General features: G+C 47.8%; 52 protein-coding genes and 1 tRNA gene (1 of these 53 running past the window's edge). 30 read left to right on the top strand and 23 right to left on the bottom strand.

Annotated features, from left to right (window positions below; all coding sequences use genetic code 11):
• The 7 genes from IQ217_RS00005 to gntT all read left to right on the top strand — a co-directional run.
• Window positions 1–451: RecQ family zinc-binding domain-containing protein (locus IQ217_RS00005; RefSeq protein WP_194018466.1), on the top strand; the 451-nt coding region annotated here is incomplete at its 5' end.
• 157 nt (window positions 452–608) lie between these two features.
• Window positions 609–1,478: a glycosyltransferase family 2 protein gene (locus tag IQ217_RS00010; RefSeq protein ID WP_194018467.1), complete on the top strand. Its 870-nt coding sequence runs from the start codon at window positions 609–611 to the stop codon at window positions 1,476–1,478.
• Window positions 1,479–1,537: 59 nt separating this feature from the next.
• The gene (gene cbiD / locus IQ217_RS00015) at window positions 1,538–2,686 is read left to right on the top strand and encodes a cobalt-precorrin-5B (C(1))-methyltransferase CbiD (protein WP_194018468.1); all 1,149 of its coding nucleotides are present in this window, start codon (window positions 1,538–1,540) and stop codon (window positions 2,684–2,686) included.
• A 77-nt stretch (window positions 2,687–2,763) separates the two neighbouring features.
• Window positions 2,764–3,699, top strand: coding sequence for an NAD-dependent epimerase/dehydratase family protein (locus IQ217_RS00020; protein WP_194018469.1), 936 nt, complete (start codon window positions 2,764–2,766; stop codon window positions 3,697–3,699).
• Between the two features lie 171 nt (window positions 3,700–3,870).
• Window positions 3,871–4,419, top strand: coding sequence for a DUF3782 domain-containing protein (locus tag IQ217_RS00025; protein WP_194018470.1), 549 nt, complete (start codon window positions 3,871–3,873; stop codon window positions 4,417–4,419).
• 107 nt (window positions 4,420–4,526) lie between these two features.
• Complete coding sequence (gene ispF / locus IQ217_RS00030) at window positions 4,527–5,012, top strand: 2-C-methyl-D-erythritol 2,4-cyclodiphosphate synthase (protein ID WP_194018471.1); 486 nt, start codon at window positions 4,527–4,529, stop codon at window positions 5,010–5,012.
• A gap of 156 nt (window positions 5,013–5,168) precedes the next feature.
• Window positions 5,169–6,536, top strand: coding sequence for a guanitoxin biosynthesis MATE family efflux transporter GntT (gntT, locus tag IQ217_RS00035; RefSeq protein ID WP_228023866.1), 1,368 nt, complete (start codon window positions 5,169–5,171; stop codon window positions 6,534–6,536).
• Here gntT and crtR read toward each other — a convergent pair.
• Window positions 6,529–7,470: a beta-carotene hydroxylase gene (crtR, locus tag IQ217_RS00040; RefSeq protein ID WP_338116517.1), complete on the bottom strand. Its 942-nt coding sequence runs from the start codon at window positions 7,468–7,470 to the stop codon at window positions 6,529–6,531. The genes gntT and crtR overlap by 8 nt on opposite strands.
• Before the next feature lie 339 nt (window positions 7,471–7,809).
• Here crtR and IQ217_RS00045 point away from each other — a divergent pair, with 339 nt between their 5' ends.
• The 6 genes from IQ217_RS00045 (at window position 7,810) to IQ217_RS00070 (ending at window position 11,213) form a co-directional block, all read left to right on the top strand.
• The gene (locus IQ217_RS00045) at window positions 7,810–8,022 is read left to right on the top strand and encodes a chlorophyll a/b-binding protein (protein WP_010872099.1); all 213 of its coding nucleotides are present in this window, start codon (window positions 7,810–7,812) and stop codon (window positions 8,020–8,022) included.
• Window positions 8,023–8,131: 109 nt separating this feature from the next.
• The gene (locus tag IQ217_RS00050; protein ID WP_194018474.1) at window positions 8,132–8,383 is read left to right on the top strand and encodes a hypothetical protein; all 252 of its coding nucleotides are present in this window, start codon (window positions 8,132–8,134) and stop codon (window positions 8,381–8,383) included.
• A 256-nt stretch (window positions 8,384–8,639) separates the two neighbouring features.
• On the top strand, window positions 8,640–9,311 hold the full coding sequence (locus IQ217_RS00055; protein ID WP_338116516.1) for a sigma-70 family RNA polymerase sigma factor: 672 nt from the start codon (window positions 8,640–8,642) through the stop codon (window positions 9,309–9,311).
• A gap of 182 nt (window positions 9,312–9,493) precedes the next feature.
• On the top strand, window positions 9,494–10,036 hold the full coding sequence (locus IQ217_RS00060) for an anti-sigma factor family protein (RefSeq protein ID WP_228023865.1): 543 nt from the start codon (window positions 9,494–9,496) through the stop codon (window positions 10,034–10,036).
• A 23-nt stretch (window positions 10,037–10,059) separates the two neighbouring features.
• Complete coding sequence (locus IQ217_RS00065) at window positions 10,060–11,058, top strand: permease (RefSeq protein ID WP_194018475.1); 999 nt, start codon at window positions 10,060–10,062, stop codon at window positions 11,056–11,058.
• Window positions 11,059–11,132: 74 nt separating this feature from the next.
• Window positions 11,133–11,213: transfer RNA gene (locus IQ217_RS00070), tRNA-Leu, on the top strand.
• 117 nt (window positions 11,214–11,330) lie between these two features.
• On the opposite strand, the gene IQ217_RS00075 is transcribed toward IQ217_RS00070, so the two are convergent.
• From IQ217_RS00075 to IQ217_RS00085, 3 genes are all read right to left on the bottom strand, one after another.
• A complete protein-coding gene (locus tag IQ217_RS00075; RefSeq protein WP_194018476.1) occupies window positions 11,331–12,566 on the bottom strand; it encodes a glycosyltransferase family 4 protein in 1,236 nt (411 codons plus the stop codon).
• Complete coding sequence (locus tag IQ217_RS00080) at window positions 12,566–12,772, bottom strand: twin-arginine translocase TatA/TatE family subunit (protein ID WP_190598986.1); 207 nt, start codon at window positions 12,770–12,772, stop codon at window positions 12,566–12,568. The genes IQ217_RS00075 and IQ217_RS00080 overlap by 1 nt, the downstream gene beginning before the upstream one ends.
• Before the next feature lie 126 nt (window positions 12,773–12,898).
• Window positions 12,899–14,332 (bottom strand): protein adenylyltransferase SelO family protein, encoded by a 1,434-nt coding sequence (locus tag IQ217_RS00085; protein ID WP_194018477.1) that lies wholly within the window; start codon window positions 14,330–14,332, stop codon window positions 12,899–12,901.
• A 148-nt stretch (window positions 14,333–14,480) separates the two neighbouring features.
• Between IQ217_RS00085 and hisF the strand changes: the two genes are divergently transcribed.
• Window positions 14,481–15,278, top strand: a complete 798-nt coding sequence (hisF, locus tag IQ217_RS00090) for an imidazole glycerol phosphate synthase subunit HisF (protein ID WP_194018478.1) — start codon at window positions 14,481–14,483, stop codon at window positions 15,276–15,278.
• A gap of 24 nt (window positions 15,279–15,302) precedes the next feature.
• Here hisF and IQ217_RS00095 read toward each other — a convergent pair whose 3' ends face one another.
• On the bottom strand, window positions 15,303–16,034 hold the full coding sequence (locus tag IQ217_RS00095) for a glycoside hydrolase family 24 protein (RefSeq protein WP_194018479.1): 732 nt from the start codon (window positions 16,032–16,034) through the stop codon (window positions 15,303–15,305).
• A 272-nt stretch (window positions 16,035–16,306) separates the two neighbouring features.
• Here IQ217_RS00095 and ribBA point away from each other — a divergent pair, with 272 nt between their 5' ends.
• Complete coding sequence (gene ribBA, locus IQ217_RS00100; protein WP_194018566.1) at window positions 16,307–17,959, top strand: bifunctional 3,4-dihydroxy-2-butanone-4-phosphate synthase/GTP cyclohydrolase II; 1,653 nt, start codon at window positions 16,307–16,309, stop codon at window positions 17,957–17,959.
• A gap of 14 nt (window positions 17,960–17,973) precedes the next feature.
• Here the strand turns inward: ribBA and IQ217_RS00105 are convergent, their stop codons facing one another.
• Window positions 17,974–18,303, bottom strand: a complete 330-nt coding sequence (locus tag IQ217_RS00105) for a fluorescence recovery protein (RefSeq protein WP_194018480.1) — start codon at window positions 18,301–18,303, stop codon at window positions 17,974–17,976.
• A 155-nt stretch (window positions 18,304–18,458) separates the two neighbouring features.
• Complete coding sequence (locus IQ217_RS00110) at window positions 18,459–19,412, bottom strand: orange carotenoid-binding protein (RefSeq protein ID WP_194018481.1); 954 nt, start codon at window positions 19,410–19,412, stop codon at window positions 18,459–18,461.
• Window positions 19,413–19,759: 347 nt separating this feature from the next.
• Between IQ217_RS00110 and IQ217_RS00115 the strand changes: the two genes are divergently transcribed.
• Window positions 19,760–21,850, top strand: coding sequence for an EAL domain-containing protein (locus tag IQ217_RS00115; RefSeq protein ID WP_194018482.1), 2,091 nt, complete (start codon window positions 19,760–19,762; stop codon window positions 21,848–21,850).
• Here the strand turns inward: IQ217_RS00115 and IQ217_RS00120 are convergent.
• Entirely contained in the window at window positions 21,847–22,959 is a 1,113-nt protein-coding gene (locus IQ217_RS00120; protein ID WP_194018483.1) for a TRAP transporter substrate-binding protein, read from the bottom strand. The genes IQ217_RS00115 and IQ217_RS00120 overlap by 4 nt on opposite strands.
• A gap of 376 nt (window positions 22,960–23,335) precedes the next feature.
• On the opposite strand from IQ217_RS00120, the gene IQ217_RS00125 reads away from it, so the two are divergent.
• From IQ217_RS00125 to IQ217_RS00135, 3 genes are all read left to right on the top strand, one after another.
• Window positions 23,336–23,473 carry a hypothetical protein gene (locus IQ217_RS00125; RefSeq protein ID WP_228016591.1) on the top strand — a complete coding sequence of 46 codons (138 nt, stop codon included), beginning with the start codon at window positions 23,336–23,338 and terminating at the stop codon, window positions 23,471–23,473.
• A 110-nt stretch (window positions 23,474–23,583) separates the two neighbouring features.
• Window positions 23,584–23,808, top strand: coding sequence for a type II toxin-antitoxin system MazE family antitoxin (mazE, locus tag IQ217_RS00130; protein WP_194018484.1), 225 nt, complete (start codon window positions 23,584–23,586; stop codon window positions 23,806–23,808).
• On the top strand, window positions 23,801–24,172 hold the full coding sequence (locus IQ217_RS00135) for a type II toxin-antitoxin system PemK/MazF family toxin (RefSeq protein ID WP_194018485.1): 372 nt from the start codon (window positions 23,801–23,803) through the stop codon (window positions 24,170–24,172). Before mazE ends, IQ217_RS00135 begins: the two co-directional genes overlap by 8 nt.
• Window positions 24,173–24,202: 30 nt before the next feature.
• On the opposite strand, the gene uvrA is transcribed toward IQ217_RS00135, so the two are convergent.
• The gene (gene uvrA / locus IQ217_RS00140; protein WP_194018486.1) at window positions 24,203–27,115 is read right to left on the bottom strand and encodes an excinuclease ABC subunit UvrA; all 2,913 of its coding nucleotides are present in this window, start codon (window positions 27,113–27,115) and stop codon (window positions 24,203–24,205) included.
• 140 nt (window positions 27,116–27,255) lie between these two features.
• On the opposite strand from uvrA, the gene IQ217_RS00145 reads away from it, so the two are divergent.
• Complete coding sequence (locus IQ217_RS00145) at window positions 27,256–28,140, top strand: restriction endonuclease (RefSeq protein WP_194018487.1); 885 nt, start codon at window positions 27,256–27,258, stop codon at window positions 28,138–28,140.
• A gap of 21 nt (window positions 28,141–28,161) precedes the next feature.
• Here IQ217_RS00145 and IQ217_RS00150 read toward each other — a convergent pair whose 3' ends face one another.
• The 7 genes from IQ217_RS00150 to IQ217_RS00180 all read right to left on the bottom strand — a co-directional run bounded on the left by IQ217_RS00150 (window position 28,162) and on the right by IQ217_RS00180 (window position 36,432).
• On the bottom strand, window positions 28,162–29,418 hold the full coding sequence (locus tag IQ217_RS00150; protein WP_194018488.1) for an L-lactate MFS transporter: 1,257 nt from the start codon (window positions 29,416–29,418) through the stop codon (window positions 28,162–28,164).
• Window positions 29,419–29,510: 92 nt separating this feature from the next.
• On the bottom strand, window positions 29,511–31,040 hold the full coding sequence (gene zwf, locus IQ217_RS00155; RefSeq protein ID WP_190598970.1) for a glucose-6-phosphate dehydrogenase: 1,530 nt from the start codon (window positions 31,038–31,040) through the stop codon (window positions 29,511–29,513).
• A gap of 99 nt (window positions 31,041–31,139) precedes the next feature.
• The gene (gene cysK, locus IQ217_RS00160) at window positions 31,140–32,078 is read right to left on the bottom strand and encodes a cysteine synthase A (RefSeq protein ID WP_194018489.1); all 939 of its coding nucleotides are present in this window, start codon (window positions 32,076–32,078) and stop codon (window positions 31,140–31,142) included.
• Between the two features lie 126 nt (window positions 32,079–32,204).
• Window positions 32,205–34,097 carry an iron uptake porin gene (locus IQ217_RS00165; protein WP_190598968.1) on the bottom strand — a complete coding sequence of 631 codons (1,893 nt, stop codon included), beginning with the start codon at window positions 34,095–34,097 and terminating at the stop codon, window positions 32,205–32,207.
• A 347-nt stretch (window positions 34,098–34,444) separates the two neighbouring features.
• Window positions 34,445–35,563, bottom strand: a complete 1,119-nt coding sequence (locus IQ217_RS00170) for a glycerate kinase (RefSeq protein ID WP_194018490.1) — start codon at window positions 35,561–35,563, stop codon at window positions 34,445–34,447.
• A 64-nt stretch (window positions 35,564–35,627) separates the two neighbouring features.
• On the bottom strand, window positions 35,628–35,966 hold the full coding sequence (locus IQ217_RS00175; protein ID WP_010872077.1) for a carbon dioxide-concentrating mechanism protein CcmK: 339 nt from the start codon (window positions 35,964–35,966) through the stop codon (window positions 35,628–35,630).
• A 154-nt stretch (window positions 35,967–36,120) separates the two neighbouring features.
• The gene (locus IQ217_RS00180) at window positions 36,121–36,432 is read right to left on the bottom strand and encodes a carbon dioxide-concentrating mechanism protein CcmK (protein WP_010872076.1); all 312 of its coding nucleotides are present in this window, start codon (window positions 36,430–36,432) and stop codon (window positions 36,121–36,123) included.
• 376 nt (window positions 36,433–36,808) lie between these two features.
• Between IQ217_RS00180 and IQ217_RS00185 the strand changes: the two genes are divergently transcribed.
• Window positions 36,809–37,783, top strand: coding sequence for an alpha-ketoacid dehydrogenase subunit beta (locus IQ217_RS00185; RefSeq protein WP_190598966.1), 975 nt, complete (start codon window positions 36,809–36,811; stop codon window positions 37,781–37,783).
• Here IQ217_RS00185 and IQ217_RS00190 read toward each other — a convergent pair.
• The 4 genes from IQ217_RS00190 to psaA form a co-directional block, all read right to left on the bottom strand.
• Entirely contained in the window at window positions 37,780–38,478 is a 699-nt protein-coding gene (locus IQ217_RS00190) for a response regulator transcription factor (protein ID WP_194018491.1), read from the bottom strand. The genes IQ217_RS00185 and IQ217_RS00190 overlap by 4 nt on opposite strands.
• A 261-nt stretch (window positions 38,479–38,739) precedes the next feature.
• The gene (locus IQ217_RS00195) at window positions 38,740–40,041 is read right to left on the bottom strand and encodes a diguanylate cyclase domain-containing protein (protein ID WP_194018492.1); all 1,302 of its coding nucleotides are present in this window, start codon (window positions 40,039–40,041) and stop codon (window positions 38,740–38,742) included.
• A 601-nt stretch (window positions 40,042–40,642) separates the two neighbouring features.
• Window positions 40,643–42,838, bottom strand: a complete 2,196-nt coding sequence (gene psaB / locus IQ217_RS00200; protein WP_190598962.1) for a photosystem I core protein PsaB — start codon at window positions 42,836–42,838, stop codon at window positions 40,643–40,645.
• Window positions 42,839–43,083: 245 nt separating this feature from the next.
• The gene (gene psaA / locus IQ217_RS00205) at window positions 43,084–45,339 is read right to left on the bottom strand and encodes a photosystem I core protein PsaA (protein ID WP_190598961.1); all 2,256 of its coding nucleotides are present in this window, start codon (window positions 45,337–45,339) and stop codon (window positions 43,084–43,086) included.
• 415 nt (window positions 45,340–45,754) lie between these two features.
• Here psaA and IQ217_RS00210 point away from each other — a divergent pair, with 415 nt between their 5' ends.
• The 6 genes from IQ217_RS00210 (at window position 45,755) to cupAR (ending at window position 52,689) form a co-directional block, all read left to right on the top strand.
• A complete protein-coding gene (locus IQ217_RS00210; RefSeq protein WP_190598960.1) occupies window positions 45,755–46,396 on the top strand; it encodes a hypothetical protein in 642 nt (213 codons plus the stop codon).
• Window positions 46,397–46,770: 374 nt separating this feature from the next.
• Window positions 46,771–48,618, top strand: coding sequence for an NAD(P)H-quinone oxidoreductase subunit F (locus tag IQ217_RS00215; protein WP_194018493.1), 1,848 nt, complete (start codon window positions 46,771–46,773; stop codon window positions 48,616–48,618).
• A gap of 116 nt (window positions 48,619–48,734) precedes the next feature.
• Window positions 48,735–50,243: an NADH-quinone oxidoreductase subunit M gene (locus IQ217_RS00220; protein WP_190598958.1), complete on the top strand. Its 1,509-nt coding sequence runs from the start codon at window positions 48,735–48,737 to the stop codon at window positions 50,241–50,243.
• Between the two features lie 64 nt (window positions 50,244–50,307).
• A complete protein-coding gene (locus IQ217_RS00225) occupies window positions 50,308–51,603 on the top strand; it encodes a CO2 hydration protein (protein WP_190598957.1) in 1,296 nt (431 codons plus the stop codon).
• A 173-nt stretch (window positions 51,604–51,776) separates the two neighbouring features.
• Complete coding sequence (locus tag IQ217_RS00230) at window positions 51,777–52,178, top strand: fasciclin domain-containing protein (protein ID WP_194018494.1); 402 nt, start codon at window positions 51,777–51,779, stop codon at window positions 52,176–52,178.
• Window positions 52,179–52,305: 127 nt separating this feature from the next.
• A complete protein-coding gene (gene cupAR, locus IQ217_RS00235) occupies window positions 52,306–52,689 on the top strand; it encodes a CupA regulator CupAR (RefSeq protein ID WP_190598955.1) in 384 nt (127 codons plus the stop codon).
• Between the two features lie 25 nt (window positions 52,690–52,714).
• On the opposite strand, the gene IQ217_RS00240 is transcribed toward cupAR, so the two are convergent.
• The 3 genes from IQ217_RS00240 to IQ217_RS00250 all read right to left on the bottom strand — a co-directional run bounded on the left by IQ217_RS00240 (window position 52,715) and on the right by IQ217_RS00250 (window position 55,450).
• Window positions 52,715–53,812, bottom strand: a complete 1,098-nt coding sequence (locus IQ217_RS00240; RefSeq protein ID WP_194018495.1) for a class III poly(R)-hydroxyalkanoic acid synthase subunit PhaC — start codon at window positions 53,810–53,812, stop codon at window positions 52,715–52,717.
• A gap of 213 nt (window positions 53,813–54,025) precedes the next feature.
• Entirely contained in the window at window positions 54,026–55,018 is a 993-nt protein-coding gene (gene phaE / locus IQ217_RS00245) for a class III poly(R)-hydroxyalkanoic acid synthase subunit PhaE (RefSeq protein ID WP_194018496.1), read from the bottom strand.
• Between the two features lie 111 nt (window positions 55,019–55,129).
• Window positions 55,130–55,450 (bottom strand): 2Fe-2S iron-sulfur cluster-binding protein, encoded by a 321-nt coding sequence (locus IQ217_RS00250; protein WP_190598952.1) that lies wholly within the window; start codon window positions 55,448–55,450, stop codon window positions 55,130–55,132.
• Window positions 55,451–55,701: 251 nt separating this feature from the next.
• Between IQ217_RS00250 and IQ217_RS00255 the strand changes: the two genes are divergently transcribed.
• The 3 genes from IQ217_RS00255 to IQ217_RS00265 form a co-directional block, all read left to right on the top strand.
• Complete coding sequence (locus tag IQ217_RS00255) at window positions 55,702–56,184, top strand: Tic20 family protein (protein WP_190598951.1); 483 nt, start codon at window positions 55,702–55,704, stop codon at window positions 56,182–56,184.
• 62 nt (window positions 56,185–56,246) lie between these two features.
• A complete protein-coding gene (locus IQ217_RS00260) occupies window positions 56,247–56,942 on the top strand; it encodes an ATP-dependent Zn protease (RefSeq protein ID WP_194018497.1) in 696 nt (231 codons plus the stop codon).
• Window positions 56,943–57,205: 263 nt separating this feature from the next.
• Window positions 57,206–57,671: the 5' portion of a late competence development ComFB family protein gene (locus tag IQ217_RS00265; protein ID WP_194018498.1), read on the top strand. It continues 626 nt past the right edge of the window; 466 of the gene's 1,092 nt are visible here — the first part of the coding sequence; it begins with the start codon at window positions 57,206–57,208; the stop codon falls past the right edge of the window.

A 57,671-nucleotide genomic window follows, 5' to 3' on the forward strand; every position in this document is an offset into this window, starting at 1 on the left:
GGCTGGGCGGGATTTGCAACCGGCAGAATGTCTGACCTTAATTAGTGAACCCACCGGTTGGTTGGATTCTGGCGATCGCCAATTGCGCCAGTATTTTTTAGCCCAAGCCAGTCAATGTCTACAACGGGCAGAGGCCTTAAGTAAACAAATTCCGTCCCAGGGTAACTTAAGAGAACTAAAGCCCCATTTTCCCGATTTGGAAATAGCTCTGGCGTGGCTCCACCGTCGGGGTCGTTTAGAGTGGTTAGACCCGTTTAATTACCGCATTGCCCCTGGTGATAATCAAACTAATCCCCTAGGGGAATTGAAAAGTCAGTACCACCTGATGACCCAATACTTAACCAGTTCCCGTTGTCGCTGGCAAACGATTTTGGCCGCCTTTGGGGATAACTCTTTGGGGGCCAGACAACCCTGTGGCACCTGCGACAATTGTCTGGCTAAACGTCAGTGATTTTCGGGAGCCTAGGGGATGATTTAGATATAAAATTCAATACTGATTCCGGTAATATGAGGCGAATGTGGTCTTACTTTACTGACCATCGACATCTTTATATAGTTTGCAAACAGCCTTAAATTTAGGCGTTTATTTATCTTTTTTTCGTTGCACCATGGTTAATCAGCCCCTTGTAAGCATCATTATTCCCGCCTATAGGGCTGAAAACACCATTGCCTTTACTGTCCGCAGTGTGTTGGCCCAGACCTATGACCATTGGCAGGTGGCGATTGGTGTGGATGACCAGGTAGATTACCTGCAACTGTTAGCGGAACAGGGCATCAATGACCCCAGGTTGAAGCAAATTTTTACCGGCGGCATTGGCAGTGGGGAGGCGATCGCCAGAAATACGGCGGTGAGTATTTGTGATGGAGAGATTCTGGCCAACTTGGATGCGGACGATGCCTTTGCACCCGATCGCCTGGAAAAGTTAGTCCCCCTAGCGGAAAAGTATGGCGTGGCGATCGACAACACTGGGGTTTATAACAGTGAATTGGTGTTGTATAAGCAACCCTTTCCCCAACGGCAAGAACTGAGCTTTGCCACGGCGGCGGATATTCTTAGTCCCCGCATTCCCTTTTTTCCAGTTTTTCAACGGCAATTTTTAGGAACTGGCTGGACGAAAGTGCCCTTTGCGGCGGATGTACTTTTTAATTTAGAGCTATTGAGTCGCACGGAAAAAGTAGCGATTCATCCCGACCCCCTCTACCGTTACTACAAACGAGACAATTCCATTACCCAATCTGCCAATGCCTTTGAGACAGCGGAAAAGGCCTATCTGACTATTTTGTCCTTGCTAGACGAAGGTGCTTTGACTTTAACCGACACAATTCGTCAGGCGGCCCACCAAGAATTTAGTGAAAATTTAGCTTTGAATAAAGTTTTTCGTCGTTACATGAAAGAAGGTCGTTGCCAAAATCTAGAACAATTTTTAGATATGACCAACAATGGGCAACAAATTGAGTTTGCGGCTCACCCTAACTAAGTCTATTGCTCCATGGCGATCGCCCTATTTTTCTTGTAGTTAATTAGCAGTGAGAAAATTTGTCCCAGTCTATTGCCGCCCAATCTGGTTATACTCTGCCCGTATTTGCCTGTGCCTCGGCGATCGCCGCTGTGGAAACCTTGCTCACTGGTAACTGTCCAGATGTGGTGGCGTTGGAACTGTTGGAACCGGCCATAACAGCGGAAATCACCATTGAACAGGGAGCCTTGCTGGGCCAGCACAGAGCTTTGGCCATCAGCCGCAGTGAACCAGGGAATAACTTGGATTTAACGCGCCATACCCCTGTTTGGGCGGAAGTGGAATTTACCCCAGGGGAAGGAAAATTGATTATTCAAGGGGGAGAAGGCATTGGCAAACAGCTTGACAGGGACGGCCAAGCGGCCATTTACAGCTATGCCCAACGGCTGTTACATCACCATTTGCAACCCCGTATTAATGAAGATCAGAATCTCACAGTTACCCTAATTTTGCCCCTTGGTCGAACCTTAGCCACCCGCACATCCAATGCAGCTTTTGGGGTGGTGGAAGGTTTATCTTTGTTAGGCACCAGCGGCATTGCCCAACCCCTCAGTGCTCCGGATCAACTGGCGGAGTTTCAGCGGCATTTGACTAGCTTGGCCCAGCAACATCAATGTTTAGTATTTTGCTTGGGGGAAAATGGTTTAGATTTGGCCCGGCAGTGGGGAGTACCCTTAGACCAAATGGTAAAAACAGCCAATTGGTTAGGCTCCCTTTTGGTGTCGGCGGCGGCGGTGGGGGTGCAGGAAATCTTGCTCTTGGGTTACCACGGTAAATTGATCAAACTAGCCGGGGGCATTTTCCACACCCATCACCATTTAGCCGATGGCCGTTTGGAAATTCTCACTGCCCAAGCTGTACAAGCCGGTTTACCCTATCCTTTGGTACAGGAACTTGGCCAAGCACCCACCACCGAGGCAGGGTTAAAGCTGTTACGACAGTGGCAAACGGAGCAAAATTATCCTTGGGTTGGCAAAATCTACCAGGCTATGGCGGGTACCATTGATCGCCGTTCGGAGGAATATGTTTATAAGGTCAGTCAACATCGTTTAAAAGTGGGCAGTTTACTGTTCGATGGCGATCGCCTACCGGTGGCCATTAGTGTCCAGGGCCAAGCCATGGCCGATAAATTGGGGTTGACTATGCCAGAAACTTACCGGCCTGCCTAAACAAAACGCCACAATTTCGGTGAGGCACAGCCTAGGGGATAATAGGACAGTTGCCATTTGGAGGGAGACAGTAGACCATGCGCATTTTAATTATGGGGGGAACCCGTTTCATCGGTATCCATCTCTGCCGGGTGCTGGTGGCCCAAGGTCATGAAGTGGTGCTGTTTAATCGGGGTAATCGCCCTGACCCCGTCAATGGCTTGGCCCAAATCCATGGCGATCGCCGGGTCCCGGAGCAGTTGCGAGAAAAACTGGAAAAGGAAGAATTTGACGTAATTTTTGACAACAACGGTCGGGAGTTGAGCGACACCCAGCCCCTGGTGGATTTATACAATGGTCGGGTCAAACAATTTGTTTACATGAGCTCCGCCGGTGTGTATCAAGCTTCTTCCCAAATGCCCCACCGGGAGACCGATGCGGTGGATCCCCAAAGTCGTCATAAGGGAAAATTTGAAACGGAACGTTATCTGGCCCAGAGCGGCATTCCCTGGACTGCTATCCGCCCCACCTATATTTATGGCCCCCACAACTACAATGCCCTCGAATCCTGGTTTTTTGACCGTTTAGTGCGGGGTCGAGCCATTCCCATCCCCGGCAATGGTCAATACATCACCCAACTAGGCCATGTGGAAGATTTGGCGATCGCCATGGCCAAAACCATCGTTACCCCAGCGGCGATCGGACAAATTTATAACATCTCCGGCGATCGGTACGTCACCATGGATGGCTTGGCCCAAGCCTGTGCCAGTGCGGCGGGCCTTGACCCCCAGGGAGTTAAATTAGTCCACTATGACCCCAAGGATTTTGACTTTGGTAAACGCAAAGCCTTCCCGTTACGCCAACAACACTTTTTTGCTGATATTCAAAAAGCCCAAGACCATTTAGATTGGCATCCCAATTATGATTTAGTAGAAGGCTTAAAAAATAGCTTTCAACTGGATTATCTACCGTCCGGTAAGGGGGAAGAAAAAGGAGATTTTGACTTAGATGAACAAATCCTAGCTTTTAGTTAACTTACAGCGGTACGGGTATCTGAGCGACACGGCAAAACTCTTACAGAATGGAAGGGGTTGAGACTGCTTAATGTTTATCAGTCTGATTCGGAATTTGCTGTAGTTTACTAAATGCCAATGTTTGCAGCATTTTAATTGGTTAACTGTTACTGAACATCAAGGAGGAAAATAGTGGCCACCACTGCCAATGAAGTTTGGACCTTACTGGGGCAGTTAATTGAGTCCCAAAAAGAAACCGATCGCCGTATGCAAGAGACTGATCGTCAAATCAAAGAACTAGGTAAACAAATTGGGGGATTAGGAAAAAAATTTGGTAGTTTTACCGAAGGTTTAGCTCTGCCTTCCATGGAGCGCATTCTGCAAGAGCGTTTTGGCATGGAGGTCATTAGTCCCAGTGTCAGAGCCAGCAAAGGAGGGCAACATTTAGAAATTGACGTTCTAGCCTATGCCAATAGTGACATTAATACTGCTTACGTGGTGGAAGTCAAAAGCCATCCCAGGGAAGAATCCATTACCCAACTAAAAAATTTGCTCCAGAAGTTTCGTATCTTCTTTCCTGAGCATAAAGATAAAAAATTATATGGCATTCTAGCGGCAGTAGATTGGTCAGAAGATTTAAAGCAACAGGCATTACGGGAGGGTTTATATGTGGCCCGCATTCACGACGGGGTGTTTGAATTGGCCGAGACTCCGGCCGATTTTCGGCCTAAGCTTTGGTGATGATTCACCTAATCAAATGGGAGTTTTGGGCGTTGTTTAAGTAATTCTAGGTAGCCCGATCATTTTCTACTTTCTCAATCTCAATTTATTTAAACTTACTAATTTTTATGATTGCTCTCCGCATCGGCAACGGCTACGATATCCACCGCCTCGTAGGCGATCGCCCCTTGATTTTGGGGGGGGTTACCATTGCCCACCATTTGGGGCTAGATGGCCACAGCGATGCCGACGTGTTGACCCATGCCTTAATGGATGCCCTGCTAGGAGCGTTGAGTTTGGGGGACATTGGCCACTACTTTCCCCCCAGCGATGCCCAGTGGCGGGGGGCCGACAGCCTCAAACTTTTGGCCCAGGTTAATCAACTCATCATTGAACGGGGTTGGCGCATTAATAATCTGGATAACGTGATTGTGGCAGAACAACCCAAACTTAAACCCCACATCCAGGCCATGAAGGAGAATCTCGCTAAAGTTTTAGCCATTGATCCAGACTTGATTGGTATTAAAGCCACCACCAATGAGCGTTTGGGTCCCACGGGCAGGGAGGAAGGCATTGCCGCCTACAGCGTGGCCCTATTGGTTAAAGAGGGCTAAACACTGGACCATAGGGCAGGACATTCTTGCCCTATCCATGCCGCTGGTAAAGGTTGTTACGGTTTGCCTGTTGCAAAATGTGAGAAGAGCAGTTTAACCTGCCCTGTGAATTTTGACCGCATTTTTGCTTGGCCGCTGACCAGTTTAAAAGTCTTTATGAATCTTGCCCTGCCTAGCCAGTATCAATTTTTGCCCCGTTTTTTTCGCCTAGCTACCATTGCCGTCCTTTCCAATATGATGGTGCCCCTAGCTGGGTTAGTGGACACGGCTTTTTTGGGCCATCTGGAAGACATTGATTATTTAGCGGGGGTGATCCTAGGCTCAATTTTGTTTGATTACCTCTACCGGGTCTTAAAGTTTTTACGCACCAGCACCACTGCCCTCACAGCCCAAGCCGTAGGAGAAGAAGACCAAGCGGAAGTATGGGTGGCGGGATTGAGAAGTGCCTTCGTAGCCCTGTTGTTGGGACTGGGGATTTTAGCCCTGCAATATCCCTTGCAAAAATTCGGTTTTGCCCTGTTAACGGGGGCTCCGGGGGTAGAACAATCGGGCATGGATTATTTTTACGGCCGCATTTGGGGGGCTCCGGCGGTATTGCTCAATTTTGTGATCCTAGGCTGGCTCTTAGGTCAGGAGCGCAACGGCTTAGTTTTGCTCATTTCCCTGGTCGCCAATTTTTCCAACGTTGGCTTGGACTATCTCATGATCAACCGTTGGGGCTGGGCCAGTGCGGGAGCGGGTTGGGCCACTGCTAGTAGTCAGTATTTAGCTCTGGCATTGGGTTTGATCTGCATTGTCGCCTTAGCCAAGAAAGGGAAAGCTAAGGGAGAGTTTAAAGCGGCGATCGCCAAATTATCGGACTGGGGAGCATTACGGTCTACCATCGCCCTGAAAGGAAATATTTTGATCCGCTTTGTGGTCTTGATCACCACCTATTCTTTGTTTACCAATATCAGTTCCAGCTTTGGCACGGAAGTTTTGGCCCAAAATGGTCTGCTGTTGCAAATTGCCCTGCTCAGCCAATTCACCATCCAGGGGGTGGGTATGACCAGTCAAACCCTCACTGGTAATTTCAAGAGTAAAGGGGACTATCAATTATTATTGCCGGTTTTACTCACTGCCATTAGCACCACCTTAGTTATGGCCCTGGGATTTGCCGCCGTGGCGATCGCCTTCCCTGAAACCCTATTTGGACTCTTAACGAACCACGCCGAAATCAACGACAGCGTCCGTCAATACACCATCTGGCTGATTCCGCTGTTGGAGAGCACCGCCCTGGCCTTTATGCTGGAAGGCTATTTCATCGGCCTTAAAGCTTCCCAACCCCTGAGGAACGGAGTACTGTTTGCCTTCTGCCTGATCTATCTGCCCTGCCTTGGACTAGCCATTTGGCAACAGAGCAACAACCTACTCTGGTTTTCCCTTGTTTCCTACATGCTGGGGCTAGTTATTTATCTGGGCTGGCAATTGATTACCCGATTTTCACCGCAGATTTTAGCCTTGGAAGCCAAACAGCCTAGCTAGGTTTGTCGGAGGACTGGGAACCATGGTGGCCATGGAAGCGAATACCAAGGAAAACGTCATAGAGGAAGCTCCAGAAATTTTTTCCTTCCAGCAAGCCTAGGGACTGGTCACAGCCCTTCTCGTCCAAAATGGGCTTGGTGATGTGATAGGTATTTTGGTAGTGGTACCAAGGAATAGAAGGCCACAGGTGGTGGATGAGGTGGTAATTTTGCCCGAAAATAAGCCAATTCAAAATGGGACTAGGATAAACCCGGGCATTCTTCCAGCGGTTCCTTTCCTGAAAAGGCCGGTGGGGTAAGTAATCAAAAAATAGCCCCAGGGCAATGCCGACGATCAAAGCCGGCACAAACCAGTAGTTCATCACAAAGCCGATAAAACCGTAATGAATGCCGAGAAAAACAATGGTGAACAATACCAGCCGACTTAAAAACCACTCCAGCAACTCATACTTACGCCACAACTGTCGCTTAAAGAAAAAGATCTCATGGTAGAAGAATCGGGCCGCAATCAGAAACAGGGGGCCACCGGTGGAAACAAAATGGTCCGGGTCGTTCTCTGGATCATTGACGTTGGCATGGTGTTGGAGATGCACCCGGGTAAAGACGGGAAAGGCAAAGCCCAACATTAGGGCACTACCGTGGCCGAGCACCGCATTAACAATGGTGTTACGGTGAGCTGCATTGTGGGATGCATCGTGGATTACGGTGCCCGACAGGTGTAACGCCAGCACTGAACAACAAAAGCAAAGCCAGTGGGGCAGTCCCCATTGCCAGTAGCCAAAAATGTTAGCAAGCATTAAGAGGATGGCTATCCCAAACATGGCTACGTTGGGATTGAAGCCGCCGTCCGCCTGTAAAAATTTCTTTGGGACAGCTTGGGAAACGGTTTGCAGCGGTTGGGTCGCCTGCATTACTATGACGGACTCCTGGCACACGAAATGGGACGCACTTCTGGTCAGTTTATAGCAAAAATGCTGGGGAAAGGAAGACAGTCAAAGAAAAAGCACAGGACATCAAAGGGGCAGTCCCTGGGCCCCGACGCCATTGCCTGAGCACACTCGACACCTCCGATGTTACGCAAATGTAACGAAAAACATTGACCCTCTCAGAATTTAGGCAAAGCGCCCAAACCCAGCCCAGGCAAGCAATCCCTTGATTCACAAGAAGTTTATTTGGTCAATACCCTTGACAAAAATCTTAACAATACGTTACATTTATTTACATAAGGTTACAAAACAAAAACCTTAAACACCTAAACCAAAGGAGACCAATTTATGACTAGCCGCGGATTTCGCCTCGACCAAGACAACCGTCTCAACAACTTCGCCATTGAGCCCCCTGTTTATGTTGACAGCAGCGTTCAAGCCGGTTGGACTGAATATGCCGAAAAAATGAATGGTCGCTTTGCCATGATCGGCTTTGTTTCCCTACTAGCAATGGAAGTAATCACTGGCCACGGCATTGTGGGTTGGTTGCTCTCTCTCTAATTTGCCGAGTAGATAGCCAAGCAATTGATTGAACCAGGGCTTAGCCCCAGTTGATCGCCGAAGGAGTATCCTTCACCCCCTGGAAAATGAACAAGTAAGAGGTAAAACCATGAACGCCGACACCGATATTTATCAAAACAAAGATTTATTTGCCCCCGTTGTCTTCCGCAGAGACTTCAACGAATTTGCTCCCATCAACAGCAACCAGGCCTGGTCTTTATTTTTCACCGCCGGGCAGGAAGATAAGCAGTTGGGCAACAGCCCTGAATTGGGGCGCTTTTTCACCAATACCCTCTTAGCAATTGGGGCTGCCACTTTCATCTGGGGTTACTTCTTCAGTCGTTGGGCTGACTTTCTCTAGAAATAACTGTGGCTCACCGCCACTAGAGTCGCCCCATGGTACCGCCTGCCATAGCACCACTGACACCCCTGGTACCGGGTGTTATTTTTTTGGCAATATGGCGATATTTTGTCGGCAGAAGACGGGGGAAGTAAAAATGATGAAGGGAAAAATGGACACAGCCAGACATAAAATTTAAATTTTTTTAGCAAACACCTGTGATTCTAGAAACTCTTACGGTATCCTTACGTCAACTAGCCTATGTGAGGAGTCAGCCGTGTTGGGTAAATCCATGAATCAAGCCGTCAATACCAACTGGGCGATCGAGAGTGGCGGAGGCAAACTAGGTGCCCTGCCCCCGGAATCGTTAACCAATGTTGACCTGATTTTGCTCTGTCAGCAAAAGACCCGTCCCGATAGTACCGCTTTCAATGAGTTGCTGCGGCGTTACCAGTCCCATGTGGATAAAATTCTTTATCACTTGGCCCCCGACTGGCAAGACCGGGCCGACTTAGCTCAGGAGGTTTGGATCCGGGTTTACCGTAACATCCATCGCTTGAACGAACCAGTCAAGTTTAAGGGTTGGCTTAGCCGCATTGCCACTAACCTCTTCTACGACGAGTTACGCAAGCGCAAACGGGTTAGTCATCCCATCTCCCTGGACGCTCCCCGGCGCATGGATGACGGCGAAATTGATTGGGACATTGAATCTGATTACCCGAGTCCCGATGATACTTTATCCACCGCTGAATTTTATGAATGTTTACGTTCGGCAATCAAAGACCTACCCGAAGCTTTCCGCACCACTATTATTCTGCGGGAAATTGACGGTTTAGCCTACGAGGAGATTGCCGAAATCACAGGGGTCTCCCTCGGGACAGTTAAATCCCGCATTGCCCGGGCCCGGGCGAAGTTACAGACTTTTTTACAGCCCTATTTGGCGTCCTAAACCTATCCTAAACATTGAATCCTAACTTCCGCCACCAGCAATGGCTTTGATGATTGGTGTTAGTCCTGCCACCCTTGGTTCAGGGAGTGTCCAACTTTGTGAGGAGTGAATCGGCCAGAGTTAATAACAAACCGCTAATTCACTATTACTTGTCGGTGGAGATTCCCCCGAAGAGGTTTACTATGAATTCAAAATTTGACTTTGATTACCCACGGCAGCCTTGGGATGGAGCTGAACCTGGGAATGAGGATTTATTGTTTGATGAAAAATTCGAGCTGTTGAGTGCTTACATTGACGGGGAGGTGAGCCCCCAGGAGAGAAAACAGGTACAAGGCTGGATTGATAGTGACCCGGAGTTTAAGCAGACTTACTTGGGCTTGATTCGTTTGCAGAATGCTTTACCCCAGGTGCCGGTGCCGCCGGCCATTGACACTGACGCCTTGGCCCAGAAGGTGTTTGCCAGGCTGGAGCAAGAAAATCGTTGGCGGGGTATTTGGTTCTGGGGCAGTGTGACCGCTGCTGCTGTGGTGGTGGCCGCCTACTCTAGTATCCTGGGTAAACCCTTGGATCCTTCCCTGAATCAGGCGAATTTGGACCCGGCGATCGTGGCCATGGATGAAGATCCTTTGATGATTGCAATCCACGAGCCGATGTTTGAAGTGTTAACCAAAGTGGACCCTGGCCATGGGACCCAAAATGAGGGAGCGGAACAAGGGGTGGACTAATCTGATTGTTGCTTTGCCCCTGGATGACTAATTTGGTTGCATTAAATCTGTTTTTTAATTTGCTCGGTAGTGCTCTATTGCTTTCTCTACCATGGCTCCTGTTGGGGATTATTGTTTCTAGTACTTTCCTAATTTGGACCGATGAGCAAAAGTGGGTGGCTAATTTTCCCCGCAATCGTTTGCTCAGTAGTTTGGTCGGAAGCGCCCTTGGTTTTCTGCTACCTCTGGGGGCCTTTGGCAGTGTGCCTTTAGTAAGGCGGTTGCTTTTACAGGGAGCCCCTATTCCTTTAGCTATCAGTTTTTTAGTGGCGGCGCCCACTTTAAATATCTTTGCCATTGTTAGGGTTTTGTCTTCCCGTCAATCCCAGTATGGTCTCATCTTTCTTTGCATTTCTTTCAGTTGGTTGATGGCGATCGTGATGGGGTTGGTGTTTAGTCCCTATCGACTGGCCCGTCAACAGGCGGAGGAGGAGGGGGAAACGGCCCTGCTAAACATTCCCCTATTACGGTCGGGGGCTTTAATTATGCTCCAGTCTTCCATGGAGGCGTCCCCAAGGCAGGGAGGACTAGTTTTTGCCAGTGGAGTTAATCCCGTAGCGGACTTTTCCTGGCGGCAAAAGTTACATCTTTTCGGCCGTAACATTATCGAAGAATTTCAGGAATTCGGCGGGGTTTTGATTATCGGCACGGCGATCGCCTGTGGCATTGTCTTTTTCCTTCCCCAGGCATGGCTACTGCAATGGGCTGGACTGGGGCCGGTGCGGCAAACGGTACTAATGATGGGTTGGTCGCTGATTTTACCCCTGGGAAACTTTACTAATCCAGATTTATTAGTACCCCTAGGGGAACAACTCTGGCGGGGGTCCATGGTTGCTTTTTTGCTTTGGGGGAGCCTGTTCAATTTACAGACCATTGGGCTCTGGTTAGTGACCTTAAGACTGCGCCCCCTGAGCTATTTAGTGTTCTTGGTAGGTTTATCGGTCTTTCTTTTTGCCATGGTGACCAATTACTACTTAAGTTAAGCTCAGTTAGGAAAAAAATTTGTCCCTTGATGGTGCTTAATTGGGGGGATTGCCATGATATTATTACAGGTAACGCGGATGTGGCGGAATTGGTATACGCGCACGTTTGAGGGGCGTGTGGCTTTGCCTTGCGAGTTCGAGTCTCGCCATCCGCATTTTACCAATGACTGAAGTGCAACAGAAAATGCCCCGCCTTTCACAAGATTGGTGGGGTTTTCCGTCAGATTATTAAATTCACAAACAAAACACCCGAGTTTCCCGGCTGGTTAATGCTAGGCAGAAACTAGATCCCCTAGCCACTGTAATTGTTGGGGTAAACAAATAGTCTGTAGGTCATATTTAGCCTGGACTAGGCGGCGGGCATTAGTTCCCAATCTTTGTCTTTCCTCTTTGTCCCCTAATAACTGACAGATGGTTGTGGCTATGGCTGAGTAGTCGAAAAAGTCCACCAACCGGCCTGTTTCACCATCGGTGATTACCTCCCGCACCGGGGCCGTGTTACTTGCGACAATGGCACAGCCAGAGGCCATGGACTCCAATAAACTCCAGGACAGCACAAAGGGATAACTCAGGTAAACGTGGACCGTGGAGATTTGTAGCAGACTGATGAAATATTGGTAGGGAATGGTGCCGAGGAAATAAAGACGACTCAACTGTTGCGGCGTCAGTTTACCCTTGACTTCCTCAAAAAAAATGTCTCGCCAAGGGCGATCGCCAGGGGGCTTGGCACCATAGCTAACTCCATTGCCGCCCACAATTAAAACCTTGGCATCGGGACGATTAGTGAGAATTGCCGGCAGGGAGCGCATAAAACTGTGGTAGCCCCGGTAGGGTTCCAAGTTGCGATTGACGAAAGTGATAATCTCGTCATTGCGGTTGAGGTTAATTTGATTGTTGAAAGTTAGGCTGGCATCGTTGTTGGGGCGTAGAACATTAGTGTCAATGCCATCGTGGATAACTGTCAGCTTAGAACGGAAAGGTTCTGGAAATGAATCTGCTTGCCATTGGGTGGGGGCCAGTCCACCATCGGCAATGTCAAAATGAAGGTAATGGTTTAGGTTTTTCCAGCGAATGCGACAAACTTCGGTCTCGTCCGCGCTGGCAAATTCCGGGTCAAAGGTAGTGTCATACCCGGACGCATGGTAGAAAAATTCGCAGTAAATACCTAGCTTGGTTTGGGGCCACACATCTTTGATCAGTAAACTTTCCCCCCAGCCGGGGTTAGCAATGACAACATCGGGATTGAAACCCTGTTCTTTTAACTGACGGGCCTGATGAAAAACGGATTCTGCCCGGATAGTTTTGGTCTCAAAGTCCACCAGCCAAGGATGAATGTTTGGGGTACTACCTCGATTAGGAAAATAGTTGACTAACTTTACCCCTTGCCAATGGGGGGGCGTGTTTTTTTGCATGATCAGGGCCACCACCTGATGCCCCTGTTGCACTAAAGCAGGAGCCAGATGTTTGAATTGCCCCGGAAAATTTTGGTGAAGAAAAAGAACGTTCATTATTTTTTTCTGGCCGCAGAATCGCTCTCCTCTAGGTCTACATCCACCACTTCACTGCTATCCACATCCTGGGTCTGTAACTCTTCTTTGAAGCCCCGCAGGGTTTTGCCCAGTGCTCCTCCCAATTCCGGAATTCTCTTGGGACCAAAAATGATGATTACTACCCCTAAAATCAGCAGAATTTCTGGCCAACCTAATCCAAACATTTTTTGCTCCTGGAGGGTCACAACGTCCTCCCATCATACTCTGAAGGTTTACCCAAATTGAGTTTTCGGCAGCTTGGTTGTTCTCCTTTAGGGCTATGGTTTCGGAGAATTCCGGCATCGGCTAAATTACTGCCCGGTTTGCAATTTGTGCACCAATTGATGGAAGGGATCCCAATCATCGTCTTCGGCGATCGCCTGCCAGATGGTTTCAATGCGGGGACGCAGTAGGTCCGTGAGGGGGTTGGCTTGCTCGAGCACTGTGGGTACTGTCGCCAAGGATTCCGGGGACAGTTGCTGCAACACCTGCTGATATATGGACCGCCAGGCAGACCAGTCTGCGCCGAGTAAATTGACATTTTCCAAAATCAAATCGGCCTTATCCTGCCAACTAGGGCTGAAATTAAGCCGCAATTGGGCAAAGAAGTCCGGGTAGCTCCATTGGCTTTGGGCTAAACATTGCAGGGTTTGACCGACTAATTTTTCCCGTAACCCTAGATCCAGGCGATCGCCAAGGGTGGGGGAAATACCAAGGCGACGGGCCATCAAGGTGATGTAATGGCTTAAATAAATCCTTTCATAGTCTTCCAATACCTCAGTCATGGCTTTGCTGGGAATAACAGAACCCAAGGCCGCTTGCAAACGTTCTAAATTCCAACGGCAGATAGCCGGTTGATTACCAAAACGGTAGCGACCACCATAGTCAAAATAGGCAGCAATGAAATTTAAATCGTAGGTGGGCAAAAAACCGTAGGGGCCGTAATCAAAACTTTCCCCAGTAATGGACATGTTGTCTGTGTTTAATACTCCATGGCAAAAGCCCGCCGCCATCCATTGGGCTACTAACTTGGCCACCCGTTCTACCAAAGCTTGGAAAAAGGCAATATGGGCTGAACCCTCGGGGCTGGGAGCAGAAATTTCTGGGTAATAGGTCTGGATAACATGATCCAGTAATTGCCGAATCTGTTCTGGTTGGTGATGGTAATGGAGTCGCTCAAAGGTGCCAAAGCGGATATGGGAGCGGCTAAAGCGGATCATTACTGAAGCTCGGGTAGGGGAAGGCTCATCCCCCCGCCAGAGGGCATCCCCGGTTTCCACCAAACTTAAACAACGGGAAGTATTGACTCCCAAACGGTGTAGGGCTTCGGCGGCTAACACTTCCCTTACCCCGCCTTTGAGGGTTAAACGGCCGTCACCACCCCTGGAGTAGGGAGTCTGGCCAGAGCCTTTGGTGCCAAAATCGAATAACTCCCCGTTTACTCCCCGCACCTGGCCATAGAGGAAACCTCGACCGTCGCCCAAATTAGGGTTATATTCACCAAATTGGTAACCGTGGTAGCGCAGAGCTAAAAATGGTCTTACCCCATGGAACAAACCGAAAGCTTCAACAAAATCATCGTCCCTAACCTGACTCGGTTCTAGGCCGACCATGGGTAACAGGCGATCGTTGCGGAATCTCAGTTTATGCTCAAGAAAGGTGGCCGCCGGCACTGCATCAAAAAATTCATTGCCTAAGGATTCTACGGCTGGTTCGTAGGTTAAATTTAAAAACGGATTAGTCACAATTGTTGGGCAAAGCAGTAAAGGTGTAGCTAGATAAGCCAGGGAAATCGATGGTATTATCCCTATGCCGCCGTCAATTTTGCTAGATTTTTGTAGTAACTTTAGCTAAATTCTGGCTGGCCACCACGGTATTTCTTGGAAAATAGCAATGACCTTAGCAAAACGGATTTTGCCCTGTTTAGATGTTAATGCAGGGCGGGTGGTCAAGGGCATCAATTTTGTTGATCTCCAGGATGCGGGGGATCCGGTGGAGTTAGCCCGGGCCTATAACGAGGCGGGGGCGGACGAATTGGTGTTTTTAGACATTACTGCCACCCATGAGCAACGGGACACCATCATTGATGTGGTCTATCGCACGGCTGAAGAGGTCTTCATCCCCCTCACGGTGGGGGGTGGCATTTCCACACTGGAACATATTAAAAATTTGCTCCGGGCCGGGGCGGATAAGGTGAGTGTCAATTCTTCCGCTGTGCGGGATCCGGATTTTATCAGTCGGGCCAGTGATCGTTTTGGACGGCAATGTATTGTGGTGGCGATCGATGCCCGTCGTCGGCTAAATGCGGATAATCCTGGTTGGGATGTGTATGTGCGGGGGGGCCGAGAAAATACGGGTTTAGATGCGATCGCCTGGGCGGAAGAAGTGGCCCAACGGGGAGCGGGGGAATTGCTGGTCACTAGCATGGACGGGGATGGCACCCAAGCGGGTTACGATCTGGCCCTCACAGCGGCGATCGCCGAACGGGTGGAAATTCCGGTGATTGCTTCCGGGGGGGCGGGCAATTGTCAGCACGTGTATGAAGCGTTTACGGAGGGTAAGGCTGAAGCGGCCCTGTTGGCTTCCCTGTTGCACTATGGCCAACTAACCATTGGGGAGTTGAAAGCCTTTTTACAAGCGAGACAAATTCCAGTCAGGCACGCTGCAGTCCTTGGCCAAGGGGACAACTAGGAAGAGATTTTTTGCTAAATCCCTTCAATCCTGGTGATGATGGGCTAAAAGCAATTCTTCTGCCAACAACTGTTGGTAAAGTTCCGGCAGACGCTTCGTCATAACGTTATCCTCAATGCCGTAGCCCAAACTAGTCCAAGTGGGGGAAAGATGGCGCAAAACCTGGTCTAGATGGCCAGCCCGTAATTGGGCCCCAATATCTAATCCCCAGGCTTTGGTATCGGCGAGCCAACGGTAAAGCACTTGGTCCTGGTACTCCGGCTCAAAGCTGTAATTTTTCCAGAGCAAAAATTTCTGGGGCTGGGGATGATATTTACCCGCTTTTTCGGCCCAGGTGGTGTTCAAAAACTGGTAACGCCCAGAGGCAGTACTGCAATTGCCCCGATTCGGCCCCATAAAAATTTTGACGCAACGGTTGGGATGTTCGCTCAAGTCCCGCACATGCTGTCCCCCATAGATGACGTTATAGGGCTGGGCTGTGTTGGCTTCACTGGCGCTGATCGTGCGCATTAGGGCCCGTAGATAGGGATCACCCCCTTCCATCACTAGGGGAGCAATTTCCACTGCAGTGGAAAAGGAAGGCAGTTTTAGCCTTGACCAGGGGGATTGCCACAGGGCAATGCCTCCCCAGCCCAATAAAACGGCGATCGCCAGGGTCCAGGGCCAGGGTGAAGCTAACCAAGGGCGATTTTTAACCAAGGAAAGGTCGGATGGGGACTGGGAATTGGGGTCAAGTAAAAATTCGCGGTCAATCATGGATGGGGGCCAGCGAAACCAGGGCGCTTTCCATCATAGGACTCCCACCAAGGCAAAATAAGTTTCCTTTTTCCACAGAAATTAATCCTCCAAGGCAATAGAGCCAAGGCATCCCCAGAAAAGCTCTAAAATAGTCAATAGGCCGGGGTTGTTTCGACCAATGGGCGGCCTGTGGCCACCGTGGTCCATTCCCTGCCAACTTCTCTAAGTTTAACTTTTTCCTTTTCTGCACCTTGAACGTTTCTGTCCCCCATGTCCCGTCCGATTTACCGATGTTCGATGCCATTGATGCGGCCCTAGCTGATATTAAAGCGGGCAAGGCCGTGGTGGTGGTGGACGACGAAAATCGCGAAAATGAAGGGGATCTAATTTGTGCGGCCCAATTTGCCACCCCTTCTCTGGTTAACTTTATGGCTGTGGAAGCCCGGGGATTGATCTGCTTGGCCATGACTGGCGATCGCCTGGACGAATTAGATTTACCTTTGATGGTCAGTAAAAACACTGACAGCAACCAAACAGCCTTCACTGTCAGCATTGATGCAGCTCCCCATCTAGGTGTAACCACGGGTATTTCCGCCGAAGACCGGGCCCGGACGATCCAAATTGCCATTAATCCCGTCACTCGCCCGGAAGATCTTTCTCGCCCTGGTCACATTTTCCCTCTGCGGGCCAAAACTGGGGGGGTGCTCAAACGGGCTGGCCACACGGAGGCCGCAGTGGACCTATCCCGCCTAGCAGGGCTCTATCCAGCGGGGGTAATTTGCGAAATTCAAAATGCCGACGGTTCCATGGCCCGGTTACCGGAATTGGTGGAGTATGCCCGCAAATATGACCTCAAACTGATCAGCATTGCTGATTTAATCAGTTACCGCCTCCAGCACGACCGCTTTGTGCAACGGGAGACCATCTGCCAATTTCCTAGCCAGTTTGGGGAGTTTAAGCTCTATGCCTACCGCAATTTATTAGACCAAACAGAGCACATTGCCATTGTGAAGGGCGATCCCGCGGCCTTTGGTCAACAGCCGGTAATGGTGCGAATGCACTCAGAATGCTTAACAGGGGATGCCCTGGGTTCCCTCCGCTGTGACTGTCGCATGCAACTCCAAGCGGCCCTCAAAATGCTGGAAAACCATGGTTTGGGGGTGGTGGTTTATCTCCGCCAGGAAGGTCGGGGCATTGGTTTGGTCAATAAGCTCAAGGCCTATTCCCTCCAGGATTTGGGCTATGACACCGTGGAAGCCAACGAACGGCTGGGTTTTCCCGCAGATCTGCGGGATTACGGCATGGGGGCGCAAATGCTCAACGATTTGGGGGTCAAACAAATCCGCTTGATCACCAACAATCCCCGGAAAATCGCCGGACTAAAAGGCTATGGGTTGGAAATTGTCGAACGGGTACCCCTGCTAATTGAAGCCAACGACTATAATTCCCATTACCTGACCACCAAAGCGGAAAAATTAGGGCACTGGTTAGTCAAAACCTATCTACTGGCGATCGCCGTTAAATTTGCCCCCAATTTAGCTTCAGCCCAGCAACGGTACGAAAAATTGGAAAAAATCCGGGCCCTGTTGCAGGGAACCCCCCTGATGGTGCACGAAGACAACCGCCCCGTGGCGATCGCCCTATTCGGTAAAAACGGTCTAATTTTCCACGTCGGCCTAGACCAAAATTTACCGTCGGGCCAGCCCTGGCAAAAAAACTCCCATTCTCCCTACCCTGCTTTGGTGAAGAATTTCCTCGCCCAACTAAAAGAATGGCCGGACCTACAGGCCCTGGCCTTCCTGGTGGCCCAAGGGGAAGACCCCATGGAAACCCTGCAGGTCAGCCTGGACCGGGAAAATTTGGCTTTTGCCGACCTCACCCCCCATGCCCTAGAACAATGGCAGTGCCAAACAGTTTATACCTATGGCAAGGCTGCGGAGTAGGGATTGACAGGGACTCAAAGGCGGGCCAAAGCCTTGATTTTAGACTGCTTGTCAGGGGCTAAAAAAGTTAACTCCTCTGCCTGGACCAAACCTTCCTTTAAGAGTTGGGCAAAGACAAAAATAATCACCGACTGGCGATCGTCGTATTTCCCATCTATTTCGTGGCGTTTTGCACTTAAAAAATCGTGGAGCTTCCAAAGGTCATCGATCTTCGTAATCTGGGAAGCCTGGGCTTGCACCGTGGCCAACAACCCGTCTAATTCTCTTTCATAGGCCTTGCGAAAAAGGGCGTGGGCAGACTGGGTTTCAGCTTGGGACCAAGGTGCTTCAGCGGTTTGTAACATTAACTTATGATATTGATTTGTAATTATCATTACCATAATAAAAAAAGTGAGCTTGCTCTGCAACGAGAAGCCCACATTTATTAGTATTTTGGCTGATTATCCCTCCGCCCATGGTCTTCACCTATGGGAAAGAGAAAAAGCCCAGGGGAGTCATTCTAGCGAGCAAAATTGAGTAATTCTTTAGGGGAAGCCAGGAGATCGATCGCCACAAAGAAAATTTTCCCTTCGGGGTTGAGGAGGAAACGCCAGGCAATGTTCATGCCCACTTTGCCACCAAACCAAGGAGTTTGCACCTTACCGGTAACTTTAATTTGGGTGAAACCATCTTCTGCCGGTTCGGTAACGCCCTGTTCCGGGATCAATTTCAGGTTTTGGCACTCTTCCTGGAAAAAGCGGAGCACATTTTCTTTGCCAACAATGGGCCGTTGGAAGGGAGGTTGCAGAGCACCGTCGGGGGTAAATAGTTCGATTAAGGTGTCAAAATCATTGGCATTGAGGTTGTCCATGTAATTGAGGACAGTGGCATTGGTTACCCCTTCAATGGAAACTTTAGTGCGGCTAGCGGTGTCTTGGGGAGGAACCACAGGCTCAGCAATGCGTTTGGCATCTTGACCAGCAGTAAAGCCCATGTCCACCACCGCGTTCCGTAATACGGTAATCTGTTGACCGGATTCTAAGCCTTGGATGGTGGCCAGTACCGCATTGGCGTTGGCGGAGAGTTGGTAACCAGGGGGAATGGGGGCCACAAAACCCTGTTCCATCAATTCCCCTAAGCGATACCAAAAGCCTAATTTAATGTTGGGGGACCAACTGGCGTAGGTGCGGCACAGGGGAGTGTCAGCCCGGTTGGCCAGGTCACACATGGCCTGGGTTTGTTGGAGGGGGCTCATGGCTTGAATTTCCTTGAGGGCATTTTCTGCCAGTTGCATGCTGGCGGCCCCAGGGGCGGCAATGGTGAGAGTGTTACCCATTTCTAGGTAAGCAAACCAAATCAATGCCAACTGATCTTCGGCATTAAGTTGACTAAAACGAGCGATAGTAGCTGGAACAACGTCCGCAGCTAAGGTGTTAGGGAAAATACCCCGGGCAGAGTCAATGGTGAATGGCATAGGTTTTATACATGAATCAACTTTCCCCAGAATTTACCATGGTTTGGTGGGCCCCTTTGGGATCGGAAAACCGAATGGGAACCGAGATTTTTTCTAAAAGTTTGTCCTAGCTTGACAATAATAGGACAAAGAATATAGTGGCTGAATAATTATTGTGTAGGCTACCATTGGTTGGGGAAATTAAATGATGGCAGCAACGAATACAAATCAGATTGTTCTCTTACTTATTTCCCCTTAGTGGTAGCTGGTTGGGGCGGTGATCAATAATTGCTCGGTAATTACAACAATGATCACTGTCTAGGACTATATTTTCTTCAGGCTCGACTTTTTTCCCTTGTAACGCTCCTATGCTTTATCAATTGGTTGTTGATTCGCCCTCGTTTAAGAAGGTCATTCGCTTACAAAATTCTTGTTATTCTATTGGCCGCCATCCGAGCAACACCATTGTTATTCCTTCCCCCCAAATTTCCCGTCGCCACGCCACCCTAATCAAAAAAATTAATCCTAATTTAGACATTTCCTTCCACATCATTGATGGAGATTTAGAAGGTCATCGCAGTCGCAATGGAGTGTGGGTTAATGGTGAATCCCATTTAGATTATGAGTTAGTGCATGGGGACGTCATCGCCCTATCGGAAGATATTCAAATCTTCTATCAGGCCATCCCGACCGACCCCAAAGATACTGTCTCCGGCGGTGGCGATCGCCAGCGATTAACTCCGGATCTGTCGGAGCATTTTCCCCAGGAACAATGGGACATTACCCTGATCGGCCACGAGGATGATCTGTCCCAACTGAGCCACGAACAATTGTCTAAGCTAGCCGCTTGTATTGAATATAGTCCCTACCCCATGGTGGAGATTGATTACTTCGGTAACTTGACCTATTTGAACACCGCTACTAAGGAAAAATTCCCCTCCATTCGGGAAGATTCCATGACCCATCCCCTGCTCAGAGATGTTATTCCCCAGCGGGAAGATGCTCCCACTTACTATATCCGCACTAGAGAGGTACAAATAGGAGATAAGTTTTATGAGCAACATATTCACTACCCCGCCGAAAGTCAGTTTATTCGTAGTTATATTTTCGACATTACTGAGCGCAAAGTAATTGAACAATCGATCCATTACCAGGCCTTTTATGATCCCTTAACGGACTTACCCAACCGTTTTTTGTTCAAACAAGAATTGGGCAAAGTCTTAAGTAACGTTCAGAACCAAAGTAGTGTTTTAGGGCTAGTGCTTTTAGGTTTTCGGGAACTGCAATCTTTAAATGATTTACTGGGGCACAGCGTTGCCGATGAGGTACTCAAAATTATCACTGAGAGATTGTCCGCCCATGTGAGATTAGAAGACTTACTTTGTCGTTGGCGGGGAGATACCTTTATATTGTTAATTCAATCCTGCCGTAACCTGGACGAAATTGAAGTTTTTGTACGACGATTGTTGGCGGTATTGAAAAGACCATTTTTCATTGCGAATAATCCCCTTTACCTCCAGGGTTATGCGGGCATTGCCTGTTACCCCAACCATGGGGATAACGTGGAAACTTTGCTCAATCGAGTGGGAGTAGCATTAAACGAAGTCAAGGACATTGGTAGTAGGCAATACTGCTTCTATGAAGAGTCCATGAACAGTGACCATTTAGAAAGGATTCAACTGGAGCACGCCCTACATCAGGCCCTGGAAAAAGATGAATTCTTGCTTTATTACCAACCGATTATTGATGTGCAAGCCGGTCGCCTTTGTGGAGTGGAAGCTCTGATCCGTTGGCAACATCCGTTCCAGGGTTTAGTCCCCCCAGGTTTGTTCATTGGTTTGCTGGAAACCACTGGCTTAATTATTCCGGTGGGGGAATGGATTATGCGCACAGCTTTTCAACATTTTCACAATTGGGCTCCGGCGGTGGATGATGATTTTCGCATTGCCATTAATCTTTCTCCCCAACAGTTCCAAGCACCGGATTTATTGCCGACAATTTTACGCATTTTGGAAGAATCTTCCTTAGCTCCCCATCGCCTTGAGGTGGAGATTACCGAAAACATTGTCATGCAGAACGTCACTGCCACCCAAAATTTGCTCAATGCCCTGCAATCCCATGGTATACGGCTTTCCATGGATGATTTTGGCACTGGCTATTCTTCCCTTTCCTACCTCAAAACTTTTCCTTTCAATACCCTAAAGATTGATCGTTCTTTCACTAAGGATATTCTCCACACCCCCAAAGATGCCGCCATTATTCAAGCCATATTGCTGTTGGGCAATGGTTTTAACTTAAACATTATCGCTGAAGGTATAGAGGAGGAATCCCAAGCCCGTTGTCTCTACGATTTAGGCTGTCGAGAAATGCAGGGCTATTGGTTTAGTCACCCCCTTTCGGAAGCAGAAATAACGGCTTTTTTGGCGGAAGGTAATTTTCAAAGATTTTGCCTTGGTTAGGGAGCTTTTTCGACGAATTGGGTATAGCTAAGTTCGTTGATTGCATTCCAACCAAACATTTGAGTGCGGAATGTCTGCCATTGTTGATAAATTTCTTTAAATTGAGCATCTTTGCTGGCAAATTCTGCTAGTAAAGCTTGGGAAGTTTCTTGAGCTACCGTTAAAATTTCTGGAGAAAATGATTTGAGAATAGTTCCTCCGTCAAGTAATGTTTTGAGGGCCATGCTATTGAACGTTTCGTAGCGGGATAGCATCAATAAATTGGCGCTGCGAGCTGCTTCTTGAAAAATAGTTTGATATTCCAGGGGTAATTTTTCCCATTGGCTTTGGTTCACCAGTAGGTCCAAGGTGGGCCCTGGTTCCCACCAACCGGGATAGTAATAGTATTTGGCTGCCTTGTTTAATCCTAGTTTTTCGTCGTCGTAGGGCCCCACCCATTCCGCCGCGTCAATGGTGCCCCGGTCCAGGGCTAAAAATAGTTCTCCACCAGGGATTACCTGGACATTGACCCCCAGTTGGGCCATTACCTGCCCCCCCAGGCCGGGAATCCGCATTTTTAAGCCCCGCAAATCCGCTAGGGATTCCACCGGTTTCTTAAACCAGCCGGCCATTTGGGCTCCGGTGTTACCGGCAGGAAAGTTAATAATATTAAAATCGCTGTAAACCTTTTGCATCATTTCTAGCCCTCCTCCGGCATAGAGCCAGGCGTTTTGTTGTTGGGCAGTTAAACCAAAGGGCATTACGCAGGCAAAACCCAGGGCTGGATTTTTGCCAATGTAGTAATAACTGGCGGTGTGTCCACATTCAATGGTGCCGTTTTGCACTGCGTCAAGAACTTCTAACCCTGGCACAATTTCCCCGGCGGCGTAGGGGGTGATGCGAAATTTTCCCCCGGTCATGGCGGCGATCGCCTCACAGAAATCCTGGGCTCCCCCATAAAGGGTATCAAGGGATTTGGGCCAACTGGTGACCATGCGCCAGCGAATATTGGGTAGCTCTCCTCCGGTGGTGGCTTGATTATTGGAGGTGGTGGCCTTGCTACAGGCAACTAAACTGGCGGCGGTTCCAGCGGCGATCGCCGATTGGCTAAGGAGTTGACGGCGTTTCATAGGGGCAGGTCATGAAAGGGATGATTTAAGGGATTTTCCCACAGGTTTACGGCTATATTCGTCGATTACAGAAAATTTCTCTTTAGAATGTAATTGCCGGTAATTGTTAACAAGCCAAATGGCGATCGCCAGCTTAAAAGAAGCAACAGAGTTCTAATTAGAGGAATTTCTCCTATCATTATGATGCTCCCCATTGTCTGGACAAAAAAACCTAGGCTATTAATTGGAATTATTGGAACTAGAGGCGATCATTTTGAGAGCAACGAAGCCACCGTATAACGTTCTAATTCCTATGGAGTCTTAGTCAGTGCAAGTGAAACTGTCAGAGCAAATATAGTCTGCTGATGCGGAAATTATTTTAGGGCGCCTACCAGATTTGATTCAGGATGCGCTGATTGCTCGCGCCAATGAAATTGATTATCCTGTTGAAGCAGTCCTTGAGATGGCGATCGCCAGTTTTTTAGATACAGAGGCGTTAAGTTTTGCAGACTGTAAGCCAGGGCGAGGTCAGTAAGTCAAATAAATCACTGCACCCGACTCAAAGATGACATCATTGACAACAAAGGTAGGATTGGCTAGTATGATGACCTAATCCTACTGGGCTGTCGCAGGCGGCTTATGACAATGAGTAAGAAAGTCAGTATAACCCTGGACGACGATATTCTAGATTTTGTGGATCAACTTACAAGCAATCGTAGCAGCTTTATAAATGATATTCTCTGGCAAGAAAAGAGAAGAATTTTTATGAAAGAGTTAGAAGATGCCTATAAAGATCAGGCGGATGACCCAGAGTTTCAAGAAGAAGTTTCTGTTTGGGAAATTACAGTGGGCGATGGTTTAAATGCCTAACGGAACCTTAACGTACAAGCGGGGAGAGATATGGTTGGTTGATTTGAAGCAGGTTGTTGGTCATGAAACCGATAAAGAACGCTCCTGTCTGATTCTGCAAAACGATGTTGGCAACCAAAATGGCACAACCACAGTAGTGGCTCCTCTACTGCCTGGAACAAAAACCTATCCATTTGTTGTGAATATTACACCGACTCCACGGAATGGACTCAATGGCGATCGCCATATTAACTTGAGCCAATTAAGGGCTGTTGATGCTCAGAGAATTAAAAATAAACAAGGCACCCTGGAAGATATTTATTGGGAAGAAATTGAGAAAGCAGTATCTATTGAACTTGGTTTCAATTCGGCCTTTAAGTCTTGATAAAAAAAGAGCCTGAAAATGCCCTCGCATTTAGGATTGCAATACATTGGCTAGATATTTACCAGTATAGGAAGTGGGATGTTGAGCCACAATTTCCGGTGTGCCTGTAACCACCAATTCCCCTCCCCGATCGCCGCCTTCGGGGCCCAGATCAATAATCCAATCACTGCAACGGATTACGTCTAGATTATGTTCAATGACTAAAACAGAATTGCCTTTATCTACTAGTCTTTGCAACACATTCAGTAAATGATGCACATCATAAAAAGATAGACCCGTGGTGGGTTCATCGATGAGATACAAAGTTTTGCCCGTGGCCCGGCGGGATAATTCCGAGGCTAGTTTGACCCGTTGGGCTTCTCCCCCGGATAGGGTAGGAGCCGGTTGACCCAGTTTGATATAACCCAAACCCACATCCACCAAGGTTTGCAGACGATTCACTGCCCTAGGAATATTTTCAAATACCGTTAACGCTTCTTCCGTGGTCATGGCCAACACATCAGCGATGGAATAGCCCTTATATTTAACCTGCAACGTTTCCCGGTTATACCTGGCCCCTTTACACACGTCACATTGCACATAAACATCGGGCAAAAAGTTCATTTCAATGACGTTCACTCCTTGCCCAGCACAGGCTTCACAGCGGCCTCCTTTGACGTTAAAGGAAAATTGCCCCGGCTTGTAGCCCCTAGCTTTAGCTTCAACGGTTTGGGTGAAAATTTCCCGAATCGGATCGAAAATGCCGGTATAGGTAGCCGGATTAGAGCGGGGAGTGCGGCCAATGGGGGACTGGTCAATGACAATCACCTTATCGATTGCCTGGAGGCCGGTAATTTCCCGTAAATGCTTAGGGAAGGCGACTTGGCGGGAGAGATGATGTTGCAGAGCCGGATGGAGCAATTCATTCACCAGGGTAGATTTGCCGGAGCCGGATACCCCCGTAACGCACACCAGTTTTCCTAGGGGAATGGTCACATCAATATTGCGTAGATTGTTATGACAGCAACCTTGGAGGGTTAACTTAGCCCCATTGCCGTTCCTACGCTCTGGGGGAGTGGCGATCGCCTCCCGACCGGATAAGTAAGCCCCGGTGAGAGATCTTTTATTTTTTAATAGGGTCTGGAAATCCCCTTGACAAACAATTTCGCCGCCATGGATGCCCGCTTTGGGGCCAATATCGACAATATGGTCAGCGTGGCGGATGGTATCTTCGTCATGCTCCACCACAATTAACGTATTGCCTAGATCCCGCAATTTAGTCAAAGTAGCTAAAAGGCGATCGTTATCCCGTTGATGCAAACCAATACTAGGCTCATCCAACACATACAACACCCCCGTTAGACCGGAACCAATTTGGGTAGCGAGGCGAATCCGTTGGGCTTCCCCCCCCGATAAAGTCATAGCTGCCCGATCTAGAGTGAGGTAATCCAAACCTACGTCCAGGAGAAAGGTTAAACGGGCTTTAATTTCCTTGAGGGCCAACTCCCCAATCATGGCTTGCCGGGGGGTCAACTCTAGGTTTTCAATCCGTTCTAGGGTCTGACGGATAGGTACACTGGTTAAATCGTTAATGTTGTACTGCCCTAGCTTTACGGCCAGCGCTTCGGGTTTTAACCTTTTACCGTCGCAGGTGTGACAGGGTTGATTAATAATATATTTTTCTAATTTTTGTTTAATGGCATCGGAATTAGTTTCGTCATAGTTTTTTTGCAGAATATTTAACGCCCCGGCAAAACGACGATAATAACCTTGTTTATTGCGGTAACGAGATTCCCCTTCAAACCAAATTTCTTCTTCCGTACCGTATAAAACCACTTCCTTTTGCTCTTGGGTTAATTTTTTCCAAGGGGTTTGTAGTTTAAAATCAAAATGTTGTCCCAAACTGTATAGTAAGGACAAGTAATAGGAATTATCTTTCTCTGACCAAGGGGCGATCGCCGCATAGACGGGCTTTTCTGGATCGGGAATGACCAAATCGGGGCAGAAGGAGCGCACAAAGCCAATGCCATGGCAATCGGGACAAGCACCATAGGGGGAGTTAAAGGAAAACAAACGAGGGGAAAGTTCATCCATCACCGCCCCATGTTCCGGACAAGCAAAGTTTTCTGAAAAGATAATTTCCTTGGGCAATTCTGCGTGGTAAGCTTGAGCATTTTCTGCCGCTTTTAATGCTTCTTTATCGTCTTTTTTACCCCCATCTAACACTGTCAGTGTTGGCTTGTCCAAAATATCTATAATGGCAGTGCCTTCTGCTTGCTTTAAACAAGTGCTGAGGGAGTCCACCAGTCTTTCCTGCAAACCGTCCTTTTTGATCAGGCGATCGATGACTATTTCAATGGTGTGGGCTTGGTTCTTTTTCAGTTCAATATTGTCACTTAATTCTCGCACTTCTCCATTAATTCTTACCCGTACAAAGCCCTGGGAAACCAAACTGGAAAGTAGTTGCACATGGGTGCCTTTTTTCCCTTTCACTACCGGAGCCAAAATTTGAAACTTAGTTCTGTCGGGCAACTCCATCACCCGATCGCACATTTGGTCAATGGTTTGGGGGGCAATGTTCCGTTGACAGTGGGGACAATGGGGACTACCGGCCCGGCCAAATAATAAACGGAGGTAGTCGTAAATTTCCGTCACTGTGCCCACGGTGGAACGGGGATTATGGGAAGTGGATTTTTGATCGATGGAAATGGCTGGACTTAACCCCTCAATACTGTCCACATCGGGCTTATCCAATTGCCCCAAAAACTGCCGTGCGTAGGCACTGAGGGATTCCACATAGCGCCGTTGCCCCTCCGCAAAGATGGTGTCAAAAGCCAGGGATGATTTCCCTGACCCCGATACCCCCGTAAATACAATCAGGCGATCGCGGGGCAGGTCTAGATCCACATTTTTCAGGTTATGTTGTCTAGCGCCTCGAATACGGATGCTGTTTTGGTCGGGCATAGGGGGGCGGCAAGGCTCTTAACTTTTCTTCACGATTTTAAACTGTCTTTGCTAATCTTGGCTGGCGATCGCCATTTAGGTAAAGAAAAAATTGTCTAACTGATACAATTTTCTGTAGAGCGAAAATTAATTAACCAAGAATGTCAAAAGCAAGCAAGGGCCCAGAATTTGTCAAATATTTTGTTCCACTGCTTTCTGCTTTAAAGGAATTAAGCTATTCGGGTACTCCCAGCGAGGTTAAAAACGTAATCATTGAAAAATTGCAAATATCCGAAGAATTATTGGAAGAAAAGCTTAAAAGTGGCTCCTCCCGGGTTATCAACCAGATTGACTGGGCCAGATTCTATTTGGTGAAAGCTGGTAATTTAGATTCTTCTAAACGGGGAGTCTGGACATTAACAGAGAAAGGAATAGCAGAAACGGTAACTAATCAGAGAGCATTCACCATTTTCAAGGAAGTTCAGGGCGAGTTCAAGGATAAAAAATCGGTGGACTCCAATGGAAATAATAGGGAAATTCAAGAAGAGGAAATTTATGCCCCTGACGATGGTGAAAGTCTGATTACAGTCGACTATCGAGAAAAACTACTGCAGATATTAAGAAATCTTTCCCCTAGCGGATTTGAGCACCTGTGTAAACAATTTTTGCGGGAAGCTGGTTTTCAAGAGGTGGAGGTTACAGGAAAAACTGGAGATGGAGGCATTGACGGCAAAGGTATTTTGCAAATTAATCCCCTGTTAAGCATCCCGGTTTTATTTCAATGTAAACGTTATGCAGGATCGGTGGGAGCACCACAAATCAGAGATTTTCGCGGGGCCATGATGGGTCGGGCCGACAAGGGGATTTTAATCACCACAGGAAGTTTCACTAAAGAAGTAGAGAGAGAAGCTATCCGAGATGGGGTATCACCGATAGAATTGGTCGACTCAAACAAGTTAATTAAAATGTTTGAGCAGTTAGAATTAGGCCTAAAACCCAAAATTGTTTACGAAATTGATACAGATTTTTTTGATCGTTTTAAGTAATATAAACTTCACAACATAGATTCATTTTCTGCTGAATGTTGCCGAAGCTGATCCTTCTTTCTTTAGCAAAGTACAGGCCACAATAATGCCAATAATAGCTAATAAACCCATAGGGTAAAACGCATAGGTGTAGCTACCAAATAAATCTCGAACCCGACCTGTTACCAAAGTTCCAATTAAAGCCCCCATGCCATAGGCGGTGAAAATAATGCCGTAATTTTGGGCGTACTGGTCAGGATCAAAAAAGCGTAGCGTCATAGTGGGAGCCATGGCTAACCAACCCCCTAGGCAGAACCAGAATAAACAGAAAGCAATTAAGTAGGTGGCAACCTGCCCGGTTTGAGCATTGATCATTAGAATACAAGCGATCAAAATCAAAACATAGGATAAAATTGCAATGTGGTGGGGCTTAAATTTATCAGCAAGCCAGCCAAATAGCGGACGACTTACTCCGTTAAAGAGGGCAAATAAGGATACACTACCCGCCGCCACATTGGGATTAATATTAATAATTTCCTGTCCCACCGGACTGGAAATGCCGATGGCACTCAACCCCACTAATGCCCCGATGATATAGCAAATCCATAGACCATAAAATGAGCGGGTTTTAAACAAAATTTGGGGATAAACCGGGGTTAAAATAGTTTCAGTATTAGTGATTTTCTGGGGTGGTTGCCATCCCCTGGGAGGAAATTTCATCGTTAAAGAAATAGTCAGAATAACCAGAGTGAAGACAATGCCCAAAAGACGCAGGGTAGGGCGGACAGTATAAACACTAATTAAATGGTTAGCCAGGGGGGCAGTGATCAGGGGAGATAAACCAAAGCCAATAATAGTTAATCCCATCGCTAGTCCTTTTTTGTCCGGAAACCAGCGGGCCACAACAGCCATAGGAACACCATAAACAATACCAATGCCAATGCCGGTAATTACTCCGTAGGTAAAAATCAAAGTTCCGACGTTAGTGGCAAAACTAGATAAAATGTAACCCAAACCGACAATAATACCACCAACAGCAGTGATTTTACGGGTATCAAGGCGGGGAATGTAAAACCCCGTAATAGGCATAAAAATGGCATAAAAAACCAACACAAAAGTATAGGGCAGTAAACTAGCTGTTGCACTAATGCCCAATTCATTCTCTAGGGGAGTCCTGAAAATACTCCAGGAATATACCGTGCCCAGACAAAGTAAAACAATCATTCCCAATGGAACTAAAAACCATCTACTTCGATGGGCATTTCTCCCTAGAACAGTGACCCCTAATTCATTATTCATAAACAATAATTTTTGCAGTCAAAAAATTGCTAATCAGTATCCATAATTAGGGTCGATGTTAACCGGTTGATTAACTTTGGTTTACTAGCGATCTATAACCTGCGCCAACGACGGCCATCCTTATTAATTAACCATTCCGCCTCTGCCGGTTCCCAGGTGCCAGCTTCGTACAAAGGCATGGAAAGGGGATCACTGGGGGCATCCCAAGCTGATAACACCGGAGTTACTACCCGCCAAGCTTCTTCCACCTCATCAGCCCTAGTGAAGAGGGTTTGATCCCCCAACATACAATCCAGTAAGAGACGATGATAAGCATCAGCCGTGGCCACCCCAAAGGAAGAACCATAGCTAAAATCCATATCCACGGTGCGGGTACGCAATTCTGAACCAGGCATCTTTGCTTCAAAGCGGAGAGAAATACCTTCGTTGGGCTGAATTCGCAGACTCAACACATTGGGGTTAGCTTGGTGAGCCACGGATTGAAAAATTAACAATGGAACTTCCCGGAATTGAATGGCGATCTCACTCACTTTTTTGGGCATACGCTTGCCGGTGCGGAGATAAAAGGGGACTCCCTGCCAACGCCAGTTATCCACCATTAACTTGAGGGCGACAAAGGTGGGGGTGGTAGAAGTGGGAGCTACCCCTGATTCTTCCCGATAGCCGGGGACTGGTTTGCCGCCCATCCAACCCGCTTTATATTGACCACGGATGCCAGCATTTTCCAGGTTATTAATATCTGCCAAACGGGTAGCCTGTAAAACTTTAACCTTTTCGTTGCGAATACTATCTGCATCAATGGCGTTGGGGGGGTCCATGGCGGTCAAGCAAAACAGTTGCAACAGGTGGTTCTGCACCATGTCCCGCAGGGCACCGGCAGATTCGTAATAACCAGCCCGTTCTTCTACACCTACCGTTTCTGCCACCGTAATTTGTACGTGGTCGACAAACTGGCGATTCCACAATGGTTCAAAAATTGCATTGGCAAAGCGGAATACCATCAGGTTCTGCACCGTTTCTTTGCCCAAATAATGGTCGATGCGATATACCTGATTTTCTTTACAAACCCCCTGCACCACTCGGTTAAGGTTTTGGGCTGAGCTTAAATCTCGACCAAAGGGCTTTTCGATCACAATCCGGCTTTTTATCGGATCACTAAGCATCCCCGCCGCCCCCAATTGTTTAATACCTGGGGGAAAGAAGTTGGGGGAAACGGCTAAATAGAAGACCCGATTGCCCCTGGTGTTGCGTTTTTCATCTAATTCCGCCAGGAAGTTTTTCAATTTGAGATAGCTTTCTGGGTCGTCCATGTTGCCGGAGCAATAAAATAGACCCTGGGCAAACTCATTCCACAGGTCCTCGCTACCAATGCCGGTGGAAAATTCTTCGATGCCCTTACGCATCTGCTCACGAAAATGGTCGTGGCTCCAGTCCCTTCTAGCAAAACCGACAACTGTTAACTCCGGGGGTAAACGACGCTCCCGTTTCATTTGGTAGATGGCTGGCACCAGTTTTCGTTGGGTCAGGTCTCCCGATGCGCCAAAAATGGTCAAAATGAGGGGTTCTGGAGTGCGTTCTTGGCGGAGTCCAGTGCGGAAGGGATTTTCGAGTAGCGTTACCATAGGGAATGCTCGTATTGTGTGACCACTTACGCTTTAAAATAACTCACAATTCCCGAAAGTTTTCTTTTTCCGGCAAAGTTTTCAGGAAAAATTCTTTTCCTAGTCCAAATCCTGAAATAGGGGGGTGCTGAGGTATCTTTCCCCAAAACTAGGTTGGATCATAACAATTAATTTATCTTTATTGGCAGGTCTTTTTCCCACTTTGATGGCCGCCGCTAGAGCTGCCCCGGTGGAAATCCCCGACAATAAACCTTCTTCCCTGGCTAATCTACGGCCGTAGGCGATCGCCTCTTGGTCAGTAACGGTAATTACTTCATCAATTAAATCCACATCCAGCACTTCGGGAATAAAGCCTGCCCCAATGCCTTGGATTTTGTGGGGACCTGGTTTCCCCCCCGATAAGACCGGACTATTTTGGGGTTCCACGGCGATCGCCTGAAAAGTAGGCTTTTTCTCCTTCAATACAGAAGCAACCCCGGTAATTGTGCCACCAGTGCCTACCCCCGCCACCAAAAAATCAATGGCTCCGTCCGTATCTTGCCAAATTTCCAATGCCGTAGTTTGTTGATGAATTTGAGGATTAGCCGGATTATCAAACTGTTGCAACATATAGGCATTGGGTAAACTTTCCGCCAATTCCTGGGCCCTTCTAATGCACCCGCCCATACCTTCTCCCCCTGGGGTGAGTTCCAATTTGGCTCCATAGGCTTTTAACATAGCCCGTCGTTCTTGGCTCATGGTTTCTGGCATGGTCAAAATTAATTGATAACCCTTGGCCGCCGCCACCATGGCGAGGGCAATACCTGTATTACCGGAAGTGGGCTCAATCAACAGAGTCCTGCCTGGTTCAATCAACCCTTCCTGTTCTGCCCGGTTAATCATATTGACGCCAATGCGGTCTTTTACCGACGCCGCCGGGTTCATCCCTTCTAACTTGACTACAATTTGAGCTTCACACCCCTCGGATTTGGGAATACGATTGAGGCGAACTAGAGGAGTACGACCAATTAACTCCGTAACATTGCTGGCAATTTTCATAGATAAGGGGCTACTAAGAGAGGAAATCTGCCTGCATCTTACAACGAAAAACCCCACCAAAGGCGGGGTCAAAGAGTTATTAGAGCTTAACTTTCAAATAAGTATCCTAGGAAGATGAACTTAGGATTAGAAAGTGAAGGTACCACGGATGGTGCCAATGAAGGCGTCAGTGGCGTTGGTGGTCTGTTCAGGCTTGGAGATCCAGATTACACCAGGGGTCAAAGAAAGGTTGTCGGTCAGTTGATACTTGTAGAACAATTCAACTTGGACAGGGTTAGCGGTGGTTACAAAGGTGGTGCCTAAAGTACCGTTGGTGAAACCAGAAACATAGGGTTGAACACCAGCAAAGATACCAAGCACGTTACCTTCTTTACCAAGGTCGGGGAAGGCAAAGCCACCACCGTAGGTCCAGATGTCACCGTTGTCCTTACCAATCAAAGTTACGTTGGTGTAGCTACCATAGGCACTGAAGCTCAACCAGTCAGCAACGTTCCAAGCCATTTGGATACCATAGCTGTTGGTTTGTTTACCACCGAAGTCGTAGGGGTTGACAACGTTACCCGAAGCAGTACCACCACTGACATTACCGTTGTAGGTAGCTGCATCTACGGGGGGAGCACCTACGCCCAAACCGTTAACAAAGGAATCGTTCAATTCAGAACGGTTGAGGTTAGCGGCAGTCGTACCAACAATACCCTGGGTGCCACCTTTACCGAAGATAGCGGCATCGGGGGTGGTGTAGGCATTAACGTAGGTGAAACCTAGGCTGACCCGGTCAAAAATATTGGTGGTAATCTGGGCCAAGGCACCGTAGCCACCGTTAAACAGACCATTGCCACCACTGCTGAAGTCGTAGTTATTACCGGTAGCAGGGTTGGTCACGGAGCTGCCGCTGCTGGGGTTGGCACCAGTGCTAGCCAAGTAACCCAAGCTCAAGGAAGTGGGTCCTAAGAGGTTGCTGAGGAAGCCCAACTCAAGGCTAGTACCTATACCGGTACCACCACCAATGGAGTAGATGGGGTTCTGGGCAGTGAATTGGCTCAAGGAACCTTTACCACCGGTGTAGTCATCGAAGTAGGGGTTCAGGGTGGGAACGAAGTCATCCCAGATACCACCAAAGGCAGCGATGTAGTTGTTGAGACGGAAGTTGGTGCCTAAATCGAGGGGTACATAGTAGGCCAACCAGTCGACGGCGACGTTATTGTTATCGCCGGGGGAGAGTTGGTGCACCTGGGTGAAGGTGGGGCTTTCATAGTAGTTGCCGACAATACCAATGGGGTTACCGGTCTCGGGATCGATAACGTTTTGGGTGGGGTAGAAGCTCTTGAAGCGATTATTGCTACCAGCGGCAAGACGAGTAACCAACAGGTCTTCACCGGAAAAACTGGTGTTGAACTGTAAACGAACCCGGTTTTGGAATACAGCCTGGTTGTTGTCGCTCTGGTTGTTGAGGGTGTTTTTGGTACCAAAGATGGCGGTGGGAGCAAAAATCACTTCCCCGGTCAATTTGGTGGTGGTAGAAAACTGATGGTCTTCCAGGAAGGAGGTGCGGGCTTCAAGGTTGTCAACTCGAGCACCCAAAGCAGCCAATTCTGCTTCGAATTCCTGCATGAGGCGTTTTAGTTTGTCGATGTCCTCACGGAGAACCGCCACATTTTCCTGAATTAAACGTTCCATAACGTTCATACAGGCGTTAAGACCAGCGGCAAATTCCCAACGGCTGAGGGCCCGATCGCCACGGAAGGTGCGGTCAGGGTAACCAACGATACAACCGTAGCGTTCCACCAAGCTCTTGAGCGCTTCATAGGCCCAGGCGGTGGGTTGCACATCGCGGAGTTCGCTGACGCTGGTTACTTGATCAACACTGGAGAGTTGACCTTCAGCGGTGTATTGATCTAATTGGTCTAAAACTTGAGCATTCGTAACGTTGTCGGGAGCGGCGTTAGCAGCACCAGCCACAAGGGCGGCACCGATCACAGCGGGACTCACTAACAGGGACTTCCAAGATAGTTTAAGCATTTTTAGCTTTTCCTCACACCTAATAATGACTACGGGAACCAAGTCCTATACTCAGTAACACATTGTACACGTTTTTTTCGAAAGAGTGGGAGAAGTTGACAATTTTCTTTAGATTCATGGTGAATGCTAAGTTTAGCAAGGCCATTGGGCTGTTTTGCAGACTCGGTTTAGGGTGCCGGAGCCACAATCAGTTTTGGCAAAGAAAAACCGCCTACAGCTTCTGCTCACGGAACGATGATGTTGATGATTAATAACAGATTATAGTTGCTATTTTGATGATGGCTAGGGTGAGGGTCAGTTTTCTGGCTGGCCCCCTCGGCTTGATCGAGGAGATAGCTGACCATTTCCTAATCTATCAGGTTGATCAGATATTGTTTGACCTCAACAAGTCTCCGTTGCAAAGCCCATTGAGGATTGTTCAAGGCTGTGGTTGGAAAAATATCGCTGCCCACTAGGGTAAAAATTTGCTTTAGGTTGGACGGGGTTTTTGTTTGGTTTTCTTGACTTTGCCCCGCCACCACGATCGCCGGTTTCCCCATAGCTTGTGCCAGCTCAATGACCCTCCCCACAACTTTGCCCTGGTGAGATTGGCCATCGAAGCAACCTTCCCCGGTTACCACTAGGTCGCATTGGGCCATGGCTTGTTCCAGCCCCGTCAACTGGGCGATCGCCGTAAACCCTGACTCGATAGTGGCCTTGAGGGCCCAGGCAACGCCCCCACCAATCCCCCCAGCGGCACCGGCTCCGGAAAAATTAAGCTCAAAGCCATCCCTTTTTCTGACTACCTGAGCAAAATGTTCCAGCCCACGATCTAAGCGTTGCACCATGGCTGGATCTGCCCCTTTTTGGGGAGCATAAACAAAGGCGGCCCCATTGGAACCATGAAAAGGATTGGTCACATCACATAACAGGGCGATCTGGGGAAAAGTATTTAACATTGGGGGAATAATTTCGGTGACTTTTTCCAGACCTTGTCCTCCCCACCCGACAGATTGGTCTTGATAATCTAAAAACCGCCAACCCAACGCCATCAGCAAACCTAAACCGCCATCATTGGTGGCTGAACCACCGATCGCCAGTTGAATGTGTTTTGCTCCCCGCTGGACAGCATGGGCAATTAATTCCCCAGTGCCGTAGCTAGTGGTAATTTCCGGATTACGTTTCCCCATGGGGACCAAAGGTAAACCGCTGGCCTGGGCCATTTCAATGACCGCTGTTTCCTTTTCTGCTAACCATAAATAACGGGCGTCAACCTTTTGACCAGGCAATGGGCCCTGTACCCGCACCGTTTGCCATTGGCTATCGAGATTATGGGCGATCGCCTCTAGAGTTCCTTCCCCGCCATCGGCCAAGGGATGGGCAACACAGTCAAATTCTGGTGCTAAAACTTCCGATGTAATACGGCAAACCTCCCCAGCGGAGAGAGTCCCTTTAAACGAGTCTGGTGCAATCAGGATTCGGCGCATCAGGGCATCTTCCAGCCTCCCCTATCCACACCTGTTGCACTTTCTTACGAACTAACGAAAAAAATTAACGACGATTCAGACCTTCCGCGGCTTCTCGGAAAGGCTCCACCTCAGGACTAAAATCAATAGGCAGAACCGCTACGACGTTTTCGTGGGGCCGGGGAATAATCACCCAGGTTTTCACATCTGCCCCTTCCGTGCGGTTAATGGCATCAATACCCGCCGCCATGGCAGTTTTCACTTCCTGCACATCTCCACGAATGTTAAGGGTGAACCGAGCACTCCCTGCCCGAATGTAGCCCACAATGGTAATCCTACCGGCCTTAACCATGGCATCAGCAGCGGCAAGAATACCGGGAAAACCAATGGTTTCAATGGAACCGACGGCGGATTGGGCGGACATATTTTTCTCCTTGACAGTGGCGGCAAAAACTAAAGGACAGGTCGAACCAAAACCCTCGACTTAACGACTGGTCGGGGTGGAGATTAGCGAGAATCCCATGGTCAACTATAGGCTAAGTGGTGTACATCGGACCACGACGGCAGCAAAGTCTCCGTTAGGTGCGGAAGCGAGCTACTTTTTCTGTGTATTCCACCGGCAGAACCGCCAGGACATTTTCGGGTGGATTGGGGACGATGTAGTGGCTGACAATTTCTCCCCCCATAACGGATTCATTGACCGCGGCTAGACCCATCTTCATCGAGAGATTGACCTCCGACACTGGACCCCTTATTGCGACCACAAAATTTCCCCGTTCCGCCAAGTCATAGTACACCAGGGTCACTCTTCCCCCTTTGAGCATGGCATCGGCGGCGGCCAGAACGGAGGGAAAGCCAAGAGTTTGTATAACGCCAACGGCCTGGGGCATGGGAAATTCCTCTGGGGGGACGGATGGGAACAATCAATCATCAATCGGACTGGGTAAGCGAGGATTAGAACTCAGCTAGCCTTTCATCCTATCAAAAACGTGGCACGGGCAAATCAACACGCAAGGTGCCAGGGCTGTTAACCAGGGGAATTGGTTGCTTGGGCAGGGAACAACGAATAGCTTTCGAGCTGGTGCCCTAATCGATGCCTACCTTGCCCCCTGACTAAAATCCCCGCTATGGGGGCCAGTCAGTGTGTCAAAATACTAGATTGTTGTGCCCCGATCGCCCTTGCTTGTTTTATCTTTACGGATCAGCGGGGGGAGATGCGGCGGCGGTCCAAATCGTTACTACAAACTAAGTTTTCCCCCAGAAATCATGGCTGAGACCCTACTGTTTGCCGCCCTACGCCAAGCCCTTGACGAAGAAATGGGACGGGATGTCAACGTCCTTGTGCTGGGAGAAGATGTGGGGCACTATGGCGGTTCCTACAAGGTGACCAAGGATTTGTACGAAAAGTATGGCGAAATGCGGGTGTTGGATACCCCGATCGCCGAAAACAGTTTCACCGGCATGGCGGTGGGGGCGGCCATGACAGGATTACGCCCAGTCATTGAAGGCATGAACATGGGTTTCCTACTGTTGGCGTTTAACCAAATTGCCAACAATGCCGGCATGTTGCGCTACACTTCCGGCGGTAATTACCAAATTCCCATGGTCATTAGGGGGCCTGGGGGCGTAGGCCGGCAGTTAGGGGCAGAGCACTCCCAACGGTTGGAGGCCTATTTCCATGCAGTGCCGGGGCTAAAAATTGTGGCTTGCTCCACCCCCTATAATGCCAAGGGTCTGCTCAAGGCGGCCATTCGGGACAATAACCCAGTGTTATTTTTTGAGCACGTACTGCTGTACAACCTGAAGGAAAATCTGCCCGACTACGAATATATTGTGCCCTTGGATAAAGCGGAAGTGGTGCGCCCTGGCAAAGACGTGACCATTTTGACCTATTCCCGCATGCGTCACCATTGCTTACAGGCCCTCAAAACCTTGGAAAAAGAAGGTTACGACCCGGAAGTAATCGACTTGATTTCCCTCAAGCCCTTTGACATGGAAACCATTAGCGCTTCGGTGAAGAAAACCCATCGGGTAATTATTGTCGAAGAATGTATGAAGACTGGCGGCATTGGGGCAGAACTAATCGCCCTCATCAATGACCATCTCTTTGATGAATTGGACGCTCCGGTGGTGCGCCTTTCTTCCCAGGATATTCCCACCCCCTATAACGGCATGTTGGAACGGCTGACCATTGTCCAACCACCCCAAATTGTCGACGCAGTCAAGGCGATCGTCGGTTAATAGGCTTCGAAGCAATAGCCCTTGCCGTAAACAGAATTAATCAGGCGGGGGGTATTGGGCTGTTCAATTTTGCGTCGTAGCAACCGCACTAGGGCGGCCAAAACGTTGCTACTGGGGGGGGATTCTCCCGGCCAGAGGCGAGCGTAAATTTCCTCGTGGCTCAAAATTTGCCCCGGGGCCTGAAGGAACAGACTCAGCAAGGCCACTTCCTTTTCCGACAGGGCAATGCGTTGACCTTGACAATAGGCCACTTGATTAGCCACATCTAGGCTGACGTTGTTGACACTAAGCACATTGCTTTTACCTGGAATTTCTGGAGAGATTTCTCCTTGGCCTTGCCGTCGCAATAGGGCTCGCACCCTGGCTAAAAGTTCCCGTAATTCAAAGGGTTTAATTAAATAGTCATCTCCACCGGCATCTAAGCCCGCCACCCGGTCATCGAGAGTATCTTTAGCAGTGAGAAATAAAACCGGCGTTGACCTTCCCAGAGCCCTAATTTGACGACAAATTTCCAACCCAGATACCTGGGGCAACATCCAGTCAAGGATTAATAAATCATATTGACCGGCGATCGCCATGGCTAAACCCATTTGCCCTTGGTCGGCCACATCAGTGCGATAACCCTGATGCCCTAATGCTTTGCTTAAAGGTTCCGTTAAAGCATTTTCGTCGTCCACTAAAAGAATATTGGCCATGGCTAATTCTCTTCCCACAAATAGACCACCCATCCCTGGAACCAAATATGATTCCGACTGACTTACTAATTAATTTTATAATTGATTGAAAAAGTTATTCCCACAGCATTCAGTATTTCTAGTGATGTCTGATCGTGGATGTCAAGCTTAGGGATGGAGCTAACAAAATCAAGGACGGAGAAAATGGAATGGTATTTGCGAATGACATTGAATAATAGCAAATAACAGCGTTCCATTCTTTTATTTACAATAGGTTGCTCACTAATCACTCCAACGCTTCAGCATACTTCGATCAAAAAATTTAAACTCAGTATTCTCATCCTGCTTGGCTTCATACATTGCAATATCAGAAAATTTTAAAATTTCATCACCTTTTTCTGAATCATCAGGTGCAATGGCAATGCCAATGCTGAGCAAAATTTCAATTGATTGGCCCTGAATTATTACAGGTCTTTTAAAAATCTTTAAGATATTAAAGACAATATCCTCAACCTTTAAGCTATTCTCAAGATTTTGTATTATCAAAATAAATTCATCTCCACCGATGCGGAACAGATCATCATCAGAGCGAACAGCCTGCTGAAGTCGATTAGCTGTCTCCTTTAGTACTAGATCTCCAGCGTCATGGCCAAGGGTATCGTTAATTTTTTTGAATTTATTTAGGTCTATAAATAAAATGGCAGTTTTAGAATTGCATTGTTGTGATTTTTTGATAGAATCGTCAATTTTATCAAACATGTCTGCTCGATTTTCCAGCCCAGTTAATTCATCATGGTGAACTTTATAGTCTAATATTTGCGTCCGTTCCTGCACTCTTTCGTTCATTTTAAAAAAAGCAGAGAGTAGATAGCCAATTTCATCATTGGGCAAAATATCTGAAACATCAAGTTTTTCGCCTTTGTCAACTTTCTCTGTGCTAGCAAGAAGTAGTTTCAGTGATGAAAATAATTGTTTATTTAAAAATGAGAGAGTCATAAAGGCAAGAAATACAAAAAACATGATCTGAACATAAATAAATGTAAATAGCACTGCTCTGTTCCTTCGGTAATCACCCTTCCTTTGCTCTAGCAAAACATTTTCTGTATTTACCATTTCCCTAAGTACATTTCTGATATCTTCCATTGACTTCCTGCCTTTACCTTGATTGATAATTTCAAGGGATTTGACATAATTATTTTCCTGATTTAAACGAGTTGTTTCTGATAACTCATTGAGATTAATTTCAAGATATTTTTTGATGGAGTCTAAACGTTGTTGCTGAATAGGATTGTCTATAGTCAAAGTTTTCAATTGCTTGAAATGATATTCAATTTTTTCTAAACTAATCTGATAATGCATCAAATAGGATAGCCTTTTGGTAAGCAAATAATTTCTTTGATTAGCTTCAGCGTTATCTATACTGCCTAAAAAGTTACTTATTTCACCTAAAACTTGATTCGTATGATTGACCCATTCTAGTTTTTCTTCACCATATTTTTCTATTTGAAAACTTATGGCACCGTTACCAATGGCTGTTAGAAATAGCAAAGATAAAAACATCAATACTTTTCTTTTAATACTCATATCCAGCCAATCCGGCTTATTAAAATGTGGATGATTGTCGGGAAAACTTCTACTATCAGGAAATCATTAGAAGATAAAGTGTTCGCCGAAAATATTTAAAACGAATCATAAGATCCCAACCAAGGTCCGCCGGTGACCACCGCCAGCAAAGTTTTTGGGACACGAGTCAACTCAAGATAAACTCTTTCGCTTTCCTGTTGGTCTTGAGAGAATTTTGAAGAGAGTGGGTGTAAAATTCCGATAGTTTGTTTTTGAGTAGGCTCTAATGATCATTTCTTCGATTCTATCAAAATAATCTCAATTATTTAAAGTCCGACTGGGAATAGGTTGAAGCCACAATGCTACTCATGAATAATCACGGCATGTGGTTGAACAAAAATCAGATGAACAATTTGTGGTTGTCTGCACACGGTATGGGCGGGGCAAGTTGGCTAAACATACAGGAGCGGATTTCATGGACAGTGGCATTGAGCAAATCTAATTAGTTTGGGCGGTACCCCTAGGCGATCGCCAGATTTCCATGGCAATATTTAATCCCCAAAGCAAATCCCCCACCAACGAGGGCAGGGGACAAGCTTAATTACCTAACAGAGGATTTTCGTTAACCGAACTTGCCCGCTGTGGAAGCAATTAGGAATGCCGCATAGGTGAGGACATAACCAACGGTGAAGTGGGCTAAGCCAACCAAACGGGCTTGAACGATGGACAACGCAACGGGCTTATCTTTCCAACGAACCAAGTTCGCCAAAGGAGTGCGCTCGTGGGCCCAAACGATGGTTTCAATCAACTCTTGCCAGTAACCCCGCCAAGAGATCAGGAACATGAAGCCGGTGGCCCAGACCAGGTGTCCGAAGAGGAACATCCAAGCCCAAACCGACAGGTTGTTAACACCGTAGGGATTGTAGCCGTTGATCAACTGAGCAGAGTTTGCCCAGAGATAATCCCGGAACCATCCCATCAGGTAGGTAGAGTTTTCGTTGAACTGAGCAACGTTACCCGTCCAAACACCGAGGTGTTTCCAGTGCCAGTAGAAGGTCAACCAGCCCAGGGTATTCAGCATCCAGAACATGGCTAGGTAGAAGGAATCCCAAGCAGAGATGTCGCAGGTACCGCCACGGCCGGGGCCGTCACAGGGGAAGGAGTAACCGAAGTCTTTTTTGTCCGGCATCAACTTGGAACCACGGGCATCCAAAGCACCTTTGATCAAGATCAGGGCAGTGGTGTGCAACCCTAGGGCGATGGCGTGGTGAACCAAGAAGTCCCCAGGACCAATGGTCAAGAACAGGGAATTGGTGCCGCTGTTGATAGCATCCAACCAACCGGGTAACCAAGCGGCTCCAGTGGTGGAAGCAATGCTGTCAGGATTGGAGAGCAATACGTCAAAGCCATAGAGAGCTTTACCGGAAGTTGCTTGAATCCATTGAGCAAAAACAGGCTCGATCAGAATTTGTTTTTCGGGGGTACCGAAGGCCACCACCACATCGTTATGGACATAAAGACCAAGGGTGTGGAAGCCCAAGAAGAGGGATACCCAACTGAGGTGGGAAATCAGTGCTTCTTTGTGTTCAAGCATGCGGGCCAGCACATTATCTTTATTGGCCACAGGATCGTAATCCCGGACAAAGAAGATGGCACCGTGGGCAAAAGCACCGACCATCAGGAATCCAGCAATGTACTGGTGATGGGTGTAGAGGGCTGCTTGGGTGGTGTGGTCCTGGGCAATAAAGGCGTAGGAGGGCAGGGAGTACATGTGCTGCGCCACCAGGGAAGTAATAACCCCTAAGCTTGCCAAGGCTAAGCCGAGTTGGAAGTGGAGGGAGTTATTGATGGTGTCGTACAGGTTGGTATGGCCTGCGCCGGTTAGGGGACCTTTATGGGCATTAAGAATTTCTTTGATGCTGTGGCCAATGCCCCAGTTGGTGCGATACATGTGACCAGCAATGATGAAGATCACGGCGATCGCCAAATGGTGGTGGGCAATGTCCGTCAACCAGAGAGCTTCCGTTTGGGGGTGGAATCCACCCAGGAAGGTCAGGATTGCGGTACCAGCACCTTCAGAAGTACCAAAAATGTGGCCAGCAGTGTCGGGATCCGCCGCATACACGCCCCAGTTGCCGGTGAAGAAAGGCATCAAGCCAGCGGGGTGGGGAGGGGTAGACAGGAAGTTATCCCAACCAACGTGTTGACCCCGGGCTTCGGGAATCGCAACGTGGACCAAGTGACCAGCCCAAGCCAAGGAGCTAACCCCGAACAAACCAGCCAAGTGGTGATTTAAGCGGGATTCGGCATTTTTAAACCAAGCTAAGCTAGGACGGAACTTCGGTTGGAGGTGTAACCAGCCTGCAAACAAAAACAGGGAAGCTAACACTAATAGGAAGACCGCACCAGAGTAGAGCTCTTGGTTGGTGGTCATACCAATGGTGTAGAACCAGTGGTAAACCCCGGAATAAGCAATGTTAACCGGGTTAGAAGCCCCAGCTTGGGTGAAGGCATTGACAGCCCCCTCGCCAAAGTGGGGATCCCAAATCGCATGGGCGATCGGGCGAATATTTAAAGGATCTTTAATCCATTGTTCAAAGTTACCTTGCCACGCAACGTGGAAAAGGGTGCCAGACGTCCACAGGAAAATGATGGCGATGTGACCAAAGTGGGAGGCAAAAATCTTTTGGTAAAGATTCTCCTCAGTCATCCCATCGTGGGTTTCAAAGTCGTGGGCCGTAGCAATCCCGTACCAAATACGCCGTGTAGTCGGGTCTTGGGCGAGATCCTGGCTAAATTTAGGAAATTTAGTTGCCATAGCTTTTTCGGAAATTCTCCTCGTTAAGCAAGCAAAATGAGGCTAATGCAGAAGCGCTGCTCATTTCCGGATTGTTAAAGCCACTATAACAAGGGGTTATAGGGGTGAATATAGGGTAAAAGCGAAATTAAAACCGCTTCTATTAAAGGCTGGGGAGGGTGAAGGGCAGGGGGAGGATTAGGAATGGTAAAAACCTCAGCCAATCCCCCTGGTTTATCCCGGAAAACCCAACTTCAGCTCAAAGTCTAGCCAATGGAAAGACTGCGGGCGAGGAAGAACGCCCAGGTGGTAACAATACCTCCGAGGAGATAATGTGCTACACCGACCGCACGACCTTGAATGATGCTCAAAGCGCGGGGTTGAATGGCAGGAGCCACATTCAGTTTGTTGTGAGCCCAGACAATGGACTCGATCAACTCTTGCCAATATCCCCGTCCACTGAACAGGAACATGAGGCTGAAGGCGAAGACAAAGTGTCCGGCGAGGAACATAATGCCATAGGCCGACAGGGCAGAACCATAGGAGTTGATTACGTTGGCGGCTTGGGCCCAAAGGAAGTCCCGCAACCAGCCATTGATAGTGATGGCACTTTGGGCAAAGTTACCCAGGGTCACATGGGTGACACCGCCATCGGGGGAAACAGTACCCCAAACATCGGACTGCATTTTCCAACTGAAGTGGAAGATGACGATGGAAAGGGAGTTGTACATCCAGAACAGACCGAGGAAAACGTGGTCCCAACCAGATACTTGGCAGGTACCGCCGCGACCGGGGCCATCACAGGGGAAACGGAAGCCGAGATTCGCTTTATCGGGGACAAGGCGAGAACTACGGGCATACAGAACCCCTTTGAGGAGGATCAGAGCCGTTACGTGGATGGTGAAAGCGTGGATGTGGTGAACCATGAAATCCGCCGTACCCAGGGTGATGGGCATCATGGCGACTTTACCGGCAACGGCAACGGTTTCTCCACCAAAGGCATAGCTGGCAGTGGCCAAGGCATTGGGAGCAGTGGCTCCGGGGGCCAAGGTGTGCAGGTGCTGTACCCATTGGGCAAAGATAGGTTGCAATTGAATGGCCGTGTCGGAAAACATGTCCTGGGGACGGCCTAAAGCCCGCATGGTGTCGTTGTGGATGTAAAGACCAAAGCTATGGAAGCCGAGGAAAATACATACCCAGTTGAGATGGGAAATGATGGCGTCACGGTGGCGCAGCATCCGATCCAGCAAGTTATTAACGTTTTTGGCGGGATCGTAATCACGCACCATGAAGATGGCGCCATGGGCACCGGCCCCTACGATGAGGAAGCCGCCAATCCACATGTGGTGGGTGAATAGGGATAGCTGCGTAGCGTAATCGATCGCCTGGTAGGGATAGGGCGGCATCGCATACATGTGTTGTGCAACGATGATCGTCAAAGAACCTAACAGGGCGAGGTTAATGGCCAATTGAGCGTGCCAAGAAGTGGTCAGGATTTCATAAAGTCCTTTGTGACCTTCCCCGGTGAAGGGGCCCTTGTGGGCTTCGAGGATCTCTTTCATACTGTGACCGATGCCCCAGTTCGTGCGGTACATATGACCGGCAATGATGAACAGGACGGCGATCGCCAAGTGGTGGTGAGCGGTATCAGATAACCACAATCCGCCGGTTACCGGATTCAATCCCCCCTTAAAGGTGAGGAAGTCAGCGTAGACTCCCCAGTTGAGGGTAAAGAACGGCGTCAAGCCCTGGGCAAAGCTGGGGTAGAGTTCCGCCATTTTGCTCGGCTCTAAAATAAACTCGTGGGGGAGGGGAATGTCCTTAGGAGCAACCCCAGCATCCAAAAGTTTATTAATGGGCATGGAAACGTGGATCTGGTGACCCGCCCATCCCAAGGAGCCTAAACCCAACAAACCAGCCAAATGATGGTTCATCATCGACTCCACATTTTGGAACCATTCCAATTTGGGAGCTTTGACGTGGTAGTGGAACCAGCCAGCGAACAGCATTAGGGCAGCCATAACCAAACCACCAATGGCGGTGCAGTAAAGCTGATAGCTGTCGGTGAAACCGGAGGCCCGCCAGAGATAAAACAGGCCGGACGTAATCTGAATACCGTGGAAGCCGCCGCCCACATCTCCATTCAAAATGCCTTGACCAACAATGGGCCAAACCACTTGAGCACTGGGTTTAATGTGGGTGGGGTCAGCTAACCAACCTTCGTAATTGGAAAATTTCGCGCCGTGGAAGTACATTCCACTTAACCAAACAAAGACCACAGCGAGGTGCCCAAAGTGAGCACTGAAGATTTTGCGCGAAACATCTTCTAAATCGCTGGTCTGACTATCAAAATCATGGGCATTGGCATGGAGATTCCAAATCCAGGTGGTGGTTTTGGGACCTCTAGCTAAAGTCCGGTCGAAGTGACCCGGCTTGCCCCACTTCTCGAAGGAAGTTGGTACCGGATTGTTATCAACCGAGACTTTGGCCTTAGCCTCTCTTTCGGGTGGACTAATTGTCATGCAGGGTTCTCCTCGCTCGACAATGAACTATTAAGGGTTTCCTATGCAGAATAGTGTAATAGAGGAAGCGTAAAAAAGGGAATTAGTTTTCGCTTCATAATAACGATGTTAAACCTTGCACAGATAGGCGTTTTCAGCAAACATCACTAGAAGATAATACGGCCTCCCCCCCCCTAGGCAAGACCTGCGTAACAATAATTAAAAATTGCCCCAGCCCTGACCAGTTCTAGCTCCTGGATTTTTCAAAGACTTACAAAAGTCAAGATAAAGTTGAACTTTGTTACAAAAATTTACAGCATTTTCATCAATTTACAACTGATAGCAATGGACACCGTCAAAAATTAGATAGAAATTAATCAATGTTGTTGCTATAACGGCCTTAATTTTAAGAAATGTTAAGAAAAGGATTTTGGCAATGCTCTCCATAGATAAAAATTATGATCGCCCTTGGGACGATGGGGACGTTTTACAAATTGGCCCAGAAGCTGAACAGGAAAATCAGTCCGACGGTCTGGCTTGGACTCTGCTGGAATGTTTTGCGGAGGTTAAAAATCCCTGGTTGACTTTGAAAGGAGAAAGGTGGCAGGACGGCCAGGCCAGGAGATTGGATTATTGGCGAGTGGAAAAGGCTGATTCTTTGGTGTTGTTGCCCCAACAGGGCGATCGCTTGCTTTTACCCCATCCTATTTTCCGGCCGGGGATAGGTCGATCTACTTGGGATTTTCCCGGAGGAAGGCTCACGGATATAACTAAGGTGGAGCTAACTTTGGCTGAAATTCTCAATCGGGAACTGGATGTCCCCCTGGATGCCATCACTGAAATAGTGCCCCTCAATCCCGGCGGTTGGACCGTTAATAGTTCTTTCTCCAACCAAAAGCTCCATGGCTATTGGATCAGGATCAACGAAGATTTTTCCCCCAACCCCAAGGCGATCGGAGCCGAGTTCCATGTCCCTTCACAACTAGTCGATTTGCTAAAAATTTTGGACTGTTTGCAATGTCGGGCCCTACTGCGGGAATGGCAACAGATTAATCACCGATTTGATGGTTCAGATTAAAAGCCTAAATTTGCCCCAGGAATAAACTCCCCCCCCAGGGCGATCGCCATTTCCTCTAATTACCCAGACTTATCATTTGCTTAAGCAAATGGTTGTTGATCTGGGATTTTATTTAACCTATGATATGGTGTAACAAATAACACTGTTTCTATGCATCTAGCGTCTACCATTGCTGCTTGGCTATGGTCGCGTCTCCTTGGGGCCTAGATAAAATCAGCCATTTCGGCCATCACTTTAATTGTATTAGCTTTTCCCTGTCTAGGTTCTAGACGGTCTTGGGTTCTTCGCACCGAGTAATCCGGAAAATTTTTCGGTGACTCGAACGTTTGGACGGCGAAAGTGGAACCTTGTTAACAAAATTTCCCACAACCCCCATGTTAGAAAGTTTAAGTCGAATTATCTGGCTAGTACCTTGCTACGCTCTCTTAGGTGCCCTCTTAGCAGTCCCTTGGTCACCGGGCTTAACTCGACAAACGGGGCCAAGACCGGCGGGCTATATCAGCACTTTAATGACTTTCACTGCATTTTTGCATAGTCTGCTAGTGCTTATCTATATTTGGCAGCAACCCGCCATCGATCTTTCTTTTCCCTGGCTACAGGCCGCTGACCTAGAGATTAGCTTTGATTTAAAAATATCCACCGTCAACATTGCTGCCTTAGTGGTGATTACTGGCCTTAACTTGGGGGCACAGATTTATGCCATTGGCTACCTAGAAAGGGACTGGGGCTGGGCCAGATTTTTCTCGCTAATGGCTCTATTTGAAGCGGGATTATGCACTTTAGTGTTGTGCAACTCACTGTTTTTCAGCTACGTTGTTCTGGAAATTTTGACCCTAGGGACCTATCTTCTCATTGGCTATTGGTTCAATCAATCCCTAGTGGTGACCGGGGCGAGGGATGCTTTTTTAACTAAACGGGTTGGGGATTTAATTTTATTAATGGGGGTGGTGGCCCTACTACCTCTGGCTGGAAGTTGGAATTATGATGATTTAGCCCAATGGGCTGCCAGTGCAGACTTAAATCCCACCGCCGCTACCCTGCTTTGTCTAGCCTTAATTGCTGGACCTTTGGCTAAATGTGCCCAATTTCCGCTCCATCTCTGGTTGGATGAAGCCATGGAAGGGCCGATTCCCGCCACCATTCTCAGGAATACAGTGGTGGTTTCAACGGGAGCATGGGTTTTGGTAAAAGTACAACCCATTCTGGCCCTTTCCCCTGTGGCTTTAACCTTCATGGTCACTGTCGGTTCCCTAACGGCGATCGGTGCTTCCCTCATCGCCATTGCCCAGATTGATATTAAGCGGTCCCTTTCCTATGTGGTCAGTGCCTATATGGGCTTGGTGTTTATTGCTGTGGGCACAGGGCAAGGAGAAACGGCTCTACAATTGATTTTCACCTACACCTTCGCCATGGCAATTTTGGTCATGTGTGTGGGGGGCATTATTCTTAACAATGTTAGCCAGGACTTGACCCAGTACGGTGGTCTTTGGAGTCGTCGTCCGATTTCTGGTTTGAGTTATCTGGTCGGGATTGCTTCCCTTATTGCCCTACCTCCCTTTGGCACCTTTTGGGCGTGGTTAAAACTGACAGAACATTTAGCAGAGACCAATCCCTTACTAGTGGGAGTTTTGTTAGTTGTCAATCTACTCACCGCCTTCAATGTAACCAGGGAATTTTGTTTGATTTTCGGTGGTGAAGCTAAACCGATGACTACCCGATCGCCAGAGGGTTTGTGGGCCCTGGTGCTGCCCATGGTGGTAACAGTGGGTTTTGCTCTGCATCTTTCCCTCATCTTAAAGCAAGGAAATTTATTGCCGGATTTTGCCGACATCAATTGGGGACTAAGCTCAGTTTTAATTATTTCTAGCTTGCTTGGTGTGGGAAGTTCAGCCTTTATTTACCTCAATCCCAAAATTACTAAACCGATTAATTTACCCTTGCCCGCACTACAAAACTTTTTTGCCTATGACTTATATACAGACAAATTCTACAAAATCACCATTGTCGCCATCATTGACTCAATTTCTCGTTTGATTAACTGGTTCGACAAAACCTTTGTAGATGGAGTAATTAATTTAATCGGCATCGTAACAATTTTTAGTGGTCAGAGCCTGAAATATAACGTTTCTGGTCAGACGCAATTTTATGTTCTTTCCATCGTTCTAGGCTTGACTTTAATTGGCGCATTTCTCAGTTATTCCCTATTTGGCCAAGCATTTTAAGCCCAAGTCCAAGAAAATCAAAACTGAACGAATTCCATCCATTGACTCTGGTTTGTGTTTGATTTTCCCCCGGCAAGATTTACCTTCATCTAACTGATTTATCACCTCTTTTTGCCATGCTTAGCCTGCTATTAATCCTGCCAGTTATCGGAGCTTTAATTATTGGCTTTTTTCCGGGCAACATACCAGCCAAACAACTGCGGCAAATCACCGAACTATTTGCTGTGTTGACCCTGGTTTGGTCATTGCTAGTGTTGTTTAAGTTTGATGTTACGGACCCCCAGTTTCAATTCCAGGAATATATACCTTGGATTCCCCAGCTTGGTTTAAACTACAGCCTTGCCATTGATGGGTTATCCCTCCCCCTAGTCATTCTTAATAACTTGTTAACGGGAGTGGCGATTTACAGTATTGGGCCCAACGTCAATAGGTCAAGACTTTATTATGGCTTGATTTTGTTAATTAATGCTGGTATTTCCGGTGCCCTACTAGCCCAAAACTTGCTTCTATTTATCGTCTTCTACGAACTGGAATTAATTCCCTTCTACTTGATGATCGCCATTTGGGGTGGGGAAAAGCGGGGTTATGCCTCCATGAAATTTCTGCTCTACACTGCCTTTTCTGGTCTGTTGGTGTTGGCGGCTTTTCTCGGCATGAGTTTGCTAAGTGGTAGCCATTCTTTTGATTACAACCCACAAATTACCCAAACCTTCACTGAGTCTGCCCAAACCGTTCTGCTGATTCTAATTTTGCTGGGTTTTGGCATCAAAATTCCCCTAGTGCCTCTCCACACTTGGTTACCGGATGCCTACACAGAAGCTTCCCCCGCCACGGCCATTCTATTGGGGGGAATTTTATCCAAACTTGGAACCTACGGCATCATTCGCTTTGGTCTGCAATTATTTCCCCAAACCTGGGCCCAGTTTGCCCCGGTGCTAGCCATCATTGGCACCGTCACTGTACTGTACGGAGCCCTCTCGGCGATCGCCCAAAAAGACATCAAACGGATGGTGGCCTATAGCTCCATTGGCCACATGGGATATATCTTGGTGGCCGCCGCCGCTGGCACGGAATTAAGTGTGTTGGGGGCAGTGGCCCAAATGGTTAGCCACGGCCTGATTTTGGCCTTGTTATTTCACCTGGTTGGTATCGTCGAACGGAAAGCTGGTACCCGCGACCTGGATGTGTTGAATGGCTTGATGAATCCCATTCGGGGTTTGCCCCTCACCAGTGCCCTATTAATTACTGGGGGCATGGCCAGTGCTGGCATTCCTGGCTTGGTGGGGTTTGCAGCGGAATTCATCGTTTTCCAAGGCAGTTTTCCCACCTTTCCCATTCCCACCCTACTCTGCATTCTGGCTTCGGGTTTAACAGCGGTCTATTTTGTCATTCTTTTAAACCGTACCTGCTTTGGCAAGCTTGATAATCAACAGGCTTACTATCCGAAAGTATTAGCCTCGGAAATGCTACCGGCCCTGGTATTAACCGCCATTATTTTCTTCCTCGGTGTTCAGCCCAACTATTTAGTGCATTGGACGCAAACCACCACCAATGAAATGATTGCCCAACTGCCCCATGGCACTCCCGCTGTTGAGCAATTAGCCCAAGGGGTGACCTTGCCATAGCTTTAACGCCGTTGCCATTGTCCGTTGTCTTGAGTGCAGTTTATTTTTTCCTCGTGAACCAGAAATGACTACCCTGACCCAAAACACCATCTTACCCCCCTCCACCCATCCCTTTGCGGACGTTATCCATCGCCTTGAAGCCGGTGGATCCATGTTGCCAGACACCCCAGAAAATTTGATGCAGATCATTGGCATTTACAAAGCCTATGCTGTGCCCATGGATTTTTACTGGCGGGATCTGCTCTACATTGCGGAGCGGGTTTTCCTGAATCCCCTACGTTTCTTTAAATATTTTTTGCCCCAGGAATATTTAGACCTAGCCAACCACTATGCCGGGGAAACTGCCGATCTGAGAATCTGGCGGGGGGAAGCTTCCGCCCATCCTGAGTTGCTGGAATTCATGGAAAAAGGCAACACCACCAAAATGCCCAAACTGTTTCATCACCTCTGGCATGACCGCATCAATATGGAGTTTGCGGAAGCCTGTATGCAAGCTATGCTATGGCATGGCCGAGATATGGGCATGGGCAAATTCGATGCTTACCTAGACAGTGATGAATATAAGGCCAACGCAGATAAAGCGATTCGCGCTTACTTCAAGGGTAATCCCCCTATGTTGGCGTTGTATAAACTTTTCCCTGATTTATTTTTGGAACAGGTTAGAGAACTATCCTACTATTCCAATTTGGGGCTTTTTTGGGAAGTGATGGCGCCGGTATTCTTTGAAATGTCCGACATTTACGATGAGGGTGGATTTAAAGGAGTTCCTGATGCCATGAACTTCTTGGTTAACGGTATTTTTGCCATTGCTGGCCGCCCCATTTATCACCATGTTTATATTGATGGCGAATGTTTAGAAATTATTCCCAAATCTAAAGGTTTTACTTGGCTTTATGAAGCGGCATTACCCTATGTGGAAGCTGTGTTTTACCGCACGGCGCCATTCCGGGGCACCAAATCCTACAATGCCCAGGCCAAACAGGTACCAGACGAACAAAAGGATTTTCACTACGGTATTTTGTACGCCGATGTTTTCCCCGTTGGTACTGCGGGCATTCCCCCCACGTTGTTAATGGATGATATGTTGCACTTTTTACCGCCCTATTTGGTGGAATATTATCAAAAACATTGCCGGGGCGAAGACGATATGTTGGTGCAGTTGGGGATCACTTTCCAGCGCTCAATGTACAATGTTACTTCGGCAGTTATCCAGGCTTTACGGACAGCATTGTTATATCCCCTAGATGATCCTAACCCCCGGCATTTAGCTAAAAATCGACAATTTTTTGAAGCTCAAATTGACCGATTTCTCCGTCCTGAGGCCCGCTTAAAAGATATTCAAACTGATCGCTATCGTTAGTTGCCTTCAGTTTAACCTACAGACTGGGTTGAAATAAACTGAAATTTTGTCTTCAATCTCCCCATTTTTGGGAAAATTGTGAATTTTTTCTCCCTAATGGGGAAATTAAAAATTTTCCTCACCCCTGCTCCTGCTAACTGTTCCGTGCTTGCCCAACTAAGCTGAGTAAATCCATGCCTAACATTGTTGAAATTGCCGTAGCCGACGATAGATTTTCTACTTTGGTAACCGCTGTCACTGCGGCCAATTTGGTTGATGTGTTGCAAAGCCCTGGGCCCTTTACGGTATTTGCTCCCACTGATGCGGCCTTTGCCAAACTTCCCCCTGGTACCATTACCACCCTAGTACAAAACATTCCCCAATTGGCGCGGATTCTGACCTACCATGTGGTTGCTGGAAAGCTTAACCAAGCCGATTTATGTCGCCTATCAACCGTTGATTCGGTGGAAGGTTCCCCGATCGCCATTGATTGTACGGAGGGATTTGAAGTGAAAAATGCTACGGTAATTATCCCCGATATCGAAGCGGACAACGGCATCATCCATGTGATTGATAATGTCATTCTGATGGGATAGGCATGGTGTCCCATTTGTGCAAAACCTGCGTCCCAGGGGGTAATGGCTTGGTATTCCAACTGCGGAGCCAATGGACTAGGATGGAAAATAGTAATCCCAACGGTAATGCTGTTGGTAGGAGCCATCTGTGAACAATTTTTCCCCCAAATTTGTTACCGTCAACCAATCAGGCCTAGGCTGTGGCTTGACCGTGCTGGCTGTGGCCTTGCTCCTCAGTGCCATTGGTCTGAAATGGGTTGTCAATGGCATTGCTCTATTAATTTTGCTGTTGTTTCTGGCACCCACGGTGGGCTTTTTGGTATTTCGCTGGTGGCTGAAGAGAAAACTGGTAGATGGGGATTGTCCCGTTTGTCAGTACCACTTCACCGGCTTTGATGGTCAACCATGCCGATGCCCGAGTTGTGGGGAAGTTTTGGAGGTAAGCAATGGCCAATTTACCCGTCCCACTCCCCCCGGCACCATTGACGTGCAAGCGGTGGACGTATCAGTTAAAGCCCTGGATGAATCCTGATCTTTATGGGATTCCAAGAGAATTTTCACTGTCGTTCTGACAGCCACTGGGCGATCGCCGGCGGCAGATCCCGTTGCACTTTGCCACTAACATACATACCAATGTGCCCCACAGGGAAGGATTGTACGGTGTAGTCACTGTTTTCGGGCAAATATTCCCCCAGAGCGAGAGAAGAAGCCGGGGCAACCAAATGATCTTTTTCGGCATATAAATTCAAAATGGGCATGGTGAGGTGGTGCAAATCCACCCGGCGATCGCCGATCATTACTTCCCCTTTAATCAACTTATTTTGTTGATAAAAATCCTTGAGGAATTGACGGTAAGTTTCCCCCGCTTGATCGGGACTATCAAAAATCCATTTTTCCATGCGGAGAAAGTTTAATAATTTGGCCTCATCCCCCATAATATTTGGCACATCCAGATACTTTTGATAACCCAATTGCAAGGGCTTGAGCATGAGAAATTCCAAATTAAGATAATCCCCTGGAATGTTGCCCATGGCATCCACCATGAGATCAATGTCCACGGCTTCCGCCCCCAGGGTACAGCCCCCCCTGGCGTTTAATAAAGTACCGGGTTGCTCAAAGTCCACCGGGGCCACCATCACCACTAAGCTTTTAACTTTCTCAGGAAAAAGGGAAGCATAGCACAAACTAAATGTACCCCCCTGACAGACCCCTAGGAGGGTGATTTTTTCCTGTTGGGAGCGCTGGCAAATTACATCGACACAGTTGTTTAAATAACCGCATAAATGATCCTCTAGGGTCAACCAACGATCGCCACGGGAAGGATAACCCCAATCAATTAGGTACACATCCAAACCCAGTTTAAGTAGGTTGGCCACCAGGGAACGCCCTTCTTGCAAATCCACCATGTAGGGGCGATTCACCAAAGCGTAAACAATTAAAACAGGAACAGGCAGGGGATTTTCCACCACCGGTTGGAAGCGGTAAAGAACGACCTTATCTTCCTGGTAAATTGCCTCTTTAGGGGTAAAACCTACTTGAATATCATCTTCATTCAAACCCTGTAAATTTTCCAAGCCGGAGAGGAATTTTTCAGTAAAATCTAACGTTTCATGGAGATTTTCTTCCATGCCCATCTGAGCAAAAAAAGGCAACATAATTTTTAACCAATGAACAATAAAAAAAAGTAAAAACATTAACGGTTAATCAGCTAACCAAGAGCATTATCCGAACAGAATGTAATTCTTTCTCTGCAATCCTCTACTAAGATTTGCTGCTTTGAAAGATTTTGCCAGAATTTTTCCTCTAACTTAGCCATAAATATGCTTGGCAATTACCAATTCAATGGAGGAGGTATGGCAGGCTAGATCTTAACCTTGGTTTGATTCCGTTTCCCCTAAACGCTTTTTCAAACTTTTAACTTCTTTCCGTAATTGATAAATAGTTTGATGAATTTCATCCACCTCCGAGCGGGTGGGTAAGTTGAGCATTTTTAACCATGCTTCGAGAATCTCTTGTTGTTGAATCCGATAACGATTCAAAGCATTAATAAATTTGCCCCGTACTTTAAGATTTTTCTCTTGGCAGAAGGCTTCTTCAAATACTTGGTCAGCGGCGATCGCCCACCGTTGTTGAAATTCCTTCCAAGTTTTAACGGGTTTATCTTCCTGAGCCCGGGCTAGTAAATCTTCCATCAGGGCGGCAAAGCCCCGATATTGAATATCCGCTTCCAGTAATTGATAGTCCGCCATGGCCTGGGATAACTTGACCCAATCGTCAAAGGCCCGCAACAATTTGCCATTCATTTCCCGGCTGGGGCCCAGTAACGGCGATCGAATAAAACTGCCCAGATTTTTACTGTAGAGGGCATCGCCATAAAGATTGCTTAAATCTAGCCAGGCATGGATGTCGCCTGTGGGTAATTTGCCCAGGGGGGCGACGCTACTCTGCCAGGTGGAGAGCCAGAGTTGGGAAAATTTTTGTACTTCCTTGAGATAACACTGCCATAAACCATCCATGTCCCCCCGGAGAGCTTGGGTGCTGGTGGTGTATTGCTCAATCTGGGCTTGCAACTGTTCTAGGTAGCCCTGCACTGCCGCTTGGGCCGAACCATTATCCAATTTGGGCCACAGACTCTGCCAAGCTTCAAAGGAAAGTTTGAGTAGCTGTCCATAAAATTGCTGGGATTGGAGGAACTGCTGGGGCAAAGACTCAAAGGGCTGGGGGGCATTGTCCATCATCCCACCGGCGCCCCCTTTGGCCATGAGGTCAAACCAATTTTTCCAAGCCTGACTACTGGACTCCAGCCAGAACTGACTGAGGGGAGTCATGAGTTCTGTCCAGGTTTTACTTGTCGATTCCATGGTCAAAATCCACCTTACTACTGGCCGCTACCTGAATTATGGCTCAGCTTTTTGGGGTGGCAACTGTTGATCTGGAAAATTTGTCATGGGAAGGGAGAATTACGACGGAATCTAGCCTTGACCGCCGAACTGCCGCTGATAAACTTCGTCTTCTTTTTCGGTGATAATTTTTAAATCTGAGCGGGGGTAGGCCACACAGAGTAAAGCGTAACCCTCTGCCTGTAGTTCGGCCGAAACCCCCATGCCGTCCGCTTGATCCACTGTGCCTTCTGTGATCAATGCCGCACAGGTAGTACAAACTCCAGCTCCACAGGAAGTGGGCAACTGTATTCCCTCATCATCGGCCGCTTGGAGCACCGTTTTATCCTCGGGCACGGAAATGGTGTAGGTCTGACCCTGGTGTTGGATTTCGGCGGTGTAGGTGTTAACCATGGCAAAGCGGTAATAATAAAAGGATTAATCGGATTTTTGGCCAATGAACACTCTAGCAAGTTTTGGATAGCCTGTTAACCAACTGGAGGCAGGCTCCGGCTGGCCACCATTGTGCCCATGGTGGTGGGCTAGAAAAATAATTTTCCATCGGCGATCGCCAGGGGGGAAGACCGAATCCGGTCCAGGGTGAACCCAGGTTAAAATCAGGGCATAATCTCCGTAACTCTTTTTAAATCAACAAGGAATTTTCTATGGCATCTAACAGTACGGCGGACGGGAAAGATCGTTTTTTTAGTGCTTTGATTTATCTGATTCCCCTCATTGATGCATTCATGTTCGGCAGTTTTTTACTGCAGCAATTTCCTATTTTGCAGATAATTTACTTGCCTATTATGCCCCTGTTGCAATTCTATTATCAGTTCCCCTTCGCTTCTTTTATTATTTTTATTGTACTGTTTATGGCGGTGGTTAGAAATAACAATATTTCCCACTTTATCCGCTTCAATGCCATGCAAGCCATCCTCATTGGCATCCTTCTATCATTGTTTGGCTTAGTTGTCGCCTACGTTATCCAGCCAGTGTTTGGCCAAGGATTAGTCATCGAAACTCTCTACAATTTTGCTTTCCTTGGTGCCTTAGCCTGTGGATTTTTTGGCATTGTTCAATCAGTGCTGGGGCGCTATGCAGAAATTCCCACCATTTCTGATGCAGCCTATTCCCAGGTGCGTTTTTAGTCATCCAAACTAACCGATTTTAACCTGACCAACCTGATTAACTTGAGCTATTTTTGTTGACCATGTCTGATAGTCGTTTAAATCTGGTGGCGATCGCCATTTTTCTGATGATGATGTCTGCCCTAGTGGGGCCGATAGTCCACCTTTCCCCGGCCATACCCGCGGTGGCGACCCTAGGGATTTTGGGCATAATCACAGCGGATCAAATCAGTTGGCAGGGAAGGGGAACGGACTTTTTTGTCGGCCTCTTCCAAACTAAAGCAGAAAAAGAGAGGATTTTGTGCCATGAGGCGGGGCATTTCCTCGTGGCCCATTGCCTACAGGTTCCTATCACCAACTACAGCCTTAGTCCCTGGGAAGTTCTACGCCAGGGGGCTGGCGGAATGGCTGGTATTCAATTTGATACGACTAATCTAGAAAATCAGTGTCGGGATTGGCACCTCCGTCCCCAAGCTCTGGAACGTTGGGCCACGGTCTGGATGGCGGGCATTGCCGCGGAAAAAATTGTCTACGGTGAAGCCCAGGGGGGGAACGGCGATCGCCAACAGCTACGCCAAGCCTTTCGTCGAGCTGGACTACCGGAAATCAATTTGCCCCAAAAGGAAAGTTGGGCATTTATCCAAGCTAAAAATCTATTGGAACAACATAGTCAAGCCCATGGTCAGTTGCAAAAAGCCCTTGCCCAGCGGCGATCGGTGGAAGAATGCCGTCATCTTCTCGCCCAACATCTAGGGGAGCCTGCTGTTAGTTCCAATTAACGAGTTAAGTTAGCTTAATTCAGTTGAAACGAACTTTTTTGGTGATTGCGACCCATTCATCTCCAAGCAGTGATTTTAGGGGATACCATTAGAACCATTACCCGCAGACTATGGTGTCGGTGTAGGGCTGTTATCATATCTATTATTGGGGGTCAGCACAATTGTCAAAAATGTTTCACATACCCACATACCCTACCCCAAACGCTATCGACGCCATTGGTCTGTGTCAGCAAGAATTCTTCCCCTAACATTCGCTAACTATCATGAAATTTAACACGGAATGCTTACCCGATGTTATCAACAAAATTGAGAGTAACCGCGAAAGAATTAGGCTCAAGAAAATCATTTACGGCTTGACCAACAAGGTTTGGGAAAACGACCCCAAAGTGGTGGGGGGCTGCTCCACCTACATGCTGTTAATGAACTTAATGAAAGTCCAACCAGAGATCAAACGCCTGGTGTCGGACATGTATAACTTGATTGAAAGCTTAAATCGGAAGCAAGCCTACGTGCCGATCGCCAAGAACTTGCTAGATATTATCGCCCCCATTTATGGCATTACCTCCGACAGCATCGGCCAATCATTGCTGGAAAACCTATTAGACGAAAAAGAAGAAGAGAAAAGACGTCAACGGAAAACCTGTCTTAATTTACTCGAAGTAATAGTCAAAGATGAAATTTACAACGAACTACAAAAACTGCCTGTCAACGTGGCCAAATTTGTCAGCA

This window comes from Synechocystis salina LEGE 00031 (assembly GCF_015207985.1).
GTDB lineage: Bacteria > Cyanobacteriota > Cyanobacteriia > Cyanobacteriales > Microcystaceae > Synechocystis > Synechocystis salina.

Excerpts from the sequence above, each read along its gene's own strand:
- IQ217_RS00150 (WP_194018488.1), bottom strand. The coding sequence starts at position 29,418 with ATGAATAATGAATTAGGGGTCACTGTTCTAGGGAGAAATGCCCATCGA.
- IQ217_RS00165 (WP_190598968.1), bottom strand. The coding sequence starts at position 34,097 with ATGCTTAAACTATCTTGGAAGTCCCTGTTAGTGAGTCCCGCTGTGATC.
- IQ217_RS00185 (WP_190598966.1), top strand. The coding sequence starts at position 36,809 with ATGGCTGAGACCCTACTGTTTGCCGCCCTACGCCAAGCCCTTGACGAA.
- IQ217_RS00210 (WP_190598960.1), top strand. The coding sequence starts at position 45,755 with ATGCTCTCCATAGATAAAAATTATGATCGCCCTTGGGACGATGGGGAC.
- IQ217_RS00250 (WP_190598952.1), bottom strand. The coding sequence starts at position 55,450 with ATGGTTAACACCTACACCGCCGAAATCCAACACCAGGGTCAGACCTAC.
- IQ217_RS00195 (WP_194018492.1), bottom strand. The coding sequence starts at position 40,041 with ATGAGTATTAAAAGAAAAGTATTGATGTTTTTATCTTTGCTATTTCTA.
- mazE (WP_194018484.1), top strand. The coding sequence starts at position 23,584 with ATGAGTAAGAAAGTCAGTATAACCCTGGACGACGATATTCTAGATTTT.
- uvrA (WP_194018486.1), bottom strand. The coding sequence starts at position 27,115 with ATGCCCGACCAAAACAGCATCCGTATTCGAGGCGCTAGACAACATAAC.
- ribBA (WP_194018566.1), top strand. The coding sequence starts at position 16,307 with ATGTTCGATGCCATTGATGCGGCCCTAGCTGATATTAAAGCGGGCAAG.
- IQ217_RS00115 (WP_194018482.1), top strand. The coding sequence starts at position 19,760 with ATGCTTTATCAATTGGTTGTTGATTCGCCCTCGTTTAAGAAGGTCATT.
- IQ217_RS00230 (WP_194018494.1), top strand. The coding sequence starts at position 51,777 with ATGCCTAACATTGTTGAAATTGCCGTAGCCGACGATAGATTTTCTACT.
- hisF (WP_194018478.1), top strand. The coding sequence starts at position 14,481 with ATGACCTTAGCAAAACGGATTTTGCCCTGTTTAGATGTTAATGCAGGG.
- IQ217_RS00110 (WP_194018481.1), bottom strand. The coding sequence starts at position 19,412 with ATGCCATTCACCATTGACTCTGCCCGGGGTATTTTCCCTAACACCTTA.
- IQ217_RS00075 (WP_194018476.1), bottom strand. The coding sequence starts at position 12,566 with ATGAACGTTCTTTTTCTTCACCAAAATTTTCCGGGGCAATTCAAACAT.
- IQ217_RS00170 (WP_194018490.1), bottom strand. The coding sequence starts at position 35,563 with ATGCGCCGAATCCTGATTGCACCAGACTCGTTTAAAGGGACTCTCTCC.
- IQ217_RS00080 (WP_190598986.1), bottom strand. The coding sequence starts at position 12,772 with ATGTTTGGATTAGGTTGGCCAGAAATTCTGCTGATTTTAGGGGTAGTA.
- IQ217_RS00260 (WP_194018497.1), top strand. The coding sequence starts at position 56,247 with ATGTCTGATAGTCGTTTAAATCTGGTGGCGATCGCCATTTTTCTGATG.
- IQ217_RS00190 (WP_194018491.1), bottom strand. The coding sequence starts at position 38,478 with ATGGCCAATATTCTTTTAGTGGACGACGAAAATGCTTTAACGGAACCT.
- IQ217_RS00010 (WP_194018467.1), top strand. The coding sequence starts at position 609 with ATGGTTAATCAGCCCCTTGTAAGCATCATTATTCCCGCCTATAGGGCT.
- IQ217_RS00050 (WP_194018474.1), top strand. The coding sequence starts at position 8,132 with ATGAACGCCGACACCGATATTTATCAAAACAAAGATTTATTTGCCCCC.
- IQ217_RS00240 (WP_194018495.1), bottom strand. The coding sequence starts at position 53,812 with ATGTTGCCTTTTTTTGCTCAGATGGGCATGGAAGAAAATCTCCATGAA.
- IQ217_RS00215 (WP_194018493.1), top strand. The coding sequence starts at position 46,771 with ATGTTAGAAAGTTTAAGTCGAATTATCTGGCTAGTACCTTGCTACGCT.
- IQ217_RS00045 (WP_010872099.1), top strand. The coding sequence starts at position 7,810 with ATGACTAGCCGCGGATTTCGCCTCGACCAAGACAACCGTCTCAACAAC.
- IQ217_RS00135 (WP_194018485.1), top strand. The coding sequence starts at position 23,801 with ATGCCTAACGGAACCTTAACGTACAAGCGGGGAGAGATATGGTTGGTT.
- IQ217_RS00095 (WP_194018479.1), bottom strand. The coding sequence starts at position 16,034 with ATGATTGACCGCGAATTTTTACTTGACCCCAATTCCCAGTCCCCATCC.
- psaB (WP_190598962.1), bottom strand. The coding sequence starts at position 42,838 with ATGGCAACTAAATTTCCTAAATTTAGCCAGGATCTCGCCCAAGACCCG.
- IQ217_RS00255 (WP_190598951.1), top strand. The coding sequence starts at position 55,702 with ATGGCATCTAACAGTACGGCGGACGGGAAAGATCGTTTTTTTAGTGCT.
- psaA (WP_190598961.1), bottom strand. The coding sequence starts at position 45,339 with ATGACAATTAGTCCACCCGAAAGAGAGGCTAAGGCCAAAGTCTCGGTT.
- IQ217_RS00175 (WP_010872077.1), bottom strand. The coding sequence starts at position 35,966 with ATGTCCGCCCAATCCGCCGTCGGTTCCATTGAAACCATTGGTTTTCCC.
- IQ217_RS00120 (WP_194018483.1), bottom strand. The coding sequence starts at position 22,959 with ATGAAACGCCGTCAACTCCTTAGCCAATCGGCGATCGCCGCTGGAACC.
- IQ217_RS00225 (WP_190598957.1), top strand. The coding sequence starts at position 50,308 with ATGACTACCCTGACCCAAAACACCATCTTACCCCCCTCCACCCATCCC.
- IQ217_RS00145 (WP_194018487.1), top strand. The coding sequence starts at position 27,256 with ATGTCAAAAGCAAGCAAGGGCCCAGAATTTGTCAAATATTTTGTTCCA.
- gntT (WP_228023866.1), top strand. The coding sequence starts at position 5,169 with ATGAATCTTGCCCTGCCTAGCCAGTATCAATTTTTGCCCCGTTTTTTT.
- IQ217_RS00060 (WP_228023865.1), top strand. The coding sequence starts at position 9,494 with ATGAATTCAAAATTTGACTTTGATTACCCACGGCAGCCTTGGGATGGA.
- cysK (WP_194018489.1), bottom strand. The coding sequence starts at position 32,078 with ATGAAAATTGCCAGCAATGTTACGGAGTTAATTGGTCGTACTCCTCTA.
- IQ217_RS00105 (WP_194018480.1), bottom strand. The coding sequence starts at position 18,303 with ATGTTACAAACCGCTGAAGCACCTTGGTCCCAAGCTGAAACCCAGTCT.
- IQ217_RS00180 (WP_010872076.1), bottom strand. The coding sequence starts at position 36,432 with ATGCCCCAGGCCGTTGGCGTTATACAAACTCTTGGCTTTCCCTCCGTT.
- IQ217_RS00220 (WP_190598958.1), top strand. The coding sequence starts at position 48,735 with ATGCTTAGCCTGCTATTAATCCTGCCAGTTATCGGAGCTTTAATTATT.
- IQ217_RS00020 (WP_194018469.1), top strand. The coding sequence starts at position 2,764 with ATGCGCATTTTAATTATGGGGGGAACCCGTTTCATCGGTATCCATCTC.
- IQ217_RS00065 (WP_194018475.1), top strand. The coding sequence starts at position 10,060 with ATGACTAATTTGGTTGCATTAAATCTGTTTTTTAATTTGCTCGGTAGT.
- zwf (WP_190598970.1), bottom strand. The coding sequence starts at position 31,040 with ATGGTAACGCTACTCGAAAATCCCTTCCGCACTGGACTCCGCCAAGAA.
- ispF (WP_194018471.1), top strand. The coding sequence starts at position 4,527 with ATGATTGCTCTCCGCATCGGCAACGGCTACGATATCCACCGCCTCGTA.
- phaE (WP_194018496.1), bottom strand. The coding sequence starts at position 55,018 with ATGGAATCGACAAGTAAAACCTGGACAGAACTCATGACTCCCCTCAGT.